Below are 57,671 nucleotides of genomic sequence, written 5' to 3' on the forward strand. Positions count from 1 at the left end.
ATTTCACCGGCACCGGGACCATAAAACATAGTCTCGCCCACGGCATCTCCGGCTACGAAAATGGCGTTGTTAGCATCGCTCACTGCTGCTAATGGATGACTGCCGGGAATAAATACGGGATGAACCCGCACTTCCACTTCGCCGTCCCGTTCTTTGGCTATACCCAGCAATTTTACGATATAACCCAATTCGGTAGCGTACTTAATATCAGTGGCATCAATACGGGTAATACCCTCTACATAGACATCTCTAGATGTCACCCGGGTGTTAAAGGCGATGGATGCCAAAATGGCAATCTTCCTCGCTGCATCATGACCTTCCACATCGGCGGTTGGATCTGACTCGGCATATCCCAGCGCTTGGGCCTCTTTGAGCACATCATTAAAATCGCTGCCAAAGCGGGTCATTTTAGTAAGTATATAGTTAGTGGTTCCATTGATAATCCCCATTACATCAGTTACCTTATTACCTGCCAGGCACATTTTTAGGGGGCGAATAATGGGAATGCCTCCTGCTACGCTGGCCTCAAACATCAAATCGGTGTCGTGTTCCTTTTCTGCATCAAAAAGTTCCTTGCCGTACCCGGCAATCAAGTCCTTGTTGGCAGTTACCACCTGTTTACCAGCTTTAAGGGCTTTAAGAATGTACTCTTTGGCCGGCTCATTACCACCCATCAACTCCACCACAATATCGATATCAGGGTTTTCTAATACAGCTGCTGCGTCAGCAGTGAGCACACCGTCAGGTACAGTTACGCCTCGACTTTTAGTTGTATCCCGAACTACTATTTTTTCTATCTGTACTGGTCTCCCGGCCCTGGCGGTAATTAAATCGGCATTACCTGTCAGAATCTTATAAACGCCTCTTCCCACAGTGCCCATGCCCAGCATACCAACCTTAATCGGTGCTTGCGAATTAGTTACCATTTAAAAGTCACCTCTCTTATCCTTTGCCCTTAAGTTTGCCCCACTACTTCCACTTTCTTGACACCATTTATTTCTTTTATTTTACTTAGAAGTTCCTCTACGCTCATCAACATATCCACCGTTTGGATGGAGATTGAGACATTGGCCACCCCTTGCAGCGGTAAATTCTGGTTAATGGTGAGGACATTCCCCTGGACATTTGCCACGGTGTTCAAAATACGGGATAGCACTCCCGATTTATGCTCTAATATCATAGAAATGGTGACAATCTGTTCCTTAGCAGCATTATGAAAAGGAAAAATCCCATCTTTATACTTATAGAAAGCGCTGCGGCTAAGCCCAACTTTGCCCACGGCTTCATGAATGGTACCGGCATCGCCCCGGGCCAGCACTTCTTTTGCCTTAGCAGTCTTGACAATAGCCTCAGGCAGTATGGCCGCATTGACAATAAAAAAACGCTGTCCGTCCGAATTCATCTTTTCACCCGCCTATCTGTCCTCCTGCAGAGTACAACAATCCATGTATGGTAGACATTATAACACAGAAAGGGTTATAGGTGAAGAAAAAGTTCACAATCCGTCGTTTAGGACAACGTTTGCATAAATTGTGCGATTTTCAAGGACATTTTTTTAAACTCTATTAAGAATGCATCATGACCGTAAGGGGAAATCAATTCCCAGTAATGGCTGTCAGCGCCAGCTTGCTTAAAAAAGTGATGTATCTCCTCCTGATAATACTTGGGGTAAAGAAAATCTGAGCTGACCCCGATACTTAATACCTTACCCCGAAACCGGGAAAATACCTCTCTATATTCACCCCGGCCGCGTCCCAGATCGTGCAGGTCCATGGCTTTGGTAAGATACAAGTAGGTATTGGCATCAAAACGCTGTACCAGTTTTTCTCCTTGATAGTCTAAGTAGTGTTCCACTTCGAAACGGTTATCTAGGCTGTAGTAATCCTGCGGCCTAATGCTGGAGAAGGTTCGGCCAAACTTACTCGCCCAGGATTCATCACTCTTATAGGTAATGGTGGCAATCTGCCTGGCCAAACCCATGCCCCGTATCGGGCCTGGGCCCGGATAATAGTGCCCGCCCTTAAAATCAGAATCTCCGGTTATTGCTTCGCGCTGAACTGCATTGAATGCAATACATTGGGCCGCCAACCTGCCGGAAGCGGCGATGGGTACAATCGCTTCCACCATTTCCGGATACATTAGAGCCCATTCCAATACCTGCATACCGCCCATCGAGCCGCCGATAACCGCTTTGATACGCCTTATTCCCAGGTTTTTAAGCAGCAGGTACTGCACCTGGACCATATCCCTGATAGTAATCAAGGGGAAATCAGCACCATAGGGTTTGCCGGTTTCGGGATTAGTGCTTTTGGGGCCGGTGGTGCCGCAGCAGCCGCCAATAACATTAGCAGCTACTACGAAATATTTATTGGTATCCAACGCCCTGCCGGGGCCAATTAATTCATCCCACCAACCGGCCACGCGGTCTTCCGGCGTATGCCGCCCTGCCACATGGGCTTCTCCGGTGAGGGCATGGGGTACTATAATGCAGTTATCACCCCGCTGGTTTAACTCACCGTAAGTCTCGTAAGCCACTTCCACCGGGCCAAAATGCTGGCCGCTTTCCAGGGTTAATTCATGGGGATGAGAAGCTACTGTAATGTATTTTGTTTCAACTAAGCCAACGCCTTTTCCCATATCCATAGTCATCTCTCCAAATGCTTACTGACTGGACTTTAGTGCCTGGTCCAAATCCTCTTTTAAATCCTCAACATCTTCTATCCCTACAGAAATTCTTACTAAATCACCGGTTACACCCGATGCCTGCTGTTCTTCAGCAGTGAGCTGCTGGTGGGTGGTACTGGCGGGATGAATAACCAAAGACTTGGCGTCACCCACGTTGGCTAAATGAGAGAACAGCTCTAAACTGTCTATAAAGCTTTTTCCTGCTTTAACGCCGCCTTTGATACCAAAAGTTAGCATGGCGCCGTAACCACCGCTAAAATATTTCTTGGCGTTATCGTGGGTAGCATGGCTTGACAAACCGGGATAATTAACCCAGGAAACCAATGGGTGCTCACTCAAAAAACGAGCTAATGCGTAAGCATTCTCGCTGTGGCGCTGCATCCTCAAATGGAGGGTCTCCAGACCTTGAATCAGCAAAAAGGAATTAAAAGGGCTGATAGCAGGGCCCAAGTCCCTTAACAGCTGCACCCTGGCTTTGACAATGTATGCTGCCTCTTTAAAGGTTTCGGTGTAGCTGACGCCGTGGTAACTGGGGTCAGGCTGGGTAAGTTCCGCAAATTTACCATTATTCCAGTTAAATTTCCCTGAGTCTACAATAATCCCACCAATGCTGGTGCCGTGCCCGCCGATAAATTTGGTAGCCGAATGAATGATTATATGGGCTCCATGTTCAAAGGGGCGGCAGAGATAGGGCGTGGCAAAGGTGCTGTCCACAATCAAAGGAATACCTGCCTCTTCGGCTATTTTAGCCAGAGCTTGAAAATTCGGAACATCCAGCTTGGGATTACCGATAGTTTCCACGTAGATGCCTCGGGTATTCTCGTTGATGGCTGCCCGAAAATTTTCCGGGTCAGATTGGTCGACAAAGCGAATCTTGATGCCTAGTCTAGGAAGAGTATTGGCAAACAGGTTGTAAGTACCACCGTAAAGACTAGTGGAAGAGACAAATTCTTGGCCGGCGGATGCGATGTTACACAGTGCCAAAGTAATCGCTGCCTGACCCGAAGCAGTAGCCACTGCCCCCACGCCACCTTCAAGAGCGGCGACCCGCTGTTCAAATACGTCGGTGGTCGGATTCATAATGCGGGTATAAATGTTGCCGCCCTCTTCCAAAGCAAAAAGCCGTGCCGCATGGTCTGAGTCCTTAAAGACATAAGATGTGGTCTGGTACAACGGTACTGCCCGGGACCCAGTGGTTGGATCCGCCTCTTGGCCTGCATGCAGGGTTAAAGTGTCAAAACGTAAGTCTTTACTCATTTTTAATGTTCCTCCTTATAAATGAGGTGCTGTCAGCACCACTTAGTGTTAGGGGCGGTATTAAAAAACCCCTTCTCGGATAAGAAGAGGCATATGTTCAGTCCTCCTCTCATCTCCCAGGAATTTAATCCTGCAGGAATTAGCACCTTTCCCGAAAAATTTCGAGAAGGTTGCCGGGCTTCATCGGGCCAGTCCCTCCACCGCTCTTGATAAGAGTCATTTAAAAATTTAATTTAAAAGTACTATACCGTATAGTAGGTATCTGTGTCAAGTACATATTTTAGAAAATAGTACCGTTGTACCGGTGCAATAACTTGACAAAAAGGTGCCTGGCACCATTTTGTCAAGTTATTCGGTGAGGCTGGGCAGCAGGTTGGTCATCTCTAAGGCGGTAACTGCTGCATCCCAACCCTTATTGCCTGCTTTAGTACCGGCCCGCTCGATGGCTTGTTCAATGGTATCGGCGGTGATAACGCCGAAAATTACCGGCTTGCCGCTGTCAAGGCTGACGTGGGCAATGCCTTTGGTTACCTCGCTGGATACATAATCAAAATGAGGTGTGGCGCCGCGAATCACTGCGCCCAGGCAGATTACCGCATGATAATCCTTGGTGGTCATTACTTTGGCGGCAAGGGGTATCTCAAATGCCCCGGGCACCCAAGCGATGTCGATATCATCTTCTTCTACCTCATGGCGCTTTAAGGCATCGAGACAACCGTCCAACAATTTGCCGGTAATAAATTCATTAAACCGACCCACGATGATACCGTATTTCATTCCCTTACCCATTAATTTCCCTTCAAAAGTACGCATGAATAAAACCTCCCTTTAGTTAGCTGCTGAGCAGATGCCCGAGCTTGGCTTTTTTAGTTGCTAGGTAATGAGCGTTGGTTTCCACCGGGCAAATTTCAATGGGCACACGCTCCACCACTTCCAGACCATATCCTTCCAACCCCTTAATCTTCTTGGGGTTATTGGTAATCATGCGAAGTTTTTTAATACCCAAGTCAGCTAGTATTTGCGCCCCGATGCCATAGTCCCTCAGGTCTGCCGCAAAACCCAGGGCTTCATTGGCTTCTACGGTATCTTTGCCTTCATCTTGCAGTTTATAAGCACGGATTTTATTAACCAGGCCGATACCCCGCCCTTCCTGACGCATGTACAAAAGTACACCCCGGCCTTCCTTCTCAATCATCTGCATGGCGGTTGCCAACTGGTCGCCACAGTCACAGCGGCGAGAACCAAATACATCACCGGTAAGACATTCAGAATGTACTCTTACCAGTATCGGTTCATCGGTGGCCACATCACCTTTGACCAAGGCCATATGAGCTTCACCGTCCAATTGGCTTTCATAGGCACTGGCCATAAACTCGCCATAGCCGGTAGGCAGTTTAATGGTTTCCACTTTTTCTATCAGCTTTTCAGTGCGTCGGCGATATTCAATCAAATCGGCAATTGTAATAATGCTGAGGCCATGCTCTTTGACAAATTCCATTAGCTCAGGCACTCGAGCCATGGTGCCGTCTTCACTCATTATTTCGCAAATAACCCCAGCAGGGTAACACCCGGCCATGCGAGCCAAATCCACAGCTGCTTCAGTATGGCCGGCCCGGCGTAATACGCCTCCCTTTTTGGCGCGTAAGGGAAATATATGTCCCGGCCGTCTCAATTCCGAAGGTTTGATATCCGGATCCAGCATGGCCTTGACCGTCTGGGCCCGCTCGTGAGCGGAAATACCGGTGGTAGTATCTTTATAGTCTATCGACACGGTAAATGCCGTTTCATGGTTGTCGGTATTATGCTGCACCATGGCATTCAATTCCAACTGGTCCAGCCGTTCCCCTTTCATGGGTACACAGATTAATCCCCGGCCGTATTTAGCCATGAAATTTATAGCAGATGCATCGGCCTTTTCTGCGGCCATCAGCAGGTCGCCTTCATTTTCCCGGTCCTCGTCATCTACTACCACAACCATTTTGCCCGCTTCGATATCTTGAATCGCTTCATCGATAGTATTAAATTTCATTTTGTCTCTCCTCCTTAAGAATATATGCCGAGAAATTCACCGCTCCTACTCAAGTATACATACGGCTAGGCCAGCAGAGCTGGCAAGTCTTCTATGCCTCCGGGGGCTTTTGAAATAATGTTTAAATAAAGCCGCTTTCTGCTAATAATGCAGCGGTAACACCGGCCGGCCGTTTGTCTTGGCCTTCCTTCTGCCATGAAAGCAGTCTCGCTACATATTTGGCCAGCATGTCAACCTCTATATTTACCACATCTCCCACTCTCTTAAAACCCAGGGTAGTCGCTTTGGCCGTATGCGGGATAAGGGACACACTAAAACCTTTATCATCCACGTCCACCACCGTCAAACTGATACCATCTAAAGCCACAGACCCTTTCGGTATCACAAACTGCAGCATCTCTCCGGGCGCCTCCACGCGGGTAACCAGAGCAATGTCCACCTGCTCTTGGCCCGTAATTAGGCCGGTGCTGTCAATATGCCCGCTGACTAGATGACCACCCAGACGATCACCTAGCCGCATGGCCCGCTCTAGATTTACCTGATCCCGAGAACGCAGTGCCTTAAGGCTAGTGCGGTTGAGGGTCTCTGCCATAACATCGGCATAAAACTTCTGCTCACTAAAACCAGTTACCGTCAGACAGACGCCGTTAACTGCGATACTATCACCTAATTTAACTCCCTCTAAGACCTCCGCGGCTTCTATCTCCAACACTGCGGATTTAGGGCCGTGACGGATGCTTTTTACTGTGCCAAGTTCTTCTACTAATCCTGTAAACATGAGTGCCTCCTCTCAAGCAGCAGACCCAGGTCCTGGGGATAACGGTCCATTTTCAGCAGGTCAAATGCTTTAGCCTGCTCCACCGCTGCCACACCCAATCCGGCTATGGGGCCAGGAGCATCTTTGCCGCCAATGATTTTATAACCCATAAATAGATATAATAAATCAACCAAGTCCTGGTCAAAAAAACTACCGTGCACCGCTGCGCCGCCTTCCACCAATAGTCCAGTTATCTGCCTTTGTCCTAGCTCTGTCAGCAGCTCATTAAGGTTAATGCTAGTATTGCCATCCTGGACCAACAAATTTACACCTTGATCCGCCAAATATTTTCTCTTAGCGGCATCGCTGGCGTCAGTAGTTACCACTAGGGTTGGCGCATCATTTACATCCAATAAATGGCTGTCCAAGGGAATGCGCAGCCGGGAATCCAATATCACCCGCAGTGGGTTAATGGTTTCCCTTCCTGGTAATCTGACGGTAAGACGGGGATTGTCCGCTAATACCGTATTGATACCCACCAAAATGGCATCGTAACGATGGCGCAGATATCGCCCCCGCTGGCGCGCTTTTTCCCCGGTTATCCACTGAGAACTGCCGGTACGGGTGGCAATTTTTCCATCCAAGCTGACCGCCATCTTAGCTGCCACTAGCGGTTTGCCGGTGGTAATGTATTTTATAAAGGGTAAGTTTATTAATCTAGCCTTTTCTGCCATGACGCCGACCTCTACCTCCACCCCAGCCTGGCGCAGCATAGCGATACCACGGCCTGAAACCAAGGGATTGGGGTCTTCCATGGCCACCACTACTCGCCGGGGCCGGGCCTCGGTCAAAGCCTGGGCACAGGGCGGTGTGCGACCGTGATGAGAGCAGGGCTCCAGGGTCACATAGACGGTGCTTCCCACGGTCCTTTCGCCGGCCATAGCCAAAGCATGCACCTCGGCATGGGGCGTACCGGCCTTTTGATGGTATCCTTCACCTACCACAGTGCCATCTTTAACAATCACGGCCCCCACCAGTGGATTTGGGCTAGTACATCCTTCTGCTTTTTTAGCCAAATCCAATGCCCGGCGCATATGGCGCAGGTCTTCGCTATTAACCATGTTCCGTCTCCTTCCACATCAGTTCCCGATCATAATAATTTTAATCAAATTTTTGGGCAACTTTTAGCCACAGCCCATAATTTCCTAGACATAAATAAAACCCGGAGGACATAATACCTCCGGGGACATAAACATACAAATCTACCGTAATAGTCTCCTTCTCCCATCCAGACTGTAACTGTCGGCTCCGGAATTACACCAGATCAGCCTTGCGGCTCGCGGGCTTTACCGCCGGTAAGGATTTTCACCTTGCCCCGAAGGAAATACTTGCTATGTAATTTAGAAATATTATATCACTGCTCGGTAGGATAGTCAACAAACTGACCGTCGTTAAACAGCAATAACTTGACAAAATGGTGTCAGGCACCATTTTGTCAAGTTATTTTGTCCAGTATTATCATCCAGTATTATCATCCGGTATTGTTACCCGGTATTGTTAAAGAAAAAAAGCCGGCGGAACCGACTTTAGATTATTATGCAGATAAGGCCGCCGCTGCCGTCGTTGGCGATACGCTGCAGTGTTTCCCGAAGCTTATCTCTTGCGTTTTCGGGCATGCGGTAAAGCTTGCCCTGAATGCCTTCACGAACCAATTCGTGCAGGGACTTGCCAAATATTTCTGTATCCCAGATTCTCTGGGGATCTTCTTCGAATTCGCCCATGATGTAGGTAACCAGGTCTTCACATTGCTTTTCGGTACCGATCAGCGGTGTAATGCTGGTGGTTATGTCTGCCTTGATTAGATGGTAGGATGCTGCCTTGGCAGTGAGGCGTACACCAAAGTTGCCGCCCTTTCTAATTAATTCTGGCTCTACCAATTCCATCTCGTCAAGTGAGGGAGTAACAATCCCATAACCCGTAGCTTTAGCTTCATTATATCCCATAGCAATAGTATCATATTCTTTCTTAGCAACGGATAGTTCCTTCATCAGCTTAAATAGGGTATGGTCGTCTTCAATGGTATAGCCGGTTTCCTCCTGCAGCATCTCGTAGAACAACCCTTCCCGGCCCTCTAACTCGACATTGACCTCACCGGTGCCAAGGTTCATCTCATTGAGCCGGATAAGGCCTACCAGCTCGGAATTTCCCATTTCTTCTAGAGATACATCTACATCACGCAGTCGGTTAATTTTATCTACAGCCTCGGTGACCAGGTTTTCCAGGTCAAAACGCAGCCAGTGGTCATACCGCAGTTCCTGAATCCATTTAGGTACATTAACATTTACATGGCTGATGGGGAATTCGTAAAGGGCTTCCTCCAGCACTCGATATATATCATCGGAACTCATTTGGGCACAATCCAACGGCAGTACCGGTACATCGTAATCCTGTTCCAATTTATGTGCCAATTCCACGGTAGCCTGTGCATATGGCTGACTGGAATTCAAAACCACTACAAATGGTTTATTTAACTCTTTTAATTCACTGATTACCCTTTCTTCCGCACCCAGATAGCTGTCACGCTGAATATCAGTAACGGAGCCGTCAGTCACTACTACCAGGCCGATGGTGGAATGCTCTTCAATCACTTTTCGGGTACCGGTTTCTGCAGCATCTTGAAACGGGATTTCCTCGTCATACCATGGTGTCTTCACCATACGCGGGCCGCCTTCTTCTTCGTAACCCAGAGCACCGGGCACTGCATAGCCCACGCAATCCACTAGACGAACATTCATCTCCAGCCCTTCTTTAACACGGATACCTACCGCATCGGCAGGGATGAATTTGGGTTCGGTGGTCATAATGGTCTTACCCGCACCGCTTTGGGGCAGTTCATCCACGGCCCTGGTGCGGTCATTGGCATCGATAATATTGGGCAGTACCATCAGGTCCATAAATCTTTTAATAAACGTGGATTTGCCTGTGCGTACCGGGCCCACCACGCCCAAGTAGATATCCCCGCCGGTACGTTCAGAGATATCCTTAAAGATATCGTACTTTTGCATCGGTTTCCCTCCCTCTAGTTTTCTCAGGTGTTGGAATAGCTATTGGTAATGTTAACCCAAAACATCCCTCCTTCAGCATCGTTTTAAAATTTAAAAGTTGCTAGTGCACTTTTCGCAGTGGTACGTTTTAACATTACAAATATATGAGCTTGTTTGATATTTATTACAAAAAAAGTGCCCCGAAGGGCACTTTTGTCCAAAAGTTATTAAGTTATTCGCTCTAAGATGGTGCATTATCCTACCGCCATTCCTCAGTTTTGTCTCGCAGCATCAGATTGGCTACCCCTTCCCTGGGGTTCTGTTCCTCGTATATAACTTGATGCGCTTCCTCTGTAATAGGCATTTCCACACCTTTATCTCGGGAGAGGCGATAAGCCACCCGAGTAGTTTTAACACCTTCCACCACCATACCCATATCCTTTAAAATTTGGGGCATTTTTTTCCCCTGCCCCAATTGAATACCGGCACGTCGATTGCGTGAGTACATACTGGTGCAGGTTACTACCAAATCCCCCATACCAGCCAACCCGGCAAAAGTCATTAGTTCCGCACCCATAGCAACGCCCAATCGCGCCATTTCCGCCAGTCCTCGAGTCATTAAAGCGGCCTTAGTATTATCGCCGTAACCCAAGCCGTCAGATATTCCGGTACAAAGAGCGATGATATTCTTTAGGGCACCACCCAATTCTACCCCGGTCAGATCGGAGTGAGTATAGACACGAAAAGAAGGAGCCATAAATAAGTCCTGGACCTGCTCCGCCACTTGTTTCTCCAGAGCCGTCGCTACCACTGCCGTGGGTAAATGACGGCTTACCTCTTCGGCGTGGCTGGGACCAGAAAGTACCGCGACTCTCTGTTTCAAAGGCCCGGGTAATTCTTCCATCATAACCTGGGACAGACGTAAGCCCGTCTCCATTTCCAAGCCTTTAGCGGTATTTATCACTGCGAGTTGGTCGCCCAACACCGGCGCCATCTGCCGAAGCACTTGCCTTACCGCCTGGGACGGCACAGCCAGCACCAACATTTCCTTATCCTTAACCGCTGCTTCCAAATCCCCGGTTGCTGTAATGTTCTCGGGGATAACAATGTCTGGCAGATAGTGGCTGTTGGAGCGCTGTTCATTAATTTCCCGCACACATTCCTCACGGCGGGCCCAAAGAGATACATTCATGCCTTTTTCCGCCAATAATACGCCTAAGGCAGTGCCCCAACTACCAGCACCGACCACGGCAACTTTTCTATTCACCAAATACACTCCTATCAAAAACGCCAAGTAATTTTGGGTTCCAAGCCATTTCTCAAACGTTCAATATTACTTCGGTGCTTAAAAATGACAAAGGCAGCCGCTACAAGACCATATATTACGTAAGCCCACGGTCGCTGATAGATAAATAACAACACCGGCAAACTGGCCGCCCCGCTGATCGAACCCAGAGAAACAAAACGAAATAACAACACTATCAGCACAAATATCAGCACCGCCCAAAGAATGGATTTAGGCGCTATCGCTAAGAATGTACCTGCACCGGTCGCCACCCCTTTTCCGCCCCGAAATTTTAGAAAAGCAGAAAACGTATGCCCGAAAATAACTATAAAACCGGCTGCAATCACCATGAACGGACCGCCGAAATAACCCGCAATGAGTACAGCTAAGAATCCTTTCAATGCATCAGCAGCCAATACGGTTATTCCCGCCGCTGGACCCAGAATGCGAAAGGCGTTGGTGGCACCCACATTACCGCTGCCATACTTTCGTATATCCTTACCATAACGAAATTTACCAATCATATAAGCCATGGGAATAGAGCCCAGCAAATAGCTGAACAACAAAACCAAAAGTTTTATCACCTATTCCGCCCCCTTTGCCGCCTGTTGGCGGTAACCACTCTTTCCGACGTTACTTATCTCTCTTACGTACTAATAACCAGATGGGATTACCTTCAAAGCCGAAAGCCTGCCTTAATTGATTCTCTATGTAACGCTTATAGGAAAAATGTAATAGTTTCGGCTCGTTGACAAAAAGAATAAACTTAGGCGGTTTCACCCCAGCCTGGGTAGCATACAAAATTTTCAACCGTTTCCCTTTATCACTGGGCGGTGGTGTAAGGCGCGTAGCTTCTGCCAACGTATCGTTGAGCACACTGGTACTCACCCGTCGGGTTGATTGCTCGGCCACGAAGTCTACTAAATCCAATACCTGAAACACCCGCTGTCGGGTCAAAGCCGAAGTAAACGCCGTAGGCGCATACTGAAGGAAAGCAAATTCCTCCCGGATATTTCTCTCAAAGCGATTAATGGTATTGGAGTCCTTTTCCACCAAATCCCATTTGTTCACCACCAGCACTATTGCCTTACCCGCCTCATGGGCATAGCCGGCTATCCGCTTATCTTGTTCAGTTACTCCTTCTACAGCATCAAGAATCATCAGCACCACATCAGACCGGTCAACGGCTCGCAATGAACGAATCACGCTGTACCGTTCGGTAGGGTCTTCGATGCGGCTTTTCCGGCGCAAGCCCGCTGTATCTATCACCACATACTGACGGTCGTTGCGTTGAAACACTGAGTCGATGGCATCCCGGGTAGTTCCCGGAATATCACTAACTATTACCCTTTCTTGACCCAAAAAAAGGTTTACCATGGAGGATTTCCCCACATTAGGCCGTCCCACCACAGCAATTTTAACGGCATCCGGTTCATAATCATCCTCCGGCAGTTGAGGCATCACTTCCACCATTTTGTCCAAGAGGTCGCCCACATTCATACCATGCATGGCTGACACCGGGGTGGGTTCATCCAAGCCCAGTTGGTAGAACTCCATAAAGGCCGGGTCCTGGAACTGCTCCACTTTATTCACTGCCAAAATCACAGGCTTTTTTGTCTTGCGTAACCTCTCAGCAACAACAAAATCGTCTGGCAGCAAACCCGCCTTACCATCCACCACCAGAACGATTACATCGGCTTCATCCAGAGCTACATTTACTTGTTTTTTAACCTGGTTGATGAGATTGTCTTCCTCATTAAATTCCAGGCCACCTGTATCAATTAGGGTGAAGTTTTTTCCCTGCCAAGAGGCATCGCGGTAAAGTCGATCTCTGGTAACGCCGGGAGTGTCCTCAACGATAGCGGTTCGGCCGCCGCAAATACGGTTAAATAAGGTAGACTTTCCCACGTTGGGTCTGCCCACTATGGCGATAATCGGTTTCATGAAATACCTCCAAAGCCCAGCCCTTCAAGGAGGGCTTGGGGATGAGTTTCTACTATTTTAACATGCATATCCAGTTCTGCGGTGACTTCTTCAACAGTGAGATCATCCAAAAAACGGTCTGTCCCTTCTTTAAGCATGATATCGGGAAGCAGAAGAATTCCATCTTTTCTATCTGGAATGCTAAGCTTCTGCATAACATTCATCACCACATCCCGACCGGTTATTAATCCGGTCACAGTCACACGACCGCCAAAATGATAGTTATCTAAGGTAACAACCTTTATATCTAAACCGGGAAACCTCTGAGCAAGGCTGACTACCGCTCCCCGAATCAACGGTGCCGCGGCTTGACCCGTACCGATAAAGTATTTTGCCTCATCATCCGGGACCGTCAGTTTAGCCGAAAGCTGATGCTGCCACTGATCCAAAAACTGCCGTACCAGCCCTACACCGTTTTCCAGCTGGGGATATCCTTCATACTCTTCGTCCAAGGGAACTTCTTTCCCCGCCCTTAGATAAAATTCATCTGCTGCAAAAACAAACCTGCTTCCTTCCCTTTCCAACATCAGTTGTTGGGTTCTTTCAATCAAAGCTAATGTCTCCCGGGCACTTTCCCGGCTAAATGATCCTATTTCAGCCAGTCCTTGGCGATGACCGGTAAGACCCACCGGCACCACAGCCAATGATTTAACCTGGGGCCAGAGGCCGGCCAGGTCCTCAATAGTCCTTTCCAATTCCTCGCCGTCATTTTCCCCAGGGCATAGTACCACCTGAGTGTGCATATTGATCTTATGTCGGGCAAGAAATGAAAGCTGCTCCATAATTTCTGCTGCGCGAATGGTACCCATCATCTTTTGTCGCAAGATGGGATTAGTAGTATGTACCGAAATATACAGCGGGCTAAGGCGTAAATCAGCAATACGCTGCAGCTCGGCATCACTAACATTAGTCAAGGTTATGAAATTACCAAACAAAAATGAATGCCGATAATCATCGTCCTTAACGTAAAGACTGTCCCTCATTCCCGCCGGCATTTGATCCACAAAGCAAAAGAGACATTTATTACCGCATGGCCTGATATTCAAAAGTCCCTCAACTTCGGCACCTAAATCTTCTTCGGGATCTTTCTCTATATCCACCAACCACTGTTCGCCATTTGCTTTGGCAAGCTTCAATTCAATCTTTTCGTTCGCCATCAAAAACCGGTAATCCAAAACATCCGTCAGTTGACGTCCGTTTATGGCGATAACCTTATCTCCCGATTCCATGCCCACTTCGGCAGCAATACTTTCGGGAGTCACTCGTTCAACTTTTAATCCAATGCTCATAAAAATGCCACCCTATCCATTATCTCCCTTATTATCTATTATATTAAATGATGCGTCAAGTCAATTCAAATATCCTAGCTCCTGTTTGAGCCGCTGAACCTGCTGTACATAATTGGGATAGCTTTTCTTTATGGAGGCCAATAACATGGGTCTGCCCAAAAATTTTAAACCGATATCTACCGAAAGGTACCCTCCCCATTTCAGAGCAGCATCGGTATACTTCAAGGCATCTACCAAGCGTACCTGGTCCTGGGGCAGGCCAAATAAGTCCATAAAACAGCGCACGGTCTTAGGAGCCAGAAACTTTTCATTGGCCACCGCAAAGGTGTAGACCTTGTTACCCTTTTCATCTTCGCCCAGATAAAAAGGTGTCCCGGCAGGATATCCCTGACGATCATCAAAATGAGGCAGAGCAAGAATTTCTTCTGTGGATGCATGGTCACGGGGCAGTCTTCCCATGTGAATGCCGGCAGTTACCACACTGGCATGAACACCGCTATGACAATAATAAAAGATTTTCACCTTCAAGACTCCTTTAGCTGCATAATAGTTGTCTTGACTTGGTCTGTAAGTTTGACGAAATTACCATGAGATTGACGGGTGCCATGGATAACAATGGGCCGCCCCACACTGACGATACCAAGCTTTCTGGAAAGAATACCGCCTACCACCATAATCCAATTGACGCACGGCATAGTATCCACCACCAGAATGTCATCTTGGGGAATAGAAAAAACCCGCGCTAACCCACGGATTAAAGGTTCAAACATGGGACCCAAGTTGCGCTTACCGACAATGTATACCGGGTTCCCCTCTTTGTCTGTTCCCATATATTTAAAATCCCCGTGATCCTCGGCGAGCTGCTGGTCAAAATAGGGAATTTTGTTTAATTCCGCCGCCGTAGGCAGGCGGGTTTCAGGTATCAACCCTAAATGCAAAGCAGCAGCGGTCACTGAAGAATGAGAACCGCCGAAACAATGATATACTATCTTCACATCATCACTCCCTTGCCGATTATACGCCACGGGGACAGTTCCATCGTCTTCCCTCCGGCCCTTCGCTACGCTGCGGGGACGCTCGAACCGTCCCCATGGCTCCGCTTATCCAAACTTAATGTTTTACCAGCATATATACACCATTTTCAAGGTCATGAGCCATAGCCATTAAGGTACGGCTCATCACTAGAGCCAACGAATCCTGTTCTTTTTTATTATTAACATAAAATGTTGGCGCTTCCCCGGGCGAGACCCTGTCTCGTGCTTCCTCCAGCACAATTAAGACAAGAATACGTTGTTTTAATTCCATTTCCATTATCATCACCTGCTCCCGCAGTCAAAACCTCCCGTTGGTTCTGGCTGTAAGTCTAATCTGCCGCGCGGCGACCCGGCCCCGCCTGAAGTGGGTTTACCTTGCTGCTCTCCAATACCGGTGTCATTTTGATAGCCTCAATAAGAGGGTGTATATCCGGTTCATTGGGAAGAATATACAACCCTATCTTACCGGTATCAATATCCTTCCGTGCCAACGGTGTCCAATCTAATTCGCCTACTTCCTTTTTACTGCCAATTAAGCTTGCAGCAGTTTGCAGTATGGCCTGCCGCTGCCCGATGCTGTTTAGTGTGGCGCGCGCGTCATCGTCCTTGGGCTTAATTAAGACACCCAACCCTTCTTTCAAAATCTTTTCCCGGGATTCAGTTAAGCCCACATTCATAATGACAATATTATCCACCATCAATAACGCTCCTTTAAAGTGGAGCTTACATGGTACTATATCCGCTATTTCTCCCACCACTTTACCCTTCATTAGAAAGTTGTTTCCATAGATGACCAATATTGCCGCCAAGATACCATAGTACCATTCCGTGTAAAAAGTGACCAAGCTGGTCATTAGGGCGGTAAACATCACTAAGTAGTTACGGGATTCAAATACCCGGGCAATTCCTTCAATATAATCCTTCCCCCGGGGTACCAAGGCTAGTTCCTCAAGCTCCGCCAGAGACTCTCTTTCCATATTACGAATGTCTCTAAACTGCTGGGCAGCTAGGGCAAGAAAAGTAACAGCTGCAAATTCTTGTTCCATCAGGGCGGGAACCGCCACGGCACCTAAGCCCGCGGCGATTACTCCCAGCCCAAGATGAGTGACATAGCCATGTGGATATCCCGGAAACTGCCGGTAATCTGAGCGAAGCATAAACACCCGGGCGATGGTCCCCATTATCAATCCGGCCACCACAGCAGGAACATATTCGTTCATACAGGGTTCCCCCTTAGTCAAACTAATCCTTCTGATATTCCGCCCGTTCATCGTTGGTATCTGTTAATTTTTCTTCTACTTCTTCAATGCGAAATGCTTTTTCGTTTATCCGAGATTGGAGCATATTTCCCTTCTTACCAGGCTTGTCGGGCTTATCCCGCTTTGTACGACCAAGAAAGTTGGCCCACTCCTCGCCGGCACCAAAATTCTTGACGCGCTTCCATGACTCTTCCCAACTACCGGTGCTGACCAATAGAAATATGCCGCCACCGATAAGCAGTGCACCTATTACCCACAGCAGGCTGGTCCAATCTCCCGGAGTTGACGGTGGATTGTTGGTGCTGGTGCCTGCATTTGTCGGTCCGGGGCCTGCCTTATCCGGATTAGTGTTAATGCCCAATACCTGAGGTACCACATCAGCGAAGAGTTCTACACCGTTCATTGCCCGCTTCTTTGTATTAGTATGGGTACCTGCTTCAATTAAAATGGATTTGGGCGTAAGGTCCTGATTATAGTTTCCTTTGGCCATAAATATTTCTTTAATTAAGCCGGGATGTATTTTGTCGCTAGTGGCTTTTAGACGCTTAGCAAAATCTAAGTTTGCCTGCATGTGCGGGTTTTGGCGGCCTACTACCAACCTTAATTTGGTTACCGGTTCACCACTAACCTGACTGCGATAAAAGTCCGGATCGGGGACTCCGTCCCGGTGCACATCAATTAATGCCGCCGGCTGCTGTTTCAACAGCTTAAACGCTGTCCGGCGAGAGCGTTTATAGGCATTTTGGTCGTGAGGAAGATGACCGGCGCTGCTCCATTCCGTATTTACGCCGATATTTTTGAGCTTCTGGGAGAAATCTTTACCCACGTCCACAATACCGCCCTTACCGGCAATTGACTCAGTACCGTCTGTAGGTACATAAGATTCGTCATTATGGGTTTGGTATATCCCCACAAGGTTTTTGGTACTGGTTTGCTTTTGCCCTTGGGTAGGTACCACATCACTGTTTACCGGGCTCACTTCATCTGCTAAGGTAGGCATTTCCACATCTTTAACAAATTTAGCATGGGCGGTATCGCCGCTTACCCGCTCAATACGGTATAGTTTATTATCTTCGGTAATTAGCTCATCTTCCGGATAAACTACCCGGGAAGTTTTACTGATAACCTTACCTTTTTCGTCCACCACGGTGAAGTAACCGCCGTCATTACGTTCACCTTCAAAAAGCCCGACGATGGGTAGGTCAATTTCGGGGTTTAACGCTGTCTGGTAAACCTGCTGCCCGCCGATGACCAATATCCCCAACAGCACCATAGCCAGGGCAACGCCCAAACGCATTCCTTTATTCACGGTCACCACCCCTTTCGGAATCTTCTTCCTCTAATTGGTCTTTATCTTCAATCGTTTCTCCTTTGAGCTCTGTGTCAGGATGCATCTCTTCACCGGCTTCCAAGCCGGGTTTTTTCAACCCCTGAAGCAGTTCCTTGGGCCTGCCTTTGGTTGCTGGTCCTCCCTGGAGCCGTTCTCTACTTTCACCGACAATTTCTGCGAGCAGTACTGCTATAAGGCCTGCAAGTACTATCGCATCAAATGCTCCGGCACCGCCGATGGCTACCGTACCGCCAATACCCCGGGAGGCCAGCCAAAAGTAGTTAATGACATCCAAGCTTAATACCCCTAATGTTGCTGCAATAAATGATGCTCTGCGAGACCGACCCAGTAAATAGGCAATGCCGCCGCCCACAATGGGATAGACCCAAAGGGGGTCTAACACGTCAAACCGAGCACCGGGGTCACCGGTCATCAACCGGCTGCCGATAAACCATATTCCCAGTGCGGTAGCCGCGGCAGCGCCAATGGCACGAACCCATTCCTTAGTAGTACCGGCACGAAACAATACGTAAAGCGCTAAAAGCACCGGTATCACACCACCACCAACATTAATGCTGGCATCAACCGCCCCTGTGGTCAACGGTATATCAATGAAACTGCCGATTATCATTGCCGCAATCACGGCTAGAGCAGCTTTGTCCGTCAACCGCAGCCTATCCAAAATTCTGTGTGCCAAACCGAAATAAATTAAAATGGAAACCCCCAATAAAGCAATCATTCCTATGGGAAACCCCGCCATAAAGACACTCTCCTTCCGATGTGAAATATTCTCGTGGTTATTTTCCCCTCGGAATAGGAATCTATCCGTCAGACAGAAGGATGTCTCAACTTTTTCAAGAGAACTTTCCTTGGGATATTAGATTTAGAGACGATAGAATTACTCAAAGATTGTGTCTGAGAGGTGAAGAAAAATGGGGATTGAAAAATCAAAAACTCCGGAGGAAGATATCCTTTCCGGAGCCATTTTAAACTTATTCCGTTTCAGCTGCCCACCCCATAGTACGACGCACTGCCTTTTGCCAGCCCCGGTAAAGATTTTTTCTTCGTTCCGGGGTCATCTGGGGTTTAAAAATTTTCTCTCGCCGCCAGTTATTCACAATATCCGTCTGTCCCCAAAACCCTACTGCCAAACCGGCCAGATAGGCCGCTCCCACAGAAGTGGTTTCAATAATTTCCGGTCGTTCAACTGCCGTGCCCAAGATATCGGCCTGGAACTGCATCAAAAGGTTATTAGCCACAGCTCCGCCATCAACCCGCAGTGCCTTAAGGTTGATACGTGAATCCTTCTCCATGGCACCCAGTACGTCTTTTGTTTGATAAGCCAAAGAATGTAAAGTGGCGCGAATAAAATGCTCTTTGGTAGTACCCCGGGTCAGACCGAACACCGCCCCCCGGGCATACATATCCCAATATGGGGTACCAAGGCCGGCAAACGCAGGTACCACATAAACACCGTCGGTATCTTCCACCTTGCCGGCAAAATATTCGGAATCAATAGCACTATCAATTAGTTTCAAGCCGTCCCGCAGCCACTGGACGGCCGCACCGGCAATAAAGATACTGCCTTCCAAAGCATAGGTTATTTTACCGTCAACACCCCAGGCAATGGTAGTCAGCAAACCGCTTTCAGATTGGACGGCCTCTTGACCGGTGTTCATCAACATAAAACAGCCGGTGCCATAGGTATTTTTGGCCATGCCCGGTTCGAAACAAGCCTGACCAAATAAAGCCGCCTGTTGGTCGCCGGCAATACCGGCGATGGGCAGCTCTTCGCCATAGAATGCCTCTCGCTGGGTTAAGCCGAATATCCCGGCAGATGGTTTTACCTCAGGTAGCATTTGTATCGGAATATTTAAGTACTGCAACAGTTTTTTATCCCACTGCTTTTGGTGGATATTATAAATGAGCGTCCGGGATGCATTGGAATAATCTGTGGCATGCACCGTACCACCGGTAAGTTTCCACAACAACCAGCTGTCAACGGTGCCAAAAAGCAAATTGCCCGCTTCCGCCTCTTCCCGAGCGCCAGGAACATTGTCAAGAATCCACGCAATTTTAGTACCGGAAAAATAGGCATCCAACACTAATCCGGTACGCTGCCGAAATTCTTGTTCCATACCACTTTTTTTTAATTCCTCACATAACGGTGCAGTGCGGCGGCACTGCCATACAATAGCATTGTGCACCGGTTTCCCGGTGCGGCGGTTCCATACCACCGTTGTTTCCCTTTGGTTGGTGATGCCTATCGCAGCAACTTCTCCGGTTCGCGTACCGGTACGTGCCAATACTTCCCCGATTACCCCAGCTGCAGTTGCCCAAATCTCCACGGCATTGTGCTCTACCCAACCGGGCTTAGGATAAATCTGGCTTATTTCCTTTTGCGCCCACCCGACCATCTTCCCCTGCCGGTCAAACAAAACTGCCCTAGTGCTGGTTGTTCCCTGATCAAGAACTAATATGTAATTTTGTTCCTTCACCATTCACCACCCCCTAAATAATCCGCATAGGTGCAAAATGCACAAAATCTGCAGCGGTCAAATAGAAATCTATGCCCCAATGACGCGCTGGGAGCCTCATACTGTGGGCCTCAGCACCGTGAAGGTGACCATAGATACAGATATCCACCCGATACTGCTTAAGAAGTTCAATCAGTTCATTGCACTGATGCTCCTGATTAGTTGGCATATAATGAAACATGGCAATAACAACTGGCTGCCGCTGTTTCATGCTTTTTAGGGAAAGTTCCAGCCGTTGAATTTCGCGCCGGTAAATTTTTTCGTCATGTTGGGTAAAAACCCGATTATTGGGGGTTAGCCAGCCCCTGGTACCCACGATAGTTACCCCCGGGACGGAGAAGCTGTCATTTTGCAATGCATAGCATCCATCCGGCAGTGCACTTCGGACTTTGCTGATACTATGCCACCAATAGTCGTGATTGCCCTGCACTAATACCTTCTTGCCTGGCAGCAGAGATAAATACTGAAAGTCATAAACAGTTTCAGCCAATTTCATGGCCCAAGATATATCACCGGGTACCAAAACCAGATCTTCTTCATCCACCATCCGAGACCAGTTGTTAAATATTTTTACCCCGTGGTCCTGCCAGCCGGGCCCAAAGCAACTCATGGGTTTATGCTGCGGCACACCGGGCAAATTTACCTTCGTAACTGATTGAGTAAAGGAAAGATGTAAATCCCCTAAGGCAAACACCTTCATATGAACACCGCCCTGCTTGATTATCCTTTCCAGATATCCATCGCATCTAGGTCAACTACAATCCCATCAGATGCCGCTACCACTTTGGCAGCTAGTTCTTCCCCTAAGTTGTTAGCCAACTTGTCAGGGTCGCTGCTTAAAATACTGGTACCAAAATGGGTTAGCAGCGTCATCCGAGGTCTGATTTCGGTAATCAACGGTTTGATTTCCTCCATAGACAAGTGGTAAGCCCTACTGCCATGAAAGGGTTTAATAAAAGTGACATTTAATATCAACAGGTCTGCTCCACGATAGGCATCAATTAACCCAGAGAAGTACCGGGTATCGGTAACCACCGAAACATTAATACCTTCGGCCTGAAACACCAAGCCGTAAGTTTCCACTGGATGCTTATGCCGAATGGGTGTTGTCACTGTCAAACCGCCAACCCGAAAGGAATATCCTTCTTTAAGCGTCTCCACCCTGTCTACAGTGGGACGAAGATAACGAAAGAATATCGGCTCATCACCCTCCATGGCATCGGCAGGTGCAGCTGCCACACCATGGGGATTGAAGCCGCCCTCCACCATGGACTCCACCATTACATTGAAATCATTAGAGTGATCCAGATGACGATGAGAAAGTACGATGGCATCAAGCTCTGCCGGATTAAATGGTTTATCGCCGGCCCAACAGTGGACCAGTGTTCCCGGTCCCGGGTCAAACAAAAGGTTGGTATCGGCAAGGCTAAGCCATGCCCCCCCTGATGCCCTTACCTGTTTGGATTGCGCCATTCTGGCACCGGCGGTACCAAAGATTTTTATGAAATTTTCCGGCAATTTCTTATTATTCATCTTTATTTTTCAGTCCTTAGTATGTTATTGTCTGGTAATTTCTCTACCAAGTTGATACGCCCCATCCAGATAACATTTATTGCGCGCCAGCATTCGGCCAAGATATTCTTCGGGTTCACTAACCGTGAGCTTAGCCACTAATTCGGTCAATTCTTCCTTATTCATACCTACCTGCCCTTTGGCACTAAGGCCAATAGCGCGTAGTTCATGAATTTCACCACCGTTGGTTTCCGGCAAAAAGACCCGTCTTAGAAAGGAAAGCGCCTGTTCACAGGACTCTTCCCTGGGAGCACCGGCTACCGCCAACAGCAATAATTGGCGGGACTTTTTCTGTAAACGACTGTAAGAAGTAAGCTTACCGGGCACACTGTTATCTGTTCTGTGCATTACCCCTACCAGGCGGTCAAACAGCACTTTAAACTGCCCCGGCAGATGATTGCCGTAAATAGGCGCTGCCACCACCAAAGCATCTGCATGTTCAATTTTGTCAAGCAGCAGTTTCAAATCATCCTCTAAATCGCACTTTCCTGTAGGACGGCATTCCATACAGCCCCGGCAGGGATAAATATTTAAATCTGCAATCATTACCTTTTCTATAGACGCCCCGGCAGCGCCGCTGCCCTCTAATACTCGATTAACAAGCGTATCACAGTTGCCCGCTTCTCTGGGACTGCCAACTAATGCCAGTATGTCCAAAAAAAAACCCCCTCCATGCTGATTAAGGCAAGGGAGCCTCTTGCTCACTCACCAAATTTATGCTCGGTTGAATATATAATTCCGTCATCGTGCAGAGTTTCCTTTAACTCATGCTAATCCCCCGGCTGAGACACCATTCTCTGGTATCTCCGGTGATTACCATCGGTACCCGGCTAAGCTTACCAATGTTGTCAGCACCGGTAAGCATCATGGCAGTTATTAGTTCAGTTTGTAACCGCTGCAAATACTCTATCAACTTCCCATAAGACTCGTTTAAGAGTATCCGCAGCGGTACTCCGGCCATACCTGCCATATCTGCACCCAGCGCTACCGCCTTAGCCACTTCCAGCCCCGTAATAATGCCGCCGCTGGCTACCAAGTTAAAGGGATAGCCGCTGGCTTTAGTCTCAAGCATGCTTACAGCAGTGGGTAACCCCCATCCACTAAATGTTTGGGCCATTCCTTCGGGGAAACGCAGGCCTTCAATTTTCAAGAAGTCAGTACCGCCTCTGCCGCCTACGTCCACCCAGCGAACTCCTACTTCACCCAGAGCGACCGCCGTTTCCCGGGAAATACCGAAACCCACTTCCTTAACGATTACCGGCACCGATAATTCCCTTACTGCCGCCGCTATGTTGGCCGCTGATCGGGAGAAATCCCGGTCACCTTCTGCCATGGACAGTTCCTGAGCAGGGTTTAAATGAAGCTGTACCCCATCAGCATCAAGCATCTCAACAGCACGCTGGACATCGGCGACCGGGGTGAGAGCATTGACATTGGCTAGAATGACACCATCGGGGTTTTCCTGCCGGGTCACACGAAAGCTTTCATCTGCCGCATAATCATCAAGGGCAATCTTTTGAGAACCCACTGCCATGGCGACACCAGTCTCCGCCGCAGCCCGGGCAAGCTGCCGATTAATCACCGCCAAACTATCAGCACCGCCGGTAATGGCATTAATCATCACCGGCATGCTCAGCCGCTTACCACAAAAGTTCACAGCAGTATCCACCTGCTGCCAATTTAAGCAGGAAAGAGCCTGGTGCACCAGGCAGATATCATCCATGCCGTTGCTCCCAGGCTCACTATCGGACTGAAGAAAATATTTAATATGTTCTAGTTTCCTTCGTTGGTAACGTCCTATTCTTCCTCGCCCCTTTTTTCAAACATCTCGCTTAAATCCCCTACTAAGTCCTTAATCTTGATACCGCTGTCTTCTTCCTGGGTATAGCTATGGGATTTGGACGGCTCGGCCTTTGGTCTGGACGGTGCCTGACGCTGAGGACGAGGTTGGGTTTCTTTAATGCTTAAGCTCATGCGTTGAGCATCCTCATCCACTCCCAGTACTTTAACTTCCACTTGGTCCCCGGGCTGAACAGCATCGTCAGTCTTTTCCACATGTTCGTGGGCCAATTGGGAAATGTGTACCAGCCCTTCTATACCAGGTTCAACCTCCACAAAGGCACCAAAGGGGGCAGTACGCAGTACTTTACCGGATACAACCGTTCCTTCAGGATAACGTTCTGCCGCTGTCTGCCAGGGATTGGCGGAAAGCTGCTTTAATCCTAGAGATACCCTTTCGTCCTCACGGTCTACTCCCAATACTTTAACTTCCAATTCCTGGCCTTCTTGCAACACATCCCGAGGATGGTCAACCCGTCCCCAAGACAGTTCGGAGACATGGAGTAGACCGTCAACGCCACCGATATCTACAAAAGCGCCAAAATCGGTGATGCGACGAACTATACCCTGACGCACTTCACCTTCCTCTAGATTGCCCCAGGTCTCTTGGCGCTGCTTTTCAAATTCTTCATCTAAAATCGCCTTTTGGGACAGAACAACCTTATTCTTGCTGCGATCCATTTCTATTATCTTCAAACGCAGGGTCTTGCCTACATATACACTGAGGTCTTCCACATATCCTCTTTCCGCCAGACTTGCGGGAACAAATCCTTTGATACCCACATCCACCAGCAGACCACCTTTCACTACTTCGCTGACTACCGCTTCAATTTCTTCACCGGATTCAGCAGTTTTCTCTAACTTTTCCCATACCTGCTTGCGCTGAAGACGTTTTCTGGAGAGAATGGGGTTACCTTCTTCATTTTCAACCCGCAGAACTTCCACAACAACCTCATCGCCTACATTAACCACTTCATCCGGCTGGTCAACCCAGTTTACCGACAACTCATTTAGTGGGATAATGCCTTCACTCTTACCGCCGACGTCAACCATTACACCGTTATCGTTAACCTGAACCACCGTTCCGGTAATCACAGAACCCCGGCGTATTTCAGGCATATTTTCCGCTAAGTGAGCTTCAACTGCATCTTGATCCTCCGCAGTGTCATCTGGATTGGTGGGTTCGTCTGCAGCAGCTTCCACTTCGGTAGGTACTGCCTCTTGAGCAGCGTTTTCTTCTGCTTCCTGCTCAACCGTCTCAGCGGCAGTGCCCTCCTGTTCCATTTCTTCTTTGTTGATGTCTTCATTCTTAATATCCGTCATTTTCTCAACTACCTCCTCAATAATCCATTCTGGTGTTGAAGCACCCGCTGTCACTCCAACCCTTTTTATATCTTGAAACCATGGTGCACATAACTCCCCGGCATGTTCAATGTGATATGTGGGAGTACCGGTGGCCTGACAAAGCTTGGCCAGTTTCTTAGTGTTAGCACTATTTCTGCCGCCCACCACGACCATCAAGTCAACGGAGCGGGCCAATCGACTGGCTGCCTCCTGGCGTTCCCGGGTGGCATGACAAATGGTATTATGCACTACCAGGTCATTTTTCTGTTTTTTAAGTATCTCCACCGCAGCTCGAAAGTTTTCTTCCGGCTGAGTAGTTTGAGCAATAACAGCAACCTTTTCCCCGTGCAAATCCAATCCTTGGGCCTGTTCCGGGGTTTCCACAACAATAGCTTTCCCCTTGGTCCAGCCTACAATACCAATAACTTCCGGATGATTCTTGTCGCCAACCACCACTGTCCGGTATCCTTCTTCGGTTAATCGGTTGGCAAGCTGCTGGGCCCGGCTGACAAAAGGACATGTAGCATTAATGGTGGCCTTTGCTTTACCCTCCAATCTTTCCAATACATCAGGAGATACCCCGTGGGACCGGATAATGACCACATCATCCTGCACTTCATCGGTATTATGAGCAACACCCACTCCCTGCCGTTCAAGTTGTTCGACTACTTGAGGATTATGTATCAGAGGGCCCAATGATTTCAATGAATTGTGCCTGCCCGAGGCCTCATGGGTCATCTGCAGGGCACGTTTGACACCAAAACAAAACCCCGCATAATCGGCTAAAACAATTTCCAAAACATCCACCTCAAAGCTGCCTATAGTTATTTTGTTTTTTATAGCCAAACATTATTATTCTGTTCGTGAAAAAAACTTGAAATCCTTTAAATGCACATAAAAATTGTCTCTGATGCCTTTATTTATCGGTTTTCTCAAGCATCTGGGCAATCTGCCGCCGCAGATCTTCCATTAGCCCGGTCAATTCTTTGGAGCCGATGCGCTTTTTCTCAGCAATCTCCGACAATTGGACCGGTTTACCGATAGTCACCGATATTCGTCGTTTAAATTGCAGCTTTAACCCTTGGGACCCACTTATGGCAAGGGGAACTATCGATGCATTCCCTTTAACTGCCATCAATCCCGCGCCGGCTTGAAATTCCATCAATTGTCCGTCGGGACTACGTCTGCCTTCAGGAAATAATCCCAGCATTTTTTCCGCTGCTAAAATCTCCATGCCGGCTTTAAGGGCTGCCCGATCAGACCTGCCTCTTTTTACCGGGAATGCGCCAAGATGTGGTATAAGACTGCCGATCACGGGTATCCGAAACAGTTCTTCCTTGGCCATAAAATGGATTTTTCGCGGCAGGGCGATACCTACGATGATGGGATCCCACATACTGACGTGATTTGCCACCACCACCAGCGGTCCCTCTTGTGGAATATTTTCCTCACCGGTTACCTGCCAGCGATACCATATTTTAAAGAAAATAAGAAATAGTCCTTTGATAAATGAATAGAACATTTTATTCCCCTCTGATCTCCTTTATTATTAATGCCACCACCTGATGGAGCGTCAAGCAGTCGGTATCGATCAATTTTGCATCTGCTGCCTGTACCAACGGTGCCACGGTTCGGCTCCGGTCCATTTCATCCCGAGCTTTAATATCTGCGCTGACCTGACTGCGGTCAAAATCAATGCCCTGTTCCTCCATCTGGCGACAGCGCCGCCGCGTCCGTTCTTCCAGCGAAGCGATAAGAAAAAACTTATGCGGTGCATCGGGAAGCACAAAACTGCCGATATCTCGTCCGTCCATCACCACCGGTTTTTGCGCCGCCATCCGCCGCTGTAATTCAACCATTCTCCGGCGTACTCCGGCAATACGTGCAATGCGGGATACATTGGCGGACACATTCCGTTCTCGAATTTCCCTGCTCACATCCGAACCATCACAAATTGTCTGCAGGCCGCCCTGTTCATCAAGAGAAAATTCAATCTTTGTTACTGCCGCCAAGCGGATAATTTCTTCATCGTCCCAGCGGCTGCCGCTGTTAAGAACCTTCCAGGTCAGCGCCCGATACATGGCCCCAGTGTCTATATATATGTATCCCAACCGTTCTGCAACCATCCGGGCAGCAGTACTTTTACCTGCGCCGGCAGGGCCGTCAATGGCCACATTTCCATACATATGCAAACCTCCCCGTCTCATTCTATCACATTACGGGTGAGTTAACTACGCTGACACCAAAGCGAGCATGTCCCAAAAGTTTGGAAAGGATACGGTAACACTTTCGGCGTCCTTAACTAATGTTTCGCCATCAGCCATCAGACCGGCTACCGCCAACGCCATGGCCATTCGGTGGTCCCCGTATCCGGAGACAGCCGTCCCGTTGAGCCGTCTGCCGCCTCTGATTTCCAAACCGTCCGGGCGTTCTGAGATATCAGCACCCATCCTGCGTAGTTCTTTGACCAACACTTCAATGCGGTCGCTTTCCTTGACTCTAAGCTCTGCAGCATCCTTGATAACCGTAGATCCCCGGGCAGCCAAAGCGGCAACTGCCAGGGCCGGTATTTCATCAATCATACGCGGAATTAAATCCCCGCCAAAGACGGCACCCCTCAAATCACTGCTTTCAATATGAAGGTCGGCAACTTCCTCATAACCGCTCATTCGCCGATTGTTCAAGCGAATATCCGCCCCCATCTCTCGCAGGGCGTCAATAATGCCACTGCGGGTGTGATTAATACCTACATTCTTAATACCCAGAGAACCTTCTTTAGCTGTTAACGCCGCGGTGATAAAAAAGGCGGCAGAAGAAATATCCCCGGGCACTTTTACCTGACACCCGTGTAGAGCCTGCCCGCCGGTAAGGGCCACGGTGGTTCCATGGCTTTCCAGCTTGGCACCGAATGCTTTAAGCATTCGTTCGGTATGGTCCCGGGAGCGAAACGGCTCGGTGATTTCGGTATCTCCGCCGGCAGACAATCCAGCGAGCAGCACCGCGGACTTGACTTGAGCGCTGGCCACAGGGGAAGAATAACTAATGCCCCAAAGCTGCCGGCCTGATACAGATATGGGCAGGTAATTATCTTCCCTGCTTGCAAACTGTGCACCCATTCTTATTAAAGGCGTCATTACCCTGCCCATCGGCCGGTGGGCCAAAGAATTATCACCGTCAAGCACAGCTGATAAACCTGGGGAAGCTGCCAAGATACCCATCAGTAATCTGACGGTAGTGCCGGAGTTGCCCGCATCTAGCACTGCATCTGGCGACTGCAGCTGCCCGCCGCAGCCTGTGATGATGACAGTGTCTTCTTTTATTTCTACCGGCACGCCCAGCTGCCGGAAGCAGCTAACGGTGCTTAAGCAATCTTCACCCATAAGAAAGCCTTTCACCACAGTTGTTCCCCTGGCCATTGCGCCCAGCATCACTGCCCGATGTGAAATAGATTTGTCTCCGGGGACTGTAATCTCCCCGCTTATAGTATCCATCGGCCTTACCCGCAAATAACTCACCTCTTAATCATGCCGGATTATAATTTTAATTTCTATAGCTTGCGAACGGGATAACCGGCCCCAGCAAGTAATTCCACCGCCCGGTCCAGTGCCTCGGCACTTTGTACCCCCAGCCGAATAGTGCCGCCATCCCCTTCCCGAGCCCGAAGAATTTCGATATCGGCAATGTTGACGCCATGTCCGCCCAAAAGCTGAGCCAATGAGCCGATCATACCCGGCCTGTCCGGCACCGTAACTACCAGATCAAATACCTGGGGCAAAAAACCCCGCCGCTTGGCGGGAATACTTTCCCTGGTGATTCTAGCCCGGGTTAAATAACCTTTGATGCCATCGGTATCATCAGCTGCCAACAGGTGAATAAAATGAGTAATATTATGCTGAAATTCCTTTAATACCTGAAGCAGCTGCTCTTTATTTGCCCGGCAGATGCCCTGCCATAAGCCCGGGTCACCCGAAGCAATTCGTGTAGTGTCGCGGAACCCCCCGGCAGCCAGCATCAGGGTACGCGGAAACCTTTCTTCCACGCCGCTGGCGGTATTTACTAGACCTGCCGCCACTACATGTGGCAGATGGCTCACCGCCGCCACGATTGCGTCGTGTTGGCCAGGCGGCATTATTATACTGCGTGCGCCTAATTTACCCACTAGAAGTGCCAACTGATCAACTGCAGGAATATTTTCCTGCCTGGGAGTGAGAATATAAACAGCGTTTTCAAAAAGATAAGGGTCTGCCCCGGCTATGCCTGTCTGTTCTGACCCGGCCATGGGATGCCCGCCGATATACGTGCCCCGGTGAGCAAATATGTCGGATAACCGCCCGGTAAGCCCGGCTTTGGTACTACCCACATCCGTTATCAGGCACTGTCTAGGAATATGCTTTAAGACCAACTCTGCCACTTGTTCAATTTTGGCCACCGGTACTGCTAATACCACTACCTGGGCCTTGGATACCGCTTCCGCGACTTCCCGGGTGGCCCAATCGACGGCTCCCATTGTTTCTGCCATGGTGCACACCGCGTCATCAATATCTACACCGACTATTTCTTCAGCAACAGCGGCTTTTTTCCATGCCATAGCCAAAGATCCGCCAATCAAACCCAAGCCAACAATTACCAAACGACCAAACTTAGTCATGGGCATCACTGCCCTGAACAAATACCGGATAGGATCCAAGCACACTTAGGAGCGCTGTCTTAGTGTTTAGCAGCGACAACACTCGCTGTAACGGCTGCGTACGACGATGGCCCTCACAATCGATAAAGAAAATGTAATCTCCGAGCTCCTTTTTACTGGGGCGTGATTCTATGCGAGTGAGGTTAATCCCGGCCGCTGCAAATTCCTGCAAAATGGAATACAGCCCACCCGGTTTATCCTGCGGCAGTGCCAACATTAATGAAGTTTTATCATTTCCCGTACTTTCAGGTTCACTGTCTCCCAACAGTAAAAAGCGAGTCTGATTGGGGGTGATGTCTGCAATGTTCTTCTGGCGTACTGCCAAATTGTAGGTGTCAGCGGCGTAAGCGGAGCTGATAGCTCCCCAGCCGGCACCCCGTGCCGCAGCAATAGCTGCGGCATGAGCAGTGCTTTCCGTCTGTTCTAACCTAACTTGGGGAAAATGGTTTTCTAAATAGCCCCGGCATTGTGCCAGGGCTTGAGGATGGGAAAGAATCGTTTCCAAAGGGCTGCTTTTATCCACCGCCGCCAAGCAGTGGACAATATCCAGCACCAGTTCTCCTTGGATGCTAATATCAGTTTTTCTCATATCAGTGCGCAACTGTTCTTTGGCTAAGAAATCCATGGTTAGATTAACGCTGCCCTCAATAGAGTTTTCCACCGGAACAGCCGCTAAATGAACATCACCTCGGCTAACGGCCAACAATGTGGCCATTACCGTAGGGTAAGAAACTAATTCACAATCCTGCTGTCTTGTCCAGTAATGGGCTGCTTGGTGGGAAAAGGTGCCCTCAGGACCTAGATAAGCTAGTATCACAGCGTACCTCCGGTAACTTCCCTACCCAGTGCTTGAGCCAAAGAGTTTAATTCCCGCATCATTTCCCGGAAATTTTCCGGTGTTAGCGACTGCTGCCCGTCTGAAAGAGCTTCCTCGGGGCTGCAGTGAACTTCCACCATCAAACCGTCAGCGCCGGCAGCCAAAGCGGCTCGGGACATTGGCTGCACCATCCGCCATTTACCGGTACCATGGCTGGGGTCTACTATTATCGGCAGGTGAGTAAGATGCTTTACCGCCGGTACCGCGCTCAAATCCAAGGTGTTACGAGTGTATGTCTCGAAAGTACGAATGCCCCGCTCACAGAGAATCACTTTATGATTACCGGCAGACATGATGTATTCCGCCGCCAAGATCCATTCTTCAATGGTAGCGGATGGGCCGCGTTTTAAAATCACCGGCTTGTCTACCTGACCCAATTCTTTCAGTAAAAAGAAGTTCTGCATATTGCGTGCACCGACCTGAAGAACGTCGGCATACTCGGCAACCAGAGGCAGATTTCTCACATCCATTATTTCTGTTACCACCGGCAGGCCTGTTTCCCGCCGCGCCTGGGCCAATAATTTAAGGCCCGTTTCTTCCAGACCCTGAAAAGAATATGGAGAGCTACGGGGTTTAAAAGCGCCGCCGCGAAGCAGTGTCGCCCCCGCCGCCTTCACCTCTTTAGCAACGGAAATTATCTGTTCTTCGTTTTCCACTGCACATGGTCCGGCGATAACATGCACTTGTTTACCGCCAATTTCCACTCCTGGTACAATTTCCACAACGGTTTCCTCCGGTTTAAAGTCCCATCCCGCTAATTTAAACGGTTGAAGAATGGGAACTACTTTTTCTACTCCCGGCATTGCCTCAATGGCCAGTCCCGCCAAACGCGCCTTATCGCCGATAATGCCAATGATGGCGCGAGAAACTCCTTGAGACAGGTGCAGGTCAAATCCTTCCTTTTTCAGACGGTTCATTACCTTCTCTATATGTTCCTTTTTTGCATTATGACTCATCACTACTATCATGCCTTAACCCCTCCAATTAGTATAATTTCATTATATCCTTTTCGGACAAAATTTAAAAACACCATCCCCCCTTTGGGATAAGACGGGATTAAGGAAAAAGGCATAAAAAAGCACTCCTTAAGGAGCGAAATGTGCTTCCCTCCTACCGTCCTACCATCCTACCGTGAGTTTGTCAGTGGCATGACCCGCTACCATACTGCCGAAAACTTTTGGGTCATCTCTGCCAGCCGACAAGCAGCTTGCGGTAATCCTCCCCGCTGCTTGTCCTTAATTCTATGCCAAAAGGTGTAATCACCTTTTGTGCCTTGTTTATACTATTAACGTCATGACAACGCACAATCAATCTGCCGCTATCCATTTCCTGACGCCATTGGCTAATTCCCATCACTGTATAAAAGTTGTCGGCCTGCTCCGAACCATATTTAAGCACATGCTGACTAAAACGCCCTAAATAGACCTCATCTTCAGTTCCTTCAAACATCAAAACTTCCAAAGAGCAAAGCGTAGCCAACTCCATCACACTGTACCATGGTTCATCCTTAAAAATTCCTACCCTAGAAATAAACGGCGGCAGGGATAATGCTATCTCCCGAGCCTGCTCAGGGTGAATGCTGTCTTCACCATGAAAAACGAAGCCGATAGCCACTGCCCCGATTGTCACTGCTTCCATAGCCTGCTCAATATTCTTAATTCCGGATACTACCAATAAAGGTTTCACCGTAAATCCTCCCGCAATTTTACTGCATCTTTGAGATAAGAGTGTTTGATTTCGTGCTGCTTTTTATCAGTATTGACGTGTATCAACACGCGAATAATGCCCAATACGCTGCCCGGCACATTTATCTCCGTGGCACAAAGCAAAGGCACCTGGGTCCAGCCTAACTCCCGCGCCGCAGCCGCGGGAAAAGCCGCATCTAAATCCCTGGTCACTGTGAAAAATATACTGGCTGTCTCTGCTAAATCAACTTGGTTTTCATCTACCATCCTACGCAAAAGCTCCCCAGTAGCTTCCTTAATCAACTGAGGATTGTTTTCGGCCACCGATGTAGCGCCGCGTATCCCCCTTACTGCCATCCTAAAATACCTCCCCGTTGTAACTGTACTACTCTACTGCGCACATTACGACGCAGCCCTATGGCCCAAGCCGATGGCCACTTCATCCAGGTGTAATAGACCGATACCAAAATATACCGCAACGCTGATATGGTCATGCTGCCGAGAAATCCCGATCTTACCACCTACGTTAAGACCAATAGCTTTGGGCATAATTTGAGAAAGCGCTTCCCGAGTTGCTCCGGCGACAGCACCTTCATCAGCATGGGTTTCTTTAATAACGCCTTCCCGCTTTGCCGCAACCACCGCTCTTTCTACAATTTTTTTCACGGCAGTGATAAACTCGCCGCCATAATCTACAGCAGCGGTTTTGATGCCCATCTGTTGATACTCGTCCTTCAATTTCTTCTCCTCTTCCCGGGATTCGGTAAGAGCCATCTGGATAGCCACCGCTGCAATTTTCTTGCTACCGTACCGTTGGGACATATCATTACCTCCAATTTCAATAGATGATTTATATTAGTATTGCTTTAAGAGGATGTTCAAAAAGTCCATCGCAGGTGAGCGGCGAATTTCTACGTTGCTCAGTCTTTGAGACTGCTCACGTACGCCGCCAGTACGCTCCGCGTCTCAAAATACTTCGCGCCTTGAACTTCTTGCTCCTGCTACGATGGCCTTTTTGAACACGTACTTTAACATGTATCGAAAGTTAGTTTGGAAAGTCTTTTTATGATTATATCTGAAACGGTGGCAGTTTGACAAGGATATGGCTCATTTTTGCAGAACTTCTACTGGCGCAAAAGAGGCACTATCTCCTTCTACTTCAATTTTTGCATTGATTTTCGGCACTGCAATATTATCAGTGCCGCCGACAATCTCAAATTCAAGCTGGTGGGTATAGAAGCTTCCATCCACCGATATTACGTCACCGGAGTTTACCTTGACAGTGACCTGAGGATGTCTGAAATCCGTAACTTCTTTCCCGTTTACCAACAATTTGGCTTTCTCCAGCGCAGAAAACTTATTCAGCCGAACACTAACAGTGGCAAAGGCACTAAGCGGTGCATTGACCGAACGCGCTTCAGGATATTGGCGATTAAATTCCGCTGCCTCACGGTCTAACAGCTGGGAAAAGCCCATATAGAAATTTGCCGGTTCATCTAAAGCAAGGGCTTGGGCCACAACCAGCAGCAAGACACCCAACACCACGGTACGAATAAGGTACTTTTCTACTGTTTCGGACCAACGCTCAAAGATTTCCGTCCAACTCACCCGCATTTTTTTAAATTTCATAAAAACAACCCCCCCAAAGGACAGACTTATTTGTATGTTACGCGGGGCAGGTTATTCTTATGCCACAGGCAAGGCGATAAAGGTGATAAAAACATTAACCTCCGGTAGTTATCTTGGATATAATATACTAACATCTCGCGTCAAAAAACTAGTGCAAATCAGGAGGAGATTATCTTGGCAACGCTGCGTAATATATTAAACAGATTTATATCCTATGAAAAGTCATTAAGCCGAAATTATCTGGATTACAGCAAAACAGTCCAACTTGATGAAATTCAACAGGCCTTAGAGGAGCTTCACCTTCAGCACCGTAACAATCAAAGAAGACTGGAGGCGCTGCTAAAAAAACACTGCCCCGGTTGAAGATAGCCATGGACATCCTGGAGGATGTCGGCGCTTACGAGTATCATCCACCAAGCTAGATACTATTCCCTGCCACATAACCGGTGGACCAGGCAGCCTGAAGATTGTAGCCGCCGGTATAGGCATCAATGTCCATCACCTCTCCCGCAAAATACAGTCCGGGAACTAGCCGGGACTCCATGGTGGATGGGTCTATTTCTTTTACTGACACGCCGCCACTGGTAACAATCGCCTCGGCCAATGGCCGAGTGGCGCTAACAGTCATAGTCAGGCACTGGAGCAGTACCACTAATGATTTTCGTTCTTCCTGGGTAATCTGGTGAACCGGTTTTTCCGCGTCAATGGCCGATAACTGTATAATTACCGGGATAAGCATCTTCGGCAGCAAATCGTCCAAGGCGTTTTTAAATTGCTTGCGGGCGTATGTCTTAAAATCTTTTATCAGGCGTTGATCCAGCTTATCCGGGGTCAGTGCCGGCTTGAGATTTAATTCAACCGTGACCCGTGCGCCTTTATTGAGAGCATGGGCAACTGCCCGACTCAATGTAAGCACAATGGGACCGGAAAGACCGAAATGTGTAAAAAGCATCTCGCCAAATTCCTCACCTAACTTTCTTTTCCCCTGACGAGCAGTTAGGCAAACATTTTTTAAAGAGAGCCCCTGGAGCTGAGGCACCCATTTTTCTTGCGTCACCAGGGGTATTAGGGCGGGCAAAATAGGGGTAACCTTATGACCCATCTCTCTTACCCATGGGTAAGCGTCACCGCTTGAACCAGTGCGGGGACAGGATGCACCCCCGACAGCAATAATTACTTTCCCGGCAGTATATTCGGTTTCGCTGGTACGAATAGTAAAACTACTTTCTGCTCTCGGGATAACCGCCTCTACGCTTTGACCCATCATTACCTCGACCCCCGCTTGTCGCAATGCCCTGGCTAAACCGTCCACCACATCCCGAGCACGGTCAGAACGGGGGAAAATGCGTCCGCCCCGTTCCTCCTTGGTGGGTACACCCTGCCGGTGAAAAAAGTCCAGTACTGCGTTATTGTCAAATGTATAGAATGCACTATAAAGGAAACGGCCATTGCCGGGCACCTGACCAATCATATCTTCTATCGGGGTGCTGTTGGTAATATTGCAGCGTCCATTACCGGTAATGAGCAGTTTCTTACCTAAACGGTTATTTTTTTCCAGCAGCAACACTTCTCTGCCACGAAGGCCCGCCTGTATTGCCGCCATCATGCCGGCAGCACCGCCGCCAATTACTACTACATCGTAAATATTAACCACCACCGTTGTTCTGCCAATTAATGTTTTTTACACGTATTTCACTTAAAAGCACAAGAGTATTTATTATTCCTTCCAATTTGTGCAAACACCTTTCCAGCAATAGATTATTACCCTTCTACCACAGGATTAACCAAGCTGCCAATCCCATCAATTTCCACGGTCACTTGGTCCCCGGGCCGTATCGGTCCAATACCGCTGGGCGTACCGGTCAAAATCACATCTCCGGGATGAAGTGTCATCACTGCTGATAAGTAACTGACCAGGTCAAGAGGAGAGAAAATCATCTGATTAGTGTTGGCCTGCTGCTTCACCTCGCCGTTAAGCAGCAGCCTAACCATCAAGTTGTCAGGGTTAGCGTCCGTGTCAATTACCGGGCCCAGCGGACAAAAGGTATCAAAGGACTTACTGATGGTCCATTGCCCATCCTTGGGCTGCAAATCCCGCGCAGTGACATCATTGCCGCAGGTGTAACCCAGAACGAATTGATGGGCATCCTGTCGAGCGATATTTTTAGCGGTTTTGCGGATAACCACTGCCAATTCCGCCTCATAATCCACCCTTCTGCTGATAGGGGGGCAGACAATATCTTGGCAGCTGCCTACAACACTGGTAGAAGGTTTCATGAAGATTACCGGTTTATCAGGCAGCTCAATCTTGACCTCCTGGGCGTGGTCCCGATAATTAAGACCGACACATAATACTTTACTGGGTTCACAGGGTGAAAGCAGCATTAAATCTTCCAACGCATAGGATTTTGTCTCCCGCTGATAGGAATTAAATGGCGAACCCTTGACAGGGGTGACAACCCCATCAGACTCCAGTCCATATTTTACCCGTTCCCCTTCCAAAAAACGCAGCCATCGCATCATTTCATCATCCTTTCAGCATTTAATTGACGCCCATTCACCACCCACTTTTTGAGATGGGAGTCCACCGGGCATGTTTTAATAGCGTGTTCCTCTTTAACAGATTATATGGCAAAGCCACTGCTATCCGCACAGGTAACAGTGGCTTTATTAGCTAATTTTGGCTTTCTTGCTTACTTCTTTTTCAACCAGGGCATCATTTCTCTTAACTTGCTACCCACCTTCTCCAGCAGATGCTCATCATCTTTACGCGTGAGGGCATTGAACTGGGGACGGTTTGCCTGGTTTTCCAAAATCCACTCTTTTGCAAACTGACCATCCTGTATTTCCGCTAGGATTTTTGCCATTTCCGCCTTAACATCGGCATTGATTAACCGGGGACCCCGGGTGATATCACCGTACTGAGCCGTATCACTGATGGAATAGCGCATCTGGCCTAAACCGCCTTCATACATTAAATCTACAATTAATTTCAATTCATGCAGACATTCAAAGTAGGCAATTTCCGGCTGGTATCCAGCCTCCACCAGGGTTTCAAAACCGGCTTTTACTAGGGCAGTGGCACCGCCGCACAGGACGGCCTGCTCACCGAATAGGTCTGTCTCGGTCTCTTCCTGGAAAGTAGTCTCAATCACACCGGCACGGGTACAACCAATGCCTTTAGAGTAGGCTAAGGCCAAATCCATCGCTTTGCCGCTGGCATTTTGGTAAACCGCGACTAAACCGGGAACACCGGCGCCATTTTCGTACATGCGGCGCACCAAATGGCCCGGACTCTTTGGTGCAGCCATAAAGACGTCCACATCTTTCGGCGGTACTATCTGATTAAAGTGAATGTTAAAGCCGTGGGAAAATACCAAAGCGTTACCTGGTTCAAGATTTGGCTCCACATCGGTTTTGTAAACTTTACCCTGTGCTTCATCAGGCAATAAAATCTGCACTACCTGAGCCATTTTAGCGGCTTCAGCAACGGTTACTACCTTCAATCCATCGTCTTCGGCTTGGGTCCAGGACTTACTACCTTCCCGTAAACCCACAACAACATCCAAGCCGCTATCTTTTAAGTTCTGTGCCTGAGCGTGGCCCTGACTGCCGTAACCCAGTACAGCGATAGTTTTACCCTGTAGTAAACTTAAATTTGCATCATCATCATAAAACATCTTGGCCATACTTATGCCTCCCATTTAATTTGTAAAATTTATCCGAGGATATTCTATTTCATATTCTAAAGAATTATGAAAATTCCTGCCGAAAATTCCAAAAAATTTTTCGCTGAATATTCTGGCCCAGAAATATCCTTTAAAACACCTTTGTTTTTCCACAAATAACGAGTGTGGCATCAGGTGCATTAATCAGTCCCAGTACTTGAATAATTGTTTGAGGCAGCACAGGCAGGTGATTCACCTCATCCCTTAATTCTGTGAAACCGATTGGCATCGGACATCCCCCTATCCCATAAAGACTTTTGCGGCAGTTATTTTGCTCTATATCTTACAACTTTTAGAATTCTATCCCCTCTCGGCTGCCGATGCCACTATGATAAGGATGCTTTAACTCCAACATCTCCGTCACCAGTTCAGCACGCTCTATCAGTTTTTTCGGCGCGTTGCGCCCGGTTAGAACAACCTCTGTGAGGTCAGGCTTAAGCTGCAGCAGTTCTTCCACTTCCGCAAGAGTAACCAACTCAAACCAAAGAGCATTATTAATTTCGTCCAATATCAGGATGTCCACTGCCGGATCAATCAACCAGTTTCGTGCCTGAGCCATGGCCTGCCTGGCTAAGGCAATATCCTCCTCAGCAGCCTCGCCTTTCTTATTAAAGCCCTTCTTGCCAAAAGAACGGCACTGAATTTCAGGCTCTAGCCTCCTAAAAGCCGCATTCTCGCCGTAATCACCAGTCTTCATAAACTGGACAATTCGAATATTATAGCCATGCCCCGCCGCGCGCAGTGCCAAACCAAAAGCGGCGGTACTCTTCCCTTTGGCATTACCGGTATATATTTGAATTAAGCCCTGCTCCAAATGTTTCCCCATAGAAAAACCCCCTGATGAAAATCCCCGGCAGCAATTGCCGGGAATAATTATATTCGTATAGGTTTTCGTTATGTGTCGGATATTTCCTGCCCAGATAATGCGCTTGGTGAAAAAATCGCAATATTATGTCATCATTAAAGGACTTTAAGGCCACTGCAAGTTAGCAGACCCGCAGTGGTGACAGGTGTCAAAATAACCTTCCGGCCGCTGGAACGCTTCTTGGGCTACTTCGTAAGCAGCGCCCATATTTTCTACATGCTTCACTTGTCCTTCACTAAAGCTTGCCACTAATCCGGAATAAGGGCCATTAGCCCAGGGAGCACCATTAGGAATGGCACTTGAAGAAAACGTGGTATCATTGCCACAATCCATACATCGAGGCATAGCAATCAGCTCCTTTTACCCCATTTATTCTTATTCTTGCTCCACTTTGTCACTTTATGGCCACCCATTTGTTCCATCAGGTTAGCGGTTTCACTGGCCTTGTCATTATTGGTCTCAATTACGGCAAGGATTTTCCCTCGCTTAACCTCTTCCTGATATACCTTGGCACGAGAAGCAGCAACACCATAGTAAGTTAGTATATCGCTGATATTTTTATCTCCCTGACCGATGGCCCCGGCAAAAGGACCGCCTGCGGTCACCCGGCCAACACCAGGAATGTCGATATCATCTATCTGTACCAACCACCCCTCCAATGCATCAATACCTGGCACAGCTACTTCAGCGGCAGTTTCCATATCCTCAAGACGTTTTCGGGGAGTTATCAACGAAATTTGGTTATTAGCCAGTTCTTTTTCGTTTAATGCTTTCACCAAATCCACTGCCTGCCGGCTACCGTTAAACAGTGCCACGATGGTACGACGAATACTCAGACTCACCACCTCCTTACCATTAGTCAGTATTAGCTTGAAGCCCGGCGAAGACAATTATTCAACAATCTGTAAATTTGCCTTCACTGTGATAAAATAATGATAAGTTATATCGTTTACATGTTAGAAGATGGTCAGATAACTAGCTAGAAATCTATCAATGAGGTGATTACCTTGGAACGCTTGCAAAAATTGATGGCCCACGCAGGCATTGCATCTCGGCGTGAAAGTGAAAAAATGATAGAAGACGGACGGGTGAAGGTGAACGGTAAGGTAATTCGGGAAATGGGGTTTAAGACGGACCCGGACAAAGATGTGATTGAGGTAGATAATCAGATAGTCTCGGTCGGTGAAGAGAAGGTCTATCTACTGCTGTACAAGCCTAAGGGATATTTGAGCACCACTGATGACCCCCGGGGACGGCGTACCGTGATGGATTTGGTGGATGTACCCCAGCGGATATATCCGGTTGGCAGACTGGATTATGATACTGAAGGTCTCCTCATTCTCACCAATGACGGTGAACTAACCTACAAATTCACTCACCCCAGTCATGAAGTAAACAAAGTATATCATGCCCTAGTCAAGGGCGATCCAACTCAGCAGACATTAGCAACGCTGCGCCGCGGGGTGTTACTAGAGGACGGTCCCACCGCCCACGCTCAGGTCAAACAGCTAAAAAAAATACAGGGCAATACCCTGTTGGAGATAATCATCCATGAAGGCCGCAACCGTCAAGTAAGACGAATGTGCAAAGCAGTTGGGCACCCGGTACTTGACTTAAAACGGGTAGCAATTGGTGACCTTACCCTGAGTAATCTGGTACCGGGCCAATACCTGCATATAAGTAAAGATCGTTTGGAAAGGGCCGCACATTAGTCAAATACCTAGTCCCAAAAGCGGGTGTCTTTGAACCGGGGTTCTTGGCGATTTATGGTATCTTTCGTTACCAGATCCACTTCTACACCAAGCCGGAGACGCTCCCTGAGTTTGTTTGCGATAAAAGCAGCCATAGTACTTTTGGGTACTGTCCCTCTGGTTTCAATGCGAAGGATTAACTTATCTTTATAATCTTCTCTGGTAACCAGTGCCTGATAATAATCCACATCTGTAATCTCGTTCAGCGCCCGGTCCAACTGGGAAGGGTGAACAAATAACCCACGCACCTTAACAGCATCTCCCACCCGGCCAATAATTTCTTTGATACGTTTACCGCCGCGGCCGCAAGTACAGGCGTCGTCAGTAAGTATCCCCATGTCACCGGTACCAAACCGAAGCAGGGGATAAGTAGTATTTAGTAAGGTCACCACTATTTCCCCGGGTTCCCCTAGTGCTACTTTGTGCCCAGAATTAGGGTCTACAACTTCCAAAATAAGTCCTTCATTAATATGCATCCCTGAATGGGCAGAGCATTCATAGGCCACACAACCCAAATCAGCGGTACCATAAGACTGGTAAGTATCTATCCCTCTTTGCTCCAGTTCATGGCGTAAAGACCCTGGCAGCGGCTCTGCCGTCACCAATGCCTTATCAATGTTATGTGAGTCGGCAAAATTCAGTCCCTGGTCCTCAGCGTCTTTAATCAAGGCCATCAGGTAACTGGGCAGCCCGACGAAACCCGATACCTCAATCTGCTGGATCATGGTGAGCTGCAGCTCTTTATTTCCGGTACCAGCGGGAATGACAGTGCATCCTAGAGCACGAAGCCCGGAATCAAACATAAAGCCCGCAGGTGTAAGATGGTAAGAGAAGGTATTGATTACCCGTTCAGCGGCAGTAAATCCTGCTGCCTTTAATGCCGGGACCCACCGCCAAAAATCCTGATCCTGGCCCTCGGGGTCATATATCGGCCCGGGAGAAGCATAGATCCTCGCTAAAGCATCAGGATTGACACCCAGCCAGCCGCCAAAAGGCAGATCTGCAGCCTGACCTGATATCAAGGATTCCTTGCTTGTAACCGGGATGCCATCCAAGTCAGCTTCACAGGTTACGCTGCCCGGCGCAACTCCCACACCATCCATGATTTGTCTAATTCTCGGTGAATTGGCATAACCATATTGAATAAACTCAACCAGTTCCACCTATAACCACCTCTTCCTGCGCTTATAATGCTTTACGTCGCGGTAGCTTTTACGCCCACCAATTTCTGTCAGACCCAGATAGAACTCTTGGACATCTTCGTTCTTCTTCAACTTATCCTCCGTACCTTCCATCACTATTCTACCGCTTTCCATGATGTAACCATAATGCGCTATGGATAGGGCAATGTTGGCATTTTGCTCCACCAACAAAATGGTAGTTCCTTCATTCTCATTAATACGTCGAATGATGTCAAATATTTCTCGCACCAAAAGCGGTGCCAGGCCCAAGGATGGCTCATCTAACAGCATCAATTGGGGACGGGCCATCAGTGCGCGGCCAATGGCCAGCATTTGCTGTTCTCCCCCGGATAGGTAACCGGCAACACGCGATTTGAGCTGTTTCAGTTTGGGGAAATACTCATACACCAACTGAAGGTCATTCTTTGCACCACCCTTGTCTTTCCTGGTGAATGCGCCGGCAATCAGGTTCTCCTCTACAGTCAAGTGTTCAAATACCCGTCTACCTTCCATCACTTGGAAGATGCCTTCCCGAACTATTTTATCCGGTTCCATACCGTGAATGTCCTTATCATGAAACTGGATATTACCGTCGGTGACCTCCCCGTCTTCTCCCGCCAACAGCCCGGAAATTGCCTTAAGTGTGGTCGTCTTTCCCGCACCGTTACTACCCAGTAAGGCAACAATTTGACCCTGGGGCACTTTTAAAGACAGGCCCTTCAATACGAGAATTATTTTATCATACATTACTTCAATGTTATTAAGAGCTAACATGCCTTCACCTCCCCGATTAAAACAGCGGCGGGAAGTGAGAGGTAAAAACACTCTCACTCATGCCGCTAACTATTATTTGTAACCAATCCAATCTGTAATAGGTGTCCATTGTCCATCCGTCACTTGATAAAGTTTAACCTTACTGCTGCCGCGATGACTGTCAGCAGAAAAACTTACCGGTGCGGCTAGGTCGCCGGAGCTAAATTCATTCATACTTTCCAATCCCTTTTTAATATTTTCACCGGTAACGTCATCACCGGCTCGCTTCATACCTTCCATCATTACCATAGCAGAAAACCAACCCTGAATATGCTTTTGGTTCAACTCATCCAGGCTCTTACCCGTTAAAGCAAATCCTTCTTCAACATCTTTCATTCCTGCAACATCTTCATATGGGAAGGCGAAGGGAATTACCCCAATATAACCTTCAGCAGCATCACCCATCAGCTTGAGAGAAATTTCATCCGCCGTCCAATTCAGACCGAAGAATTTGGTATCAAGACCAAGTTTCTTTGCATCCTTTAAGATGGTAGCGGTAGCGTTTGACGTTTCCTGGATGATAGCATAGTTGGCGCCGGCCTTATCCATGTTCAAAAGCTGGGATGTGGCATCCAGTGCCTTTAAATCAACTACCTCCTTATCCACAATCTCTACGCCAATTTCCTTGGCAAATGCCTCAGCATCAGCGATGGGGGATTTACCAAATCCGGTATCGTTATATATTAAAGCTACCTTTGGTTGTTCCTCTTGGGCATTGTCCTTGATGTATTTAAGAATAACTCTGGCCTGATCTGAATAAGAAGCAGCAACCATGAAGTTATAAGGGTGATCAGCCACCGTCAGTAGAGTTTCGGACAAAGATCCGGAAATATAGGGGATTTTATCCTTGCTGATAAAGGGTACCATTGCTTCGGTATCACCGGTTCCCCAACCCAGGATGGCAGGAGCTTTCTGTTGGTAGACCAGCTTTTTATAAGCCTCAACTGCCTGAGGAATCTTATACGCATAGTCAATACCTTCTAAATCTATCTGTCGACCGTTAACGCCGCCATTTTCATTTAACCATTTCACATAGGCTGTGGCTCCCTCAGCATAGGGTGCGCCCACATCACCGGTTCCACCTGTAATATCGAAAATACCGCCCAGTTTAATCGGTTCTGTATTCTCTTCCTTTGCAGGTTCCTCTTGTTTAGGAGTTGACTTTTCCTGGTCACCTTTATCGGCGGATTCAGTGGTACTTCCGCCACCGCATCCGGCCACCAAACCAATCACCAGCAGCAGAGATAGAATAACAGCAGCAAACCGCAATCTTATGGACATTTTTTTTCCTCCTTTTAGGTAGTTACTGGATGTGTAAACTTAATCTTTAGTAGTTTCACATCTCCTGGCAAAATCGACTTCTTGTGAGGTTAATAGTTGCCACCCCTTGCCCGGCCTCCCCCCCTTTAACAGACGATTTGTATCCTTCCGCATAAGCATCAATAAGAAAATGGCCACAACTTAAAGTAATCTTTAATATTCTGCCATATTCTGGCCAGCCCCTCGGGCTCGTATATCAGAAAGACTACAATGGTGGTGCCAAAAACCGCCTCCTTCAGCCCAAGAATAATGGTTTCAATATTGGGAAAGTAAGTGGAAAACAATCCGGCAATTTCCCGCAGCACGATAGGCAGCAGGGTGATAAACACCGCACCATAAATGGATCCCATCACACTTCCCAAACCGCCGATAATCACCATGGCCAGATATTGAATGGAAACTGCAATGGTAAAATGCTCAGGACTGATAATACGCAAATAATGTCCCCAGAGGGCTCCGGCCACACCTACATAAAACGAACTGAGAGCAAAAGCCATAATTTTATACTTAAATAAGTTTATCCCCATCACTTCCGCTGCCAAGTCCCGGTCCCGAACGGCCACAAAGGCCCGGCCTACCCGGCTTCGAAACAGATTGAAGGCAAACATGGCAGCAATGATACACACCACCAGCACCAAGTAATAGTAACTCACGTCATTATCCAAGGTGAAACCGAATAACTGAGGTGCAGGCAAAAACATCCCATGAACACCGTTGGTTACTCCATCCCAATGAGCAATGACAAATTCAATAATTACCTGGGCCGCTAAAGTGGCAATAGCCAAGTAAAGCCCTTTTAATCGAAGAGATGGAATGCCAAATATTGCTCCTACCGCTGCAGTAATCACCCCGGCAGCAGGCAATGCAATCCAAAATGGCAGTCCCATTTTGGCGGTAATAAAGCCGGCGGCATAAGCACCCACCCCTAAAAATGCTCCATGACCAATGGATATTTGTCCGGTAAAGCCGGTAAGAATGTTTAGCCCAAGAGACCCGATAATTGCTATACCTACCAGATTAGCGATGCTGACTAGATATGTGCCGGCATACACGGGAAGAAGAAACAATAACAGCATGATTGCCGCTACCCGCAGTTTCGCCAACATGGGATAATGAAAAGCCATGTCATCGCGGTAGTTGGTAGTGAAAACTCCGCTTTCCATAACGAATGGATTTCGTAACCGCATATTTTACACCCTTTCTATGATCTCTTTGCCAAACAGCCCGTAGGGTTTAATCATCAAAATCAGCACCAAAACTACAAAGGGTGCCACTTCTTTGACACCGCCGCCCAACAGCGGGTCCAGGTAACCACCGGAAAGGCTTTCGAGAACGCCGATAATCAAGCCGCCTACGATTGCCCCGGGAATACTATCCAGGCCTCCCAAAATGGCTACAGGCAAGACCGTCAGGCCGATATGGCTAAGAGACGAATTTACACCATTGATGTTACCCAGAAGGATGCCGCCAATGCCGGCAACTACTGCAGCAATGGCCCACGTAGCGGCAAAAATTAATTTTACGCTGATTCCCATGGATAATGCTGCCTGTTGGTCATCAGCGGTAGCCCGCATGGCTATACCCATATGGGAATATTTAAAAAATAACGAAAAGGCCACCAGCATGACCAGACTGACAAACAAGGACCATAAATAAACCTGGGAAACCACAACCGGACCGATATTTACCGGTGCTGTGGGAAAAATCTCCGGAAATGTCCTAGTATCAGTACTCCAGATAACCTGGATTAATCCTCTCATGGCACTGGATAGACCAAGAGTGACCATAATTACCGAAATTACCGGCTCATTAATAAAGGAACGTAGTATTGTTCTTTCAATAATAATGCCCAATAGGAAGCTGACGGCAATAGAGATCAATAATGCCACTAAGAAGGGCATATGGTACACATTTACCAAGGTCAAACAAATATACGCACCAACCAACAGCAGCTCTCCTTGGGCAAAGTTAATCACGTCACTAGACTTATAAATTAGGACGAAACCCAAAGCCACCATGGCATAAACCGCGCCTACCACCAAACCGGTGACAACCAGTTGCATTAAAAACACCATTGTTATGCCACCTCCATGTCCATAAGTATTACTGCCAAAGCGGTTTCCACCACGGTTTGCCGGCCATCCCGGTATTTGACCTTATCTTTGACCTTGATGGTATCGTCACCGCCGTACAAAGCATCTATCAACACAGCATATTTTTCTTCCACGTAACCCCGTCGAATTTTCTTGGTACGGGTTAATTCCTCGTCATCAGCATCAAATTCCTTATGCAGCAGTACAAACTTACGTATCCGCGCAGCAGGAGGAAGTTCCTCATTCACCCTTATCACTTCTTTACTTACTAATTCCAGTACTTCTTCCTTCTGGGTCAAATCCGTGTAAGTAGTATAAGTCAGCTGATTATTTTCCGCCCATTTACCGGTATTGGAAAAATCAATATTGATAATGCCCACCACATAAGGACGGTCTTTACCAATAACCACTGCTTCTTTAATATACATGCTGAATTTGAGACTGTTTTCGATGTATTGAGGTGAGAATATCTCACCTTCCTTAGTGGTAAGTACGTATTTCACCCGATCAATTACCACCAGATGGTCATTGTCGTCAATATAGCCGGCATCACCAGTGTGCAGCCAACCGTCGGTAAGAGCTTCCTTGGTTGCGTCTTCATTATTGTAATAGCCAGTGAAAACGCTAGAGCTCTTGATCTGTATCTCCCCTTCGGCTGAAATCTTTACTTCAGTGCCGGGAATGGGACGGCCCACGCTGTGATACTTGACATCACCGTCGTGATGGACCACAGCAATACCCGACACTTCTGTTTGACCGTAAATCTGCTTCAGATTTACTCCCAGCGCATGATAGAAGCGGAAAACCTGCGGCCCAAGGGCCGCTCCCCCTGTATAACCGCGGTGCAGCCGCAGTAAACCGAAATGATCTTTGATCGCACTAAAAACCATAAATTCACCTAACCCGTGCATAAACCGCAGCCATAAGGGCACAGGCTCTTTGTTAAAGCGGCAGTCCGCCACCCGATAACCCAGCGGCATGAAAAAGTGGTAAAGCTTTTTCTTCAACCAGCTGCTATCCTCGATCTGCACCTGGATACGGGAGACGATATCTTCCCAAATCCGCGGTGGCGAGAACATAACATGGGGTCCGATTTCCCGAATGTTGTCGTTGACCGTCTCCGGTTCTTCAGGGAAATTAACGGTAAAGCCGCGCATTAATGATGCCGCTACCCCAGTCATCTGTTCGCCTATCCAGGCTAAGGGTAAGAAGGAAACGAATTCATCCTTTTCATTAATTGGGTCCACTCCAGTCAGGTTAGCAGCCATGTTGATCAGATTATCGTGGGTAAGCATCGCTCCCTTTGGAAAACCGGTGGTGCCGCTAGTGTAGCAGATGATAGCCACATCGGCTCCTTGGCCTTTACCCACCTCCCGTTCAAAAAACGCGGAATTTTTTCCTGCGTACTCATGTCCTATTTCTTGTACATCGGGAAAGGATAATAAAATATCTTCAGAATAATTCCGTAACCCACGTGGGTCATAATAGATAACCTTACGGATATTAGGGACCTCTTCACGGATTTCTAATATCTTGTCTACCTGCTCCTGATCCTCTACCACCACGAACATAGCCTCGGAATGGTTGAGAATATAACTAACTTCCTTTGACTGGGAGTCCTGATATAATCCAATAGAAATGCCGCCTAAAGACTGGACCGCCAATTCAGCATAGATCCATTCCGGGCGATTATCGCCGATAATGGCTAATTTGTCCCCGCGGCGAAACCCTAATTTGTAAAGTCCCAGAGCAAATTCCTTGACCGCCTCCACGTAACGATCCCAACTAACGCTTTGCCAAATGCCAAACTCTTTTTCCCTGAGAGCACTTCTTTTTTTTCCATATCGCCTGCCATTTCCAAGCAACAGCTTAGGTAAAGTATCTGCCTGCATTACACTAGCCCCCTCTCGCCCCATCAAACCGCTTCCTGCCCAAGATATGCCTCAATTACCTTAGGATTACGCTGTACCTCATCCGGTGCCCCATCGCCAATTTTCTGGCCGAAATCCAGGACCACCACCCGATCGGAGATATCCATTACCACACCCATGTCGTGCTCAATGAGAATGATTGTGGTGCCTTTTTCTTCGGAAATGTCCAAAATGAAACGGGCCATGTCTTCCTTTTCCTCACTGTTCATTCCTGCCATAGGTTCATCCAAAAGCAATAACGATGGTTCCAGCGCCAGGGCTCGCCCCAGTTCCACTCTTTTTTGCAAACCATAAGCTAACATACCCACTTTTTTCCGCCGAATATTCTCAATTTCCAGAAAATCAATTATTTCCTCAACTACCCGCCGATGAACCACTTCTTCCCGCTGGGTCTTCCCCCAATAAAGCCCACCGGCAATTATGCCGCTTTTCATTTTGATATGGCGCCCCAGCATTAAATTATCCAATACGGTCATATGGGAAAATAATTCAATATTTTGGAAACTTCGGGCTATACCCAGATTGGCTCGTTGGTGAGTGGCCATATGGGTAACCTCTGTGCCTTCAAAAGAAATTTTGCCTGTAGTGGGTCGATAAAGCCCGCTAATACAGTTTAGTAGACTGGTTTTACCAGCACCGTTTGGCCCAATGATGGCGAAAATGTCCCCCTTCCTCACTTGAGTGCTGACATTGGTCAAGGCGGAGACCCCGCCAAAATGTAGTGACACCCGATCAATCTCCAGCTGTATCACCGACACCCCTCCTTTTTTCTGAATTTTCACATTACTATTGTCAGTACTTATTCTACTGTCGGTTTGTGGGAGTGTAAACGAACTTACCGCAAACGGAATATTTTCGGTGTAAACTGTTTAAAAGGCAATCTCAGTGGGGGTTAAGTGACAAATATCTGCTGACCGGCACCTTAAAAAGAGTGACCCTACCGGTCACTCTTTAAAATCGGTCTTTTAATCTTTTATCCTACCGTTCAGTAAGAAATTCGCCACAGCCATTAACCGCCGAATAGCAGGTTAATGATAAAAACCGATGCCAATAATCCGGTGATGTCCGCGATTAAGCCCAAGGTAACTGCATAGCGGTAACGTCGAATCCCTACAGAACCGAAGTAAACCGTCAAAACATAAAATGTCGTATCGGTACTACCCTGCATGGTTGAAGCAAGCCGCCCAATAAAACTGTCTGGCCCATGGGCGCCGATTAGTTCAGTAGCAATGCCCAAAGCGCCACCCCCTGATAACGGCCGCATCACAGCTAGGGGCAGCACTTCTCCCGGCGCGCCGATTAACATCATAATAGGATTAATGAACTTAACAAAATAAGCCATTGCGCCTGATGCCCGAAAAACACCGATAGCCACAAGCATACCAACCAAGAAGGGAATGATACGAACGGCTGTTTCAAACCCTTCTTCCGCTCCTTCAACGAATGACTCATAGACCTTTACCCCCCTAAAGAAGCCGGCCACCGGAATGACAAGAAGCAGAAAGGGTATGGCCCAGCGAGAAACCTCGGATACTATGGACAGTAGCATAAAGACTTAAGCCCCCTTTTAATGTTGCTTCAAACAGAAAACCCAGGCACTAATCTTTGCCGTATTTACGTTTATACCGGGAACGCAGAATTTTATCAGCCGTTACCGCTACAATGGTGCCGGTGGCAGTGGCAAAAATCGTAGGGCCGACGATTTCTGTAGGATTAGCCGAACCCGAAGCCACCCTGATACCGATGATAGTGGCCGGTATCAGGGTAATACATGAGGTATTTATGGCCAAGAAGGTACACATGGCGGCACTAGCCTCATCAGGCGAATCATTCAATTCCTGCAGTTCCTGCATCGCCTTGAGACCAAAGGGTGTGGCTGCATTTCCCAAACCCAGGATGTTGGCACTGATATTCATAATAATGGCTCCCATGGCCGGATGGTCCTGGGGTACCTGCGGAAATAGAAATCTGGTAATCGGACAGACAATTCTAGCTAAAAAATTAATCATGCCTGATTCTTGTGCCACCCGCATAATACCCAGCCAAAGCGCCATTATGCCAATTATTTCGATAGCAATGTTTACCCCGGCCTGGGCAGAATCCATAGCGGCCTTAGTAACTACTTCGATGCGCCCGTTTATTCCCGCCACAGCGATGCCGGATACCAAAAGTGCCAGCCAGATGATATTAACCATCGATCTCACTCCTCAGCAAGTCCTATAAGAAAAACTATGATAAATACAAGCTGTTTAGAACAAGCTGCGAAAATACGCGTTTTTATACACAAAAAATAAGCCCCTAATGGGCTTATTGCAAGTGCCATGGACGGGGTTGTACCTGCGCAAACGCGTCGCAGTTGCTTACATTGGTAAACCTTGTCCTTCACTGGCTAATGGTGCATTAATGAAAGGTCAGGATGGCTATCAGGGACTGCCAAATGGAAGTCAGCAGGGACCGCCTTTTGACTGTGCTTCCGGCAACCAAGTCCACTGTCGCCACCCGAGTATCATCCATAAAGAGGCGAATTTCCCCTAACCATTCCCCTTCCTCTACCGGAGCTGTTACCGTATCAGGCAGGACCACCCGCTGTTCCAATTCTTTCTTTTCACCGTCCAGTAAAGGCACGGACAGCGTACCGCCGGTAACTACAGCAACTAAATCCTTGCGGCCGCCTTCAACCTTAATATCCCGGATAAACTTACCCGGTTGCAGCACCGGTGTACGGTTGAAAGTATTAAAGCCCCATTCCAGCAGCTTTTTACTTTCGCCATAAACATCGCGAGCGTTTAACACCACGGCCACCAATGTCCAGCCGTTTTTGGCAGCAGAACTAACCAGGCAATTTCCTGCGGGGGTAGTGTAACCTGACTTTACTCCGTTAGCAAAAGAATAATATTCTTCATCGCCGGTCAGCAGCCGGTTTATATTTTTCATCAGCTGTGTACGGCTCTGACGTTTTACCTCTGCTTCCGGCAAAGCAATGATCCGCCGAAATTCAGGCAGCTTGAAACCCTCTCGGGCCAATAATGCCAGGTCATAGGCCGATGAATAATGGTCCGGCGAGTGTAGACCATGGGGGTTTGTATAGTGCGTATCCTCTGCGCCAACCTCAGCAGCATAATCGTTCATCATCTTCACAAATTCTTTCTCAGAACCTGCCACTGCCTCTGCTGTAGCGACTGCCGCATCATTGCCGGATAATAGCAGCATTCCATAAAGTAAGTCCCGGAGCCGCAGTACCTCTCCGTTCCTAAGACCCATAGATGATTCTCCGGTGGCAGCTGCGCCGACACTGATATGTACCTTCCGGTCCAGATCTCCCCCCTTAATTGCTAAAATAGCGGTGGTAATCTTGGTGGTGCTGGCCTGCGGCAGACGCTGATGGACGTTCATTGCGTATAATACTCGACCCGAATCTAAATCCATCAAAACTGCCGCCTGTCCATTAATTCTAGGTTGCGCGACAGCGCTAACAGGAAGAAGTAATATGTAGAGAATAAAGATAACCAGACTTAAAACCCGATGACAGTTTAACTTCATGCAGTCAACTCCTCGATGCCGCCCAATGTCCAAACGCAGTGTTAACACTTAACTATTCCACATTTTCTATGTGCTTCCCTGCAGTTAAACCTGCGAGTTTTTGTCGTTTTAAACAGAAAATTACCAATAACTTGACAAGTTAACCATAATCGTGCCAGGCACCTTTTTGTCAAGTTATTGGTGATAAATTTATTTGCGCTAGATCACCGATGATTAGACTCCACCCTGAAGACTGTGCTCTTGGTCATCTAGTTCGGACTTTTGTTTGCCCCCCATCATAGATTGTATCTGGTTTAATACCTTAGGGGCCATATCAATAAGCCGGTCTACCATAACGTTGCTATCCACCGGCAGCAACCGGACCTCATCATTATTAACCACTAAAAATCCCATTGGCTGAACTGACACACCTGCACCGCTGCCACCGCCAAAGGGCAACTGAGCATCCTTGCCGCCGTTACCCTGCTCTTGTTGGTACTCGCCGCCGCCGGCGGCAAAACCACAAGATACGCGACTCACTGGAATTATCACGACGCCATGTGGTGTTTCCACCGGGTCGCCGATAATTGTGTTCACGTCAACCATTTCCTTGATACTTTCCATGGCTGTCTGCATCAATGATTTAATTGGATGATCTTCTGCCATGCCTTCACCCCTTTCATTTGTACCGTCTTCATAGCTAAAGAAATTACTAATAGCATAACACGCGAACCTGCAATAATAATATGACCTAAACGCATAGACACTATGCAGTCAAAGTCAAGCTGGAATCCAGGCCGCTCAAAGTTTGGCAGCACTTCGAGGGTATCTTTGCGAGGATTCATTTTCATATTACTCGCCATAAACTGGTACACCATATTTTTAAAAGCCCATAAACTACCGGCAGTCAAGCCGGTAAGTGAAGCATCCCGAAAACCAAATTCCGTCTGCCAGTAAAGTTTTTTGCAGCGAATATTCCTCATAAGTTTTTTGTTAATGTAGATAACCTTATACATAGCTACGCCAACTTCAGGTGTAATACTAATTATTTTTGGTAGTTTATACCAAGGCAGGCTTTTACTACGGATTTTCAAATTCTTTTTAATTATCGGGCGCTGGTGAATAGCTTCCAGTTCCCCTAATAATTCCACTATCGGTTGCAATCCTTCAAAATGTAACGTAATTACCGGTATTTCTAATTTCCCTAGGGGAATTAAACCAAAAGGACGCCAATAGACCATTAAATGATCATCGGCCCGGTGGCGGTTGTACATAAAGCGCACTGTGACAGGTATTGTGAAAACGGCTAACACTATCAGCGGATAAAAAAATAGATAATACTTAAACATTTACAAGCTCCTGACCAATGTTTTATCCTTATATTTCCACTAAAGCAGTGTCATCTATTCATTTAACAACTATAAATAGCTTTTAGCTCATTTATTCGGCTGATGATGTTAATAATAATGAATATACGTATCGCAAGTCAAGGAGGCCTCACTATGAATCATCGTAGCAGCGGATTGAGTGCCTGGCAATTAACCATGCTGGCATTGGGTACTGTAGTAGGAGGAAGTTTTTTTCTTGGGTCGGCTATAGCCATAAAGGCCGCCGGACCGGCAATATTTATTTCCTATGTAATTGGAGGTATTTTAGTTTATATTATCCTTTCCGCACTGTCAGAAATGACTGTGGCAAATCCCCATACCGGTTCATTCAGGACCCATGCGGAACAGGCCTTTGGGCCCTGGCTGGGGTTTATAGTGGGGTGGGTTTACTGGACCGGCCTTGTGTTGGCCATGTCCAGCGAGGCAACAGCTGCATCGGTATTTATCCGGGCCTGGATACCACAGCTGTCGTTGCCGGTATTAGCCATCGCCATTGTGGTATCGGTGACTTCATTAAATTTGTTGGGTGCCAAGACTTTGAGCCAACTTGAAAGCGGTCTGGCTGCGATAAAATTGGCTGCATTGGTGGGTTTCGTAGGCATCGCCGCGGCATTAATAGTAGGATTGTTTCCCGGTAAGCTGCCGGTGGGATTGGGTGCGATAACGCAGGAGCCCTTACTGCCCAACGGGATAGGCGGGGTGGCGGGCAGTATGCTGATTGTGCTCTTTAGTTATGCCGGATTTGAAATTATTGGCTTGGCCGCTTCGGAGGTTAAAAACCCCCACAAGGTGATTCCGAAGGCCATCATCTACACTGTGATAGGCCTGGCAGGGTTATATATTGCGGTAATGTTTACACTGCTGCCTTTGGTGCCAACGGCAGGACTGACAGAAAGTGTTAGCCCTTTGGTCGCCGCCCTAAATGCCGTAGGTTTAGGAGTTGCGGCCGGGTCAATCAATATTGTTCTAGTAACTGCCATACTATCCACCATGCTGGCTGCCACGTTTGGACTGGGCAGAATGGTTCGTTCCCTGGCGGACACAGGTAATGCACCGGCATTTTTGATTGATAAGGGTGATGTTCCTTATCGGGGCATACTCTTTTCCGGTGCTTCCATGTTGGGCGGCGTCAGTCTTTCATTTTTTTTGCCAAAGAGTATTTATATCTTCCTGGTCAGCTCGGGTGGCTTCTCCCTGCTTTTTGCCTACATTATCATAATGTTGACTCACTACAAATTCCGTGCTAAAAACGGCTGCCCTCCCATAGGGCACTGTCAGTTAGTGGGTTTTCCCTATACTGCTTGGGCGGCTATCGCCGGCTTGGTAATTGTCACCGTAACCATGCCATTAATCCCGGGTCAAGGTTCCGGACTATTCGCCGGCTTAGTATTTTTAGCGTTCTATGCAGTCAGTTACCTAATTTTTAAAGCGCTGCCCGAAGGTATCGGGCTTAAGGATATGGTGTCAGCCAAGCCGTTGGTGACAGATAGGGACCCAGACCGGTCCGATGCAGCGGAAGCATCCTCACAAATAAATGCAGATAAGCAATAAAAAGTAAAACCGGCCGCGCTAATGGCGGCCGGTTTCTTATTTGTCTAACTGCTTAATCAACTACGGGCTCCACTCCCATTGTGACAGAAGCAGTGCCTTCCTCCATAACGCCAGGTGCAACAAGAATGGTAATAATATACTCTCCTTTACGACCGACCATGCTATATGCTGGGGTCGGACACCGGAGGGGTAAAGGCGCGCTGAGACAATTCATTGTCAAGCATCATAATGCCTGAGCCATCCTCGCCAAAACGCTGCAGTTTCTTGACAATACCGTTCATGGTGGACTCTTCTTCCACCTGTTCGTCAATAAACCACTTTAAGACACTAATAGTTGCATGCTCTCTTTCCTCGGTTGCCAAATCCATCAGCTTATAAATACGCTGGGTGACAAACTGTTCATGCTTTAATGCCGCCTGAAACACCTCTGTGACCGTAGAAAATTCATTATTGGGGTCTTCAAACCCCTTCATAATTGCCCGGCCGCCCATTTCATTAATGAAATTGTAGAACTTCATGGCATGAAAACGTTCTTCTTCGGCCTGTACCAAAAAGAAATTTTCGAAGCCCCGCAGATCTTCTGAAGCACAGTACGCTGCCATAGCAAGGTAGTACTGAGCAGAATAAAACTCCCATTTAATCTGCTCATTTAGTTCGTTGAGTAGTTTTCCCGAAAACACAATATCGCCCCCGAAGATTAATTAGTATCGATTAAATTGCCCCACTGCGAAAATATTATGCCAACTAATCACTTCCCTGGGAAGCTGCTGCTTCCTCTACGGCAGCCTTATCGAGAAATTTTTCCGGGTCAGGCAGGTCTTCCAAATCGTCGAGGCCAAAGTACTGTAAGAATTGACCGCTGGTGCCATAAAGAATTGGCCTGCCCGGCCCCTCCTTGCGACCAATTTCCTGGATTAACTTCTTTTCCATCAGCGTGTTGACCACACCATCCACTTTAACTCCGCGTATCTGTTCCATTTCAGCCCTGGTAATTGGTTGGCGATAAGCCACAATGGCTAGAGTCTCCAACGCAGCCCGAGACAGAGCATGGGCCTGGGGCTTATATAATTTCTCGATATACCCGGAAAATTCCGGCCGGGTGCAAAGCTGGTAACCGCCGGCTAAGCGTACTAATTGGATGCCGCTTTCTTTATCATTATATTTACGGGCCAACGAATCCAGCAGTTCCTCAGTATCCTTTTCTTTGGTCTCTAGTATATTAGCCAGATTTTTTATTGATAATGGTTCTGCGGCAACAAAGAGTAAGCATTCTAACGCAGCCAATAGAGTTTCCGAAAATAGCACTATGCCTCTCCCCCGTCATCTTTGTCGGTATCTTCCCTGGAATAGATGGCTATTTCAGCAAAATTTCGCCGCTGACGAACTAGTATGTTTCCGCTACGAATAATTTCCAGCAAAGCCAAAAATGTCACCACTACTTCTACCCGGGACACCCCGGGACGAAATAGTTCGGCGAATATTATCCCATTGGGGTTGAATCTGAGCCGTCCACGGATTTCTTTCACTTTATCGCGAATGGTTATTTCCGCACGGTGAACCTTGGTTATAGGCTCTTCATCAGGCATCTTCTCCAGTACTTGAGCCAAAGCGTCCAAAAGGTCGGCCATTTCCACATCCTGCAACGGATTATCGTTGCCGACAAATGCGCTGGCCATTTCTTCCACATCAACCGGCCTGGTAAAAACTCTGCCTGCCGCTTCTTCCCTTTCTTTTAAGTATTCTGCCACCAGTTTAAACTTCTTGTACTCCAACAGCCTTTCCACCAACTGGTCCCTAGGGTCCAGGCCCTCATCCTCTTCTTCCTCTTCCTTGGGAGGTTTGGGCAGCAGCATTTTGGCCTTAATAGACAAAAGAGTAGCCGCCATTACCAAGAACTCACTGGTAACCTCCAAATCCATTTGTCCCATGGACTGCAGGTAATGGAGATATTGATCAGTAATCCGGGCAATAGGAATGTCGTAGATGTCAATCTCATTCTTATCAATGAGGTGAAATAATAGGTCAAAGGGCCCCTGAAACACCTCAATATCAATTTTATAGCTCATCTGCTCCCCGCCTAACCGATGTTCATTACCTCTCGCACAACGCGTAAGGTTTCCGCCGCTTGTTTTCGGGCCTTATCGGCTCCAGCAGTCAATATTTCCTCAACAATCCCGGGGTTATTTTCAAGCTGTGCCCGACGCTCCCAAATGGGATTAAGGCTTTCGATCATCTTATCTGCCAAACGCCGTTTGCAATTAATGCAGCCAATGCCGGCGGTACGACATTGCGCAATTCTTTCTTCTACTTCTTCATCGTTATAAATCTTATTATAGGTGTGCACCACGCACACTTCCGGATCGCCGGGGTCAGTCTTTCTCACCCGGGCAGGATCGGTAATCATTAGGCGTACCTTTTCCCACAGTTCCTCAGCATTGCTGCTAATGGCTATGTCATTGTCATAACTCTTGCTCATTTTGCGCTTATCTATACCGGGCAGCATGGATATTTTCGCCAGCTTTGGCTGGGGCTCGGGGAAAACTTGGCTATCATACAGATGATTGAAGCGGCGCACTATTTCACGAGCCAGTTCCAGATGCGGTAATTGGTCTTCGCCTACTGGAACGGTATCGGCCCGATAAACCAAAATGTCTGCCGCCATCAACACCGGATAACCAAGAAAACCATAAGTACGGATATCCCTGCCCGCGCCCAACTGCTGCAGCTGCTCTTTATAAGTAGGACAGCGTTCAAGCCAGGATAATGGCGTGGTCATGGACAGAAGCAAATGCAGCTCCGCGTGTTCCTTGACGTGAGACTGAACAAAGATAGTACTTTTTTCCGGATCCAGACCGGCACTAAGCCAATCAATAACCATTTCTCGTGTATCTTCCTTGATGCCTGCTGTATCTTCATAGCCGGTAGTCAAAGCATGCCAATCAACTGGTGCAAAAAAACATTGATACTCTTCCTGGAGACGCACCCAGTTTTCAATGACACTCAAATGACCAATATGCAGTTTCCCGGTGGGACGCATACCGCTAAAAATCCTTCCCTTGCTCATACAAACACCTCTCTGTCAGTTATTATAATAGGGCAAAGCTGCTCAAATACATAAAGGAACTATAAATAACTTGAACTACAGGCCACAAAATCCGGCCGATTATTCCGGTAAACAACAACAGCAGCAAAATCATCGTTCCATATCGCTCCAGATTCTGCATTATGTGGGCCTGACCGGCAGGCAGAAGCCCGGCGAGTATCTTTGATCCGTCCAAAGGCGGTACCGGTATGAGATTAAATACTGCCAGTACTATATTATAAAGAACCACTGACTGAAAAAAACTGCCCACATACCAGTTACTAGTGCCAAATAGCTGCAGGCCTACAGCCCCCAGATAAGCCAAAA

62 protein-coding genes and 2 riboswitches (2 of these 64 only partly in view) are annotated in these 57,671 nt (G+C 47.9%); of the genes, 3 read left to right on the plus strand and 59 right to left on the minus strand.

Annotation, left to right across the window (positions count from 1 at the left end; translation table 11 throughout):
* The 35 genes from MFMK1_RS14140 to MFMK1_RS14310 form a co-directional block, all read right to left on the minus strand.
* Positions 1–926 carry the 5' portion of a homoserine dehydrogenase gene (locus MFMK1_RS14140; protein WP_366922335.1) on the minus strand. 382 nt of this gene lie to the left of the window's left edge, so 926 of the gene's 1,308 nt are visible here — the first part of the coding sequence; the start codon lies at positions 924–926; its stop codon lies off the left edge, out of view.
* A gap of 29 nt (positions 927–955) precedes the next feature.
* Entirely contained in the window at positions 956–1,402 is a 447-nt protein-coding gene (locus tag MFMK1_RS14145; RefSeq protein ID WP_366922336.1) for an ACT domain-containing protein, read from the minus strand.
* A gap of 107 nt (positions 1,403–1,509) precedes the next feature.
* Positions 1,510–2,643, minus strand: coding sequence for a homoserine O-acetyltransferase MetX (gene metX / locus MFMK1_RS14150; protein WP_366922337.1), 1,134 nt, complete (start codon positions 2,641–2,643; stop codon positions 1,510–1,512).
* 18 nt (positions 2,644–2,661) lie between these two features.
* Positions 2,662–3,942 carry a homocysteine synthase gene (locus tag MFMK1_RS14155; RefSeq protein WP_366922338.1) on the minus strand — a complete coding sequence of 427 codons (1,281 nt, stop codon included), beginning with the start codon at positions 3,940–3,942 and terminating at the stop codon, positions 2,662–2,664.
* Between the two features lie 106 nt (positions 3,943–4,048).
* A riboswitch (SAM riboswitch) is annotated at positions 4,049–4,158 on the minus strand.
* Positions 4,159–4,290: 132 nt separating this feature from the next.
* The gene (gene ribH, locus MFMK1_RS14160) at positions 4,291–4,755 is read right to left on the minus strand and encodes a 6,7-dimethyl-8-ribityllumazine synthase (protein WP_366922339.1); all 465 of its coding nucleotides are present in this window, start codon (positions 4,753–4,755) and stop codon (positions 4,291–4,293) included.
* Between the two features lie 19 nt (positions 4,756–4,774).
* Entirely contained in the window at positions 4,775–5,971 is a 1,197-nt protein-coding gene (locus MFMK1_RS14165; protein ID WP_366922340.1) for a bifunctional 3,4-dihydroxy-2-butanone-4-phosphate synthase/GTP cyclohydrolase II, read from the minus strand.
* A 121-nt stretch (positions 5,972–6,092) separates the two neighbouring features.
* Positions 6,093–6,749 carry a riboflavin synthase gene (locus MFMK1_RS14170; RefSeq protein ID WP_366922341.1) on the minus strand — a complete coding sequence of 219 codons (657 nt, stop codon included), beginning with the start codon at positions 6,747–6,749 and terminating at the stop codon, positions 6,093–6,095.
* On the minus strand, positions 6,734–7,849 hold the full coding sequence (gene ribD / locus MFMK1_RS14175; RefSeq protein WP_366922342.1) for a bifunctional diaminohydroxyphosphoribosylaminopyrimidine deaminase/5-amino-6-(5-phosphoribosylamino)uracil reductase RibD: 1,116 nt from the start codon (positions 7,847–7,849) through the stop codon (positions 6,734–6,736). The genes MFMK1_RS14170 and ribD overlap by 16 nt, the downstream gene beginning before the upstream one ends.
* Positions 7,850–8,000: 151 nt before the next feature.
* A riboswitch (FMN riboswitch) is annotated at positions 8,001–8,115 on the minus strand.
* Positions 8,116–8,314: 199 nt separating this feature from the next.
* The gene (spoIVA, locus tag MFMK1_RS14180; protein ID WP_366922343.1) at positions 8,315–9,793 is read right to left on the minus strand and encodes a stage IV sporulation protein A; all 1,479 of its coding nucleotides are present in this window, start codon (positions 9,791–9,793) and stop codon (positions 8,315–8,317) included.
* Positions 9,794–10,031: 238 nt separating this feature from the next.
* Positions 10,032–11,039 (minus strand): NAD(P)H-dependent glycerol-3-phosphate dehydrogenase, encoded by a 1,008-nt coding sequence (locus MFMK1_RS14185; protein WP_366922344.1) that lies wholly within the window; start codon positions 11,037–11,039, stop codon positions 10,032–10,034.
* A 14-nt stretch (positions 11,040–11,053) separates the two neighbouring features.
* On the minus strand, positions 11,054–11,641 hold the full coding sequence (gene plsY / locus MFMK1_RS14190) for a glycerol-3-phosphate 1-O-acyltransferase PlsY (protein WP_366922345.1): 588 nt from the start codon (positions 11,639–11,641) through the stop codon (positions 11,054–11,056).
* Positions 11,642–11,690: 49 nt separating this feature from the next.
* The gene (gene der, locus MFMK1_RS14195; protein ID WP_366922346.1) at positions 11,691–13,001 is read right to left on the minus strand and encodes a ribosome biogenesis GTPase Der; all 1,311 of its coding nucleotides are present in this window, start codon (positions 12,999–13,001) and stop codon (positions 11,691–11,693) included.
* Positions 12,998–14,329: a DUF512 domain-containing protein gene (locus MFMK1_RS14200; RefSeq protein ID WP_366922347.1), complete on the minus strand. Its 1,332-nt coding sequence runs from the start codon at positions 14,327–14,329 to the stop codon at positions 12,998–13,000. The genes der and MFMK1_RS14200 overlap by 4 nt, the downstream gene beginning before the upstream one ends.
* A 60-nt stretch (positions 14,330–14,389) precedes the next feature.
* The gene (locus MFMK1_RS14205; RefSeq protein ID WP_366922348.1) at positions 14,390–14,851 is read right to left on the minus strand and encodes a DUF3189 family protein; all 462 of its coding nucleotides are present in this window, start codon (positions 14,849–14,851) and stop codon (positions 14,390–14,392) included.
* Positions 14,852–14,853: 2 nt separating this feature from the next.
* Entirely contained in the window at positions 14,854–15,324 is a 471-nt protein-coding gene (locus MFMK1_RS14210; RefSeq protein ID WP_366922349.1) for a DUF3189 family protein, read from the minus strand.
* Between the two features lie 115 nt (positions 15,325–15,439).
* Positions 15,440–15,640 carry a capping complex subunit for YIEGIA gene (locus MFMK1_RS14215; protein WP_366922350.1) on the minus strand — a complete coding sequence of 67 codons (201 nt, stop codon included), beginning with the start codon at positions 15,638–15,640 and terminating at the stop codon, positions 15,440–15,442.
* A 52-nt stretch (positions 15,641–15,692) separates the two neighbouring features.
* Positions 15,693–16,583: a YIEGIA family protein gene (locus MFMK1_RS14220; protein WP_366922351.1), complete on the minus strand. Its 891-nt coding sequence runs from the start codon at positions 16,581–16,583 to the stop codon at positions 15,693–15,695.
* 22 nt (positions 16,584–16,605) lie between these two features.
* Complete coding sequence (gene spoIIP, locus MFMK1_RS14225; RefSeq protein WP_366922352.1) at positions 16,606–17,931, minus strand: stage II sporulation protein P; 1,326 nt, start codon at positions 17,929–17,931, stop codon at positions 16,606–16,608.
* Positions 17,924–18,712 (minus strand): DUF1614 domain-containing protein, encoded by a 789-nt coding sequence (locus MFMK1_RS14230; RefSeq protein ID WP_366922353.1) that lies wholly within the window; start codon positions 18,710–18,712, stop codon positions 17,924–17,926. Before MFMK1_RS14230 ends, spoIIP begins: the two co-directional genes overlap by 8 nt.
* A 232-nt stretch (positions 18,713–18,944) precedes the next feature.
* Positions 18,945–20,453 (minus strand): glycerol kinase GlpK, encoded by a 1,509-nt coding sequence (gene glpK / locus MFMK1_RS14235; RefSeq protein WP_366922354.1) that lies wholly within the window; start codon positions 20,451–20,453, stop codon positions 18,945–18,947.
* Positions 20,454–20,463: 10 nt separating this feature from the next.
* Positions 20,464–21,189: a metallophosphoesterase gene (locus MFMK1_RS14240; RefSeq protein ID WP_366922355.1), complete on the minus strand. Its 726-nt coding sequence runs from the start codon at positions 21,187–21,189 to the stop codon at positions 20,464–20,466.
* A 20-nt stretch (positions 21,190–21,209) separates the two neighbouring features.
* Positions 21,210–22,022, minus strand: a complete 813-nt coding sequence (locus MFMK1_RS14245) for an MBL fold metallo-hydrolase (protein ID WP_366922356.1) — start codon at positions 22,020–22,022, stop codon at positions 21,210–21,212.
* Positions 22,023–22,046: 24 nt separating this feature from the next.
* Positions 22,047–22,718, minus strand: a complete 672-nt coding sequence (locus MFMK1_RS14250) for a flavodoxin family protein (RefSeq protein WP_366922357.1) — start codon at positions 22,716–22,718, stop codon at positions 22,047–22,049.
* Positions 22,719–22,821: 103 nt separating this feature from the next.
* On the minus strand, positions 22,822–23,862 hold the full coding sequence (gene fni / locus MFMK1_RS14255; RefSeq protein WP_366924953.1) for a type 2 isopentenyl-diphosphate Delta-isomerase: 1,041 nt from the start codon (positions 23,860–23,862) through the stop codon (positions 22,822–22,824).
* Entirely contained in the window at positions 23,859–26,051 is a 2,193-nt protein-coding gene (locus MFMK1_RS14260) for a bifunctional 4-hydroxy-3-methylbut-2-enyl diphosphate reductase/30S ribosomal protein S1 (protein WP_428846309.1), read from the minus strand. The genes fni and MFMK1_RS14260 overlap by 4 nt, the downstream gene beginning before the upstream one ends.
* Before the next feature lie 109 nt (positions 26,052–26,160).
* Positions 26,161–26,766 carry a lysophospholipid acyltransferase family protein gene (locus MFMK1_RS14265; protein WP_366922359.1) on the minus strand — a complete coding sequence of 202 codons (606 nt, stop codon included), beginning with the start codon at positions 26,764–26,766 and terminating at the stop codon, positions 26,161–26,163.
* Between the two features lies 1 nt (position 26,767).
* Positions 26,768–27,430, minus strand: coding sequence for a (d)CMP kinase (cmk, locus tag MFMK1_RS14270; protein WP_366922360.1), 663 nt, complete (start codon positions 27,428–27,430; stop codon positions 26,768–26,770).
* 45 nt (positions 27,431–27,475) lie between these two features.
* Complete coding sequence (gene aroA / locus MFMK1_RS14275) at positions 27,476–28,735, minus strand: 3-phosphoshikimate 1-carboxyvinyltransferase (protein WP_366922361.1); 1,260 nt, start codon at positions 28,733–28,735, stop codon at positions 27,476–27,478.
* 56 nt (positions 28,736–28,791) lie between these two features.
* Entirely contained in the window at positions 28,792–29,892 is a 1,101-nt protein-coding gene (locus MFMK1_RS14280; RefSeq protein ID WP_366922362.1) for a prephenate dehydrogenase/arogenate dehydrogenase family protein, read from the minus strand.
* Positions 29,885–30,748: a prephenate dehydratase gene (gene pheA, locus MFMK1_RS14285; RefSeq protein ID WP_366922363.1), complete on the minus strand. Its 864-nt coding sequence runs from the start codon at positions 30,746–30,748 to the stop codon at positions 29,885–29,887. The genes MFMK1_RS14280 and pheA overlap by 8 nt, the downstream gene beginning before the upstream one ends.
* Positions 30,745–31,776: a 3-deoxy-7-phosphoheptulonate synthase gene (gene aroF / locus MFMK1_RS14290; protein ID WP_366922364.1), complete on the minus strand. Its 1,032-nt coding sequence runs from the start codon at positions 31,774–31,776 to the stop codon at positions 30,745–30,747. The genes pheA and aroF overlap by 4 nt, the downstream gene beginning before the upstream one ends.
* A gap of 214 nt (positions 31,777–31,990) precedes the next feature.
* Positions 31,991–32,494 (minus strand): hypothetical protein, encoded by a 504-nt coding sequence (locus tag MFMK1_RS14295; RefSeq protein ID WP_366922365.1) that lies wholly within the window; start codon positions 32,492–32,494, stop codon positions 31,991–31,993.
* Positions 32,491–32,850 (minus strand): chorismate mutase, encoded by a 360-nt coding sequence (gene aroH, locus MFMK1_RS14300; protein WP_366922366.1) that lies wholly within the window; start codon positions 32,848–32,850, stop codon positions 32,491–32,493. Before aroH ends, MFMK1_RS14295 begins: the two co-directional genes overlap by 4 nt.
* A gap of 45 nt (positions 32,851–32,895) precedes the next feature.
* Positions 32,896–33,315, minus strand: a complete 420-nt coding sequence (locus MFMK1_RS14305) for a HutP family protein (protein ID WP_366922367.1) — start codon at positions 33,313–33,315, stop codon at positions 32,896–32,898.
* 285 nt (positions 33,316–33,600) lie between these two features.
* Entirely contained in the window at positions 33,601–34,122 is a 522-nt protein-coding gene (locus tag MFMK1_RS14310) for a hypothetical protein (protein ID WP_366922368.1), read from the minus strand.
* Positions 34,123–34,296: 174 nt separating this feature from the next.
* Between MFMK1_RS14310 and MFMK1_RS14315 the strand changes: the two genes are divergently transcribed.
* A complete protein-coding gene (locus tag MFMK1_RS14315; protein WP_366922369.1) occupies positions 34,297–34,485 on the plus strand; it encodes a hypothetical protein in 189 nt (62 codons plus the stop codon).
* Positions 34,486–34,540: 55 nt separating this feature from the next.
* Here the strand turns inward: MFMK1_RS14315 and MFMK1_RS14320 are convergent, their stop codons facing one another.
* The 7 genes from MFMK1_RS14320 to MFMK1_RS14350 all read right to left on the minus strand — a co-directional run bounded on the left by MFMK1_RS14320 (position 34,541) and on the right by MFMK1_RS14350 (position 39,557).
* Complete coding sequence (locus MFMK1_RS14320; protein WP_428846310.1) at positions 34,541–35,728, minus strand: BaiN/RdsA family NAD(P)/FAD-dependent oxidoreductase; 1,188 nt, start codon at positions 35,726–35,728, stop codon at positions 34,541–34,543.
* Between the two features lie 155 nt (positions 35,729–35,883).
* The gene (locus MFMK1_RS14325) at positions 35,884–36,645 is read right to left on the minus strand and encodes a fumarylacetoacetate hydrolase family protein (RefSeq protein WP_428846274.1); all 762 of its coding nucleotides are present in this window, start codon (positions 36,643–36,645) and stop codon (positions 35,884–35,886) included.
* 170 nt (positions 36,646–36,815) lie between these two features.
* On the minus strand, positions 36,816–37,811 hold the full coding sequence (ilvC, locus tag MFMK1_RS14330) for a ketol-acid reductoisomerase (protein ID WP_366922370.1): 996 nt from the start codon (positions 37,809–37,811) through the stop codon (positions 36,816–36,818).
* Between the two features lie 130 nt (positions 37,812–37,941).
* Positions 37,942–38,079 (minus strand): hypothetical protein, encoded by a 138-nt coding sequence (locus MFMK1_RS14335; RefSeq protein WP_366922371.1) that lies wholly within the window; start codon positions 38,077–38,079, stop codon positions 37,942–37,944.
* A 63-nt stretch (positions 38,080–38,142) separates the two neighbouring features.
* Positions 38,143–38,676, minus strand: coding sequence for a cob(I)yrinic acid a,c-diamide adenosyltransferase (gene cobO / locus MFMK1_RS14340; protein WP_366922372.1), 534 nt, complete (start codon positions 38,674–38,676; stop codon positions 38,143–38,145).
* A gap of 144 nt (positions 38,677–38,820) precedes the next feature.
* The gene (locus tag MFMK1_RS14345) at positions 38,821–39,060 is read right to left on the minus strand and encodes a hypothetical protein (RefSeq protein ID WP_366922373.1); all 240 of its coding nucleotides are present in this window, start codon (positions 39,058–39,060) and stop codon (positions 38,821–38,823) included.
* 5 nt (positions 39,061–39,065) lie between these two features.
* Entirely contained in the window at positions 39,066–39,557 is a 492-nt protein-coding gene (locus MFMK1_RS14350; protein ID WP_366922374.1) for a hypothetical protein, read from the minus strand.
* Between the two features lie 156 nt (positions 39,558–39,713).
* Between MFMK1_RS14350 and MFMK1_RS14355 the strand changes: the two genes are divergently transcribed.
* Positions 39,714–40,427, plus strand: a complete 714-nt coding sequence (locus MFMK1_RS14355; RefSeq protein WP_366922375.1) for a pseudouridine synthase — start codon at positions 39,714–39,716, stop codon at positions 40,425–40,427.
* A gap of 8 nt (positions 40,428–40,435) precedes the next feature.
* On the opposite strand, the gene MFMK1_RS14360 is transcribed toward MFMK1_RS14355, so the two are convergent.
* The 12 genes from MFMK1_RS14360 to MFMK1_RS14415 form a co-directional block, all read right to left on the minus strand.
* Entirely contained in the window at positions 40,436–41,629 is a 1,194-nt protein-coding gene (locus MFMK1_RS14360) for a phenylacetate--CoA ligase family protein (RefSeq protein WP_366922376.1), read from the minus strand.
* Complete coding sequence (locus tag MFMK1_RS14365; RefSeq protein ID WP_366922377.1) at positions 41,630–42,421, minus strand: ABC transporter ATP-binding protein; 792 nt, start codon at positions 42,419–42,421, stop codon at positions 41,630–41,632.
* 72 nt (positions 42,422–42,493) lie between these two features.
* Entirely contained in the window at positions 42,494–43,741 is a 1,248-nt protein-coding gene (locus MFMK1_RS14370) for an ABC transporter substrate-binding protein (RefSeq protein WP_366922378.1), read from the minus strand.
* A gap of 158 nt (positions 43,742–43,899) precedes the next feature.
* Positions 43,900–44,967, minus strand: a complete 1,068-nt coding sequence (locus MFMK1_RS14375; RefSeq protein WP_366922379.1) for a branched-chain amino acid ABC transporter permease — start codon at positions 44,965–44,967, stop codon at positions 43,900–43,902.
* Positions 44,968–44,970: 3 nt separating this feature from the next.
* Complete coding sequence (locus tag MFMK1_RS14380; RefSeq protein ID WP_366922380.1) at positions 44,971–45,855, minus strand: branched-chain amino acid ABC transporter permease; 885 nt, start codon at positions 45,853–45,855, stop codon at positions 44,971–44,973.
* A gap of 2 nt (positions 45,856–45,857) precedes the next feature.
* Positions 45,858–47,765, minus strand: coding sequence for an AMP-binding protein (locus MFMK1_RS14385; protein WP_366922381.1), 1,908 nt, complete (start codon positions 47,763–47,765; stop codon positions 45,858–45,860).
* Between the two features lie 23 nt (positions 47,766–47,788).
* Entirely contained in the window at positions 47,789–48,556 is a 768-nt protein-coding gene (locus MFMK1_RS14390; protein ID WP_366922382.1) for an ABC transporter ATP-binding protein, read from the minus strand.
* A 257-nt stretch (positions 48,557–48,813) separates the two neighbouring features.
* The gene (locus MFMK1_RS14395; protein WP_366922383.1) at positions 48,814–49,353 is read right to left on the minus strand and encodes a spore maturation protein; all 540 of its coding nucleotides are present in this window, start codon (positions 49,351–49,353) and stop codon (positions 48,814–48,816) included.
* Positions 49,354–49,402: 49 nt separating this feature from the next.
* Positions 49,403–49,999, minus strand: coding sequence for a nucleoside recognition domain-containing protein (locus MFMK1_RS14400; protein ID WP_366922384.1), 597 nt, complete (start codon positions 49,997–49,999; stop codon positions 49,403–49,405).
* Positions 50,000–50,204: 205 nt separating this feature from the next.
* Positions 50,205–51,344 (minus strand): D-alanyl-D-alanine carboxypeptidase family protein, encoded by a 1,140-nt coding sequence (locus MFMK1_RS14405; RefSeq protein ID WP_366922385.1) that lies wholly within the window; start codon positions 51,342–51,344, stop codon positions 50,205–50,207.
* A 213-nt stretch (positions 51,345–51,557) separates the two neighbouring features.
* Positions 51,558–51,989, minus strand: coding sequence for a GerW family sporulation protein (gene ytfJ / locus MFMK1_RS14410; RefSeq protein WP_366922386.1), 432 nt, complete (start codon positions 51,987–51,989; stop codon positions 51,558–51,560).
* Entirely contained in the window at positions 51,959–52,672 is a 714-nt protein-coding gene (locus MFMK1_RS14415) for a DUF2953 domain-containing protein (RefSeq protein ID WP_366922387.1), read from the minus strand. Before MFMK1_RS14415 ends, ytfJ begins: the two co-directional genes overlap by 31 nt.
* Before the next feature lie 153 nt (positions 52,673–52,825).
* Between MFMK1_RS14415 and MFMK1_RS14420 the strand changes: the two genes are divergently transcribed.
* Entirely contained in the window at positions 52,826–54,262 is a 1,437-nt protein-coding gene (locus tag MFMK1_RS14420; RefSeq protein WP_366922388.1) for an amino acid permease, read from the plus strand.
* Positions 54,263–54,423: 161 nt separating this feature from the next.
* Here MFMK1_RS14420 and MFMK1_RS14425 read toward each other — a convergent pair whose 3' ends face one another.
* The 5 genes from MFMK1_RS14425 to MFMK1_RS14445 all read right to left on the minus strand — a co-directional run.
* Positions 54,424–54,942: a ferritin gene (locus tag MFMK1_RS14425; RefSeq protein ID WP_366922389.1), complete on the minus strand. Its 519-nt coding sequence runs from the start codon at positions 54,940–54,942 to the stop codon at positions 54,424–54,426.
* A gap of 64 nt (positions 54,943–55,006) precedes the next feature.
* A complete protein-coding gene (gene scpB, locus MFMK1_RS14430) occupies positions 55,007–55,567 on the minus strand; it encodes an SMC-Scp complex subunit ScpB (protein ID WP_366922390.1) in 561 nt (186 codons plus the stop codon).
* Positions 55,567–56,328, minus strand: a complete 762-nt coding sequence (locus MFMK1_RS14435; protein ID WP_366922391.1) for a segregation and condensation protein A — start codon at positions 56,326–56,328, stop codon at positions 55,567–55,569. Before MFMK1_RS14435 ends, scpB begins: the two co-directional genes overlap by 1 nt.
* Positions 56,329–56,339: 11 nt before the next feature.
* The gene (trpS, locus tag MFMK1_RS14440; protein WP_366922392.1) at positions 56,340–57,326 is read right to left on the minus strand and encodes a tryptophan--tRNA ligase; all 987 of its coding nucleotides are present in this window, start codon (positions 57,324–57,326) and stop codon (positions 56,340–56,342) included.
* Positions 57,327–57,348: 22 nt separating this feature from the next.
* Positions 57,349–57,671, minus strand: partial view of a site-2 protease family protein gene (locus tag MFMK1_RS14445; RefSeq protein ID WP_366922393.1) — the 3' portion only. 298 nt of this gene lie beyond the right edge of the window; the window shows 323 of its 621 coding nt (coding positions 299–621); the start codon falls outside the window, past its right edge; the stop codon is at positions 57,349–57,351.

It is taken from the genome of Metallumcola ferriviriculae (genome assembly GCF_035573695.1).
GTDB classification, from domain to species: Bacteria; Bacillota; JADQBR01; order JADQBR01; family JADQBR01; genus Metallumcola; species Metallumcola ferriviriculae.

Excerpts from the sequence above, each read along its gene's own strand:
- MFMK1_RS14145 (WP_366922336.1), bottom strand. The coding sequence starts at position 1,402 with ATGAATTCGGACGGACAGCGTTTTTTTATTGTCAATGCGGCCATACTG.
- metX (WP_366922337.1), bottom strand. The coding sequence starts at position 2,643 with ATGGATATGGGAAAAGGCGTTGGCTTAGTTGAAACAAAATACATTACA.
- MFMK1_RS14155 (WP_366922338.1), bottom strand. The coding sequence starts at position 3,942 with ATGAGTAAAGACTTACGTTTTGACACTTTAACCCTGCATGCAGGCCAA.
- ribH (WP_366922339.1), bottom strand. The coding sequence starts at position 4,755 with ATGCGTACTTTTGAAGGGAAATTAATGGGTAAGGGAATGAAATACGGT.
- MFMK1_RS14165 (WP_366922340.1), bottom strand. The coding sequence starts at position 5,971 with ATGAAATTTAATACTATCGATGAAGCGATTCAAGATATCGAAGCGGGC.
- MFMK1_RS14170 (WP_366922341.1), bottom strand. The coding sequence starts at position 6,749 with ATGTTTACAGGATTAGTAGAAGAACTTGGCACAGTAAAAAGCATCCGT.
- ribD (WP_366922342.1), bottom strand. The coding sequence starts at position 7,849 with ATGGTTAATAGCGAAGACCTGCGCCATATGCGCCGGGCATTGGATTTG.
- spoIVA (WP_366922343.1), bottom strand. The coding sequence starts at position 9,793 with ATGCAAAAGTACGATATCTTTAAGGATATCTCTGAACGTACCGGCGGG.
- der (WP_366922346.1), bottom strand. The coding sequence starts at position 13,001 with ATGAAACCGATTATCGCCATAGTGGGCAGACCCAACGTGGGAAAGTCT.
- MFMK1_RS14200 (WP_366922347.1), bottom strand. The coding sequence starts at position 14,329 with ATGAGCATTGGATTAAAAGTTGAACGAGTGACTCCCGAAAGTATTGCT.
- MFMK1_RS14215 (WP_366922350.1), bottom strand. The coding sequence starts at position 15,640 with ATGGAAATGGAATTAAAACAACGTATTCTTGTCTTAATTGTGCTGGAG.
- MFMK1_RS14220 (WP_366922351.1), bottom strand. The coding sequence starts at position 16,583 with ATGAACGAATATGTTCCTGCTGTGGTGGCCGGATTGATAATGGGGACC.
- MFMK1_RS14230 (WP_366922353.1), bottom strand. The coding sequence starts at position 18,712 with ATGGCGGGGTTTCCCATAGGAATGATTGCTTTATTGGGGGTTTCCATT.
- glpK (WP_366922354.1), bottom strand. The coding sequence starts at position 20,453 with ATGGTGAAGGAACAAAATTACATATTAGTTCTTGATCAGGGAACAACC.
- MFMK1_RS14240 (WP_366922355.1), bottom strand. The coding sequence starts at position 21,189 with ATGAAGGTGTTTGCCTTAGGGGATTTACATCTTTCCTTTACTCAATCA.
- MFMK1_RS14245 (WP_366922356.1), bottom strand. The coding sequence starts at position 22,022 with ATGAATAATAAGAAATTGCCGGAAAATTTCATAAAAATCTTTGGTACC.
- MFMK1_RS14265 (WP_366922359.1), bottom strand. The coding sequence starts at position 26,766 with ATGTTCTATTCATTTATCAAAGGACTATTTCTTATTTTCTTTAAAATA.
- cmk (WP_366922360.1), bottom strand. The coding sequence starts at position 27,430 with ATGTATGGAAATGTGGCCATTGACGGCCCTGCCGGCGCAGGTAAAAGT.
- aroA (WP_366922361.1), bottom strand. The coding sequence starts at position 28,735 with ATGGATACTATAAGCGGGGAGATTACAGTCCCCGGAGACAAATCTATT.
- MFMK1_RS14280 (WP_366922362.1), bottom strand. The coding sequence starts at position 29,892 with ATGACTAAGTTTGGTCGTTTGGTAATTGTTGGCTTGGGTTTGATTGGC.
- aroF (WP_366922364.1), bottom strand. The coding sequence starts at position 31,776 with ATGATAGTAGTGATGAGTCATAATGCAAAAAAGGAACATATAGAGAAG.
- aroH (WP_366922366.1), bottom strand. The coding sequence starts at position 32,850 with ATGGCAGTAAGGGGGATACGCGGCGCTACATCGGTGGCCGAAAACAAT.
- MFMK1_RS14305 (WP_366922367.1), bottom strand. The coding sequence starts at position 33,315 with ATGTCCCAACGGTACGGTAGCAAGAAAATTGCAGCGGTGGCTATCCAG.
- MFMK1_RS14310 (WP_366922368.1), bottom strand. The coding sequence starts at position 34,122 with ATGAAATTTAAAAAAATGCGGGTGAGTTGGACGGAAATCTTTGAGCGT.
- MFMK1_RS14320 (WP_428846310.1), bottom strand. The coding sequence starts at position 35,728 with ATGATGGCGGCAATACAGGCGGGCCTTCGTGGCAGAGAAGTGTTGCTG.
- MFMK1_RS14325 (WP_428846274.1), bottom strand. The coding sequence starts at position 36,645 with ATGATGCGATGGCTGCGTTTTTTGGAAGGGGAACGGGTAAAATATGGA.
- ilvC (WP_366922370.1), bottom strand. The coding sequence starts at position 37,811 with ATGGCCAAGATGTTTTATGATGATGATGCAAATTTAAGTTTACTACAG.
- MFMK1_RS14335 (WP_366922371.1), bottom strand. The coding sequence starts at position 38,079 with ATGCCAATCGGTTTCACAGAATTAAGGGATGAGGTGAATCACCTGCCT.
- cobO (WP_366922372.1), bottom strand. The coding sequence starts at position 38,676 with ATGGGGAAACATTTGGAGCAGGGCTTAATTCAAATATATACCGGTAAT.
- MFMK1_RS14345 (WP_366922373.1), bottom strand. The coding sequence starts at position 39,060 with ATGCCTCGATGTATGGATTGTGGCAATGATACCACGTTTTCTTCAAGT.
- MFMK1_RS14365 (WP_366922377.1), bottom strand. The coding sequence starts at position 42,421 with ATGTTAGCTCTTAATAACATTGAAGTAATGTATGATAAAATAATTCTC.
- MFMK1_RS14370 (WP_366922378.1), bottom strand. The coding sequence starts at position 43,741 with ATGTCCATAAGATTGCGGTTTGCTGCTGTTATTCTATCTCTGCTGCTG.
- MFMK1_RS14375 (WP_366922379.1), bottom strand. The coding sequence starts at position 44,967 with ATGCGGTTACGAAATCCATTCGTTATGGAAAGCGGAGTTTTCACTACC.
- MFMK1_RS14380 (WP_366922380.1), bottom strand. The coding sequence starts at position 45,855 with ATGGTGTTTTTAATGCAACTGGTTGTCACCGGTTTGGTGGTAGGCGCG.
- MFMK1_RS14385 (WP_366922381.1), bottom strand. The coding sequence starts at position 47,765 with ATGCAGGCAGATACTTTACCTAAGCTGTTGCTTGGAAATGGCAGGCGA.
- MFMK1_RS14395 (WP_366922383.1), bottom strand. The coding sequence starts at position 49,353 with ATGCTACTGTCCATAGTATCCGAGGTTTCTCGCTGGGCCATACCCTTT.
- MFMK1_RS14400 (WP_366922384.1), bottom strand. The coding sequence starts at position 49,999 with ATGGTTAATATCATCTGGCTGGCACTTTTGGTATCCGGCATCGCTGTG.
- MFMK1_RS14405 (WP_366922385.1), bottom strand. The coding sequence starts at position 51,344 with ATGAAGTTAAACTGTCATCGGGTTTTAAGTCTGGTTATCTTTATTCTC.
- ytfJ (WP_366922386.1), bottom strand. The coding sequence starts at position 51,989 with ATGGCAGAAGATCATCCAATTAAATCATTGATGCAGACAGCCATGGAA.
- MFMK1_RS14415 (WP_366922387.1), bottom strand. The coding sequence starts at position 52,672 with ATGTTTAAGTATTATCTATTTTTTTATCCGCTGATAGTGTTAGCCGTT.
- MFMK1_RS14420 (WP_366922388.1), top strand. The coding sequence starts at position 52,826 with ATGAATCATCGTAGCAGCGGATTGAGTGCCTGGCAATTAACCATGCTG.
- MFMK1_RS14435 (WP_366922391.1), bottom strand. The coding sequence starts at position 56,328 with ATGAGCTATAAAATTGATATTGAGGTGTTTCAGGGGCCCTTTGACCTA.
- trpS (WP_366922392.1), bottom strand. The coding sequence starts at position 57,326 with ATGAGCAAGGGAAGGATTTTTAGCGGTATGCGTCCCACCGGGAAACTG.